Raw genomic sequence first — 57,516 nt, 5'->3', positions numbered from 1 at the left:
CGGTCTTCGTCAGACAGCATCAGTTGGCCTGCAAGGTACTCGACCAGCGGGTATTCCTTGATGCCGACCTTGGTCATTGGCCACACGTTGTGCGTGGTCGTGGTGGTCAGCAGGTCCAGGTACGAACCTTCTTTCAGGAACTTGGTGCTGAAGGTCGCGAATGGGCCAAACAGGATGACGCGCTTGCCGTCCAGAACACGGGTGTCCAGGTGCGGAACCGACATTGGCGGTGCGCCAACGGAGGCTTTGCCATAGGCCTTGGCCAGGTGTTGTTCGGCCAGGGTCGGGTTTTCGGTCACGAGGAACGAGCCGCCGACCGGGAAGCCTGCGTATTCCTTGGCTTCAGGAATGCCGGACTTCTGCAGCAGGTGCAGTGCACCGCCGCCCGCACCGATGAAGACGAATTTGGCGTCGGTTTCGGTTTTGGTGCCGTCTTTCAGGTTTTTGTAGCTGACGCGCCAGCTGCCGTCTTCGTTCTTGGTGATGTCTTGCACTTCGCTAGACAGTTTCAAGTCGAACTTCGGCGTGGTTTGCAGGTGCGCGACGAACTGGCGGGTGATCTCGCCAAAGTTCATGTCGGTGCCGATCGGGCTCCAGGTGGCCGCGACTTTCTGGTTCGGGTCACGCCCTTCCATCATCAGCGGAACCCACTTCTTGATCACAGCCGGGTCTTCGGAGTACTGCATGCCGGCGAACAGCGGGCTCGCTTGCAGGGCTTCGTAGCGCTTTTTCAGGAACTTGATGTTGTCATCGCCCCACACGAAGCTCATGTGCGGAGTGGAGTTGATGAACGAACGCGGGTTTTTCAGCACGCCTTGCTGAACTTGCCAGGCCCAGAACTGACGGGAGATCTGGAAGGCTTCGTTGATTTCAACGGCTTTTGCGATCTGGACGTTGCCCTTATCGTCTTCCGGGGTGTAGTTCAACTCGGCCAGGGCGGAGTGACCGGTACCGGCGTTGTTCCAGCCGTTGGAGCTTTCCTGGGCGACGCCGTCGAGGCGCTCGACCATTTCCATCGACAGACCGGGTTCCAGCTCATTGAGCCACACACCCAGGGTTGCACTCATGATGCCGCCGCCAATGAGCAGCACATCGACTTTCTTTGTCTCTTCCGCGTAGGCGGACGTGATCCCCATCGACAAAGCCAGCCCCAGCAGGGCCGTGTTCAGTTTCTTAAACATCTGTAGCACCTATGATAAACGTCTTCCGCTTTCAATCCTCGATCATGAGCAACCCTGTTCACGGGTACGCAGGCAGCGTGCCGGGGTTTATGCACTCACAAGGATTTGAAGGTGGGCACACAAGGCCGACGTGACTCCATCGACCTCAGTTATATGTCCCTCGTGCACTGATTTTTATCGTTATTGGCTCAGCTACTTTGAGCGACATTGATTCTGTCTGCACGTCTGTGGACATGCGAACTGAATAAGTCAAACCAAGTTAGTGCGACAGAATATCACGCCTCGGCCAGCCTGCGCGCCCGAAAGGACTCAACAGTCTAGACGGGACGAGGCCCGCGCACTGCGGTTTCGCCCAAACGATTCAGCACAAACGCCTTGGCGGTACGCGTCATTTGGTCGAGATGACGGTCACGTTGCTTCTCTGCATCGATCATCGCCCGCTTGCCGTGTTTCTGCAGCAGATACGTATGTATCTGCCGCACCTCCAAAGAACTGTAGATCGAAGTGACATCCAGCAAGCCCATCAAGCCTTCGGTGCCGTGATCACGGGTGTTCATCAGCACTTGAGTGCCGCGCACGCCCAGCACTTGAAAGCCCATCGATTCGAACCAGGGCACTTTGGCGACGGTGCAGGTCAGTTCGGCATGCGGGTAACGACCGAGCATGTCTTGCAGCATCGCCCGCGCGACGCCGCGACGCCGATGGCTGGCCTGCACCGCCATATATGCCACGCCGCACGCCTCGGGATCGTCCTTGACCGGCAGATACAGCAGAAAGCCGATGAGCTTTTCAGGGTCTTCATCGTCCATTGCGACGATCAGTTCGACAGCAATGCCTTTGGCGCCGCCGAGCGCTTCGAGGTAGAGATGAACCTCATAGCCCACTGTGTATTGATACACGTTGTACAACGGGTTGCTCGGCGCGATGCCCACCATGCTGATGTCGGTCAGATTATCGACGACCATCTGCAGGATCTGGCTGTTGATGGGCTCCGGGCACGAGGTGGCGAAGTGGGTGAGCTGGGGCATTGCGTTTCTGACTCCGGGTTAAGGCTTGCTGAGCATCAGCCCCGCTATTGTCACAGATCGAGCCCCTCACAGGAAAATCACTGCTCGGGCGCGACGATGCGAAAGCGGATATTGATGTCATTGGAGACAACATTACCCGCCCACTCCCCTTCCCCGATCTTGAAGTCGCTGCGTTTAACAACGATGTCACCATCGAAGATCCCGATGGCATGTTCCGGCTTCAACTGCACCTTCACCTGCAACTCGCGCGTCATGCCCCTGAGCGTGAGGTTGCCGGTAATCAAGTAACGGTGATCGCCCAGTGCTTTCACCGCGGTCGATTCAAAGGTCGCCACCGGATAATCCGCCGTGTTGAACCAGGCAGGCTTTTGCAGTTCGCTGTTGGCATCGCTGCCCCCGGCGTCGATGCTGGCAAGGTCGATGGTCAACTTGGCGTGCGCCGCTTCGGGGTTTTGCGTGTCGAAATCGAGCGTGGCGTCGAACTTGCCGAATGTGCCGTACGCCCGGGAGCCGAACTGGTTATAGGTGAACGAGATCTTGCTGGCGGTGGTGTTCACCTGGGTGTATTCGACGGCCTGGGCGCAGGAAAAGGTGCCGACCGTGAGGATGGCGAGTAATGCGGCGAAACGCGGGAATCGGGGGAACATGGGATTCTCCGGTTGAAGCGCCCTTCAGGAATTGAAGTACCGCACCCGTATGGCTGCAATAGCTGGACTTAAGCAAATAATCGATGATTACGCCAGGTGCTGGGTTAAATGCGGTCTGTAGGGGCTGGCTACGAATAAGCCCCAACCATCCACTTCACTTTTTCCAGCGCCTCCTTCAGTGCGCCCATCTCCACGGAGCCCAACGCCAGGCGAAATGCATGCGGGACGTTGGCAGAGGTGGCAAACGGTTCGGCGGTGGAAACCGACACGTTTTCGCGCATCAACGCCATGGCGATCTGGTCGGCCCTGGCGTCTTCCGACAATGGCAGCCAAAGAAAATACGACGATGGATGGCGAATGCAGTGCAGTCCCGCCAGTACCTCGCCGGCCACGACTTGCCTCGCTTGCGCGTCCCGGCGCTTTTCAGCTTCCAGTTGCAGGACGGTGCCGTCGTCGAGCCATGTCGTGGCGATCGCCGTCATCACGCCTGGGGTATTCCAGGTGGTCGCTTTGATCGTGCGCTCCAGCGCGGGCACATTTTGGAGGGGGGCGACGACGAAGCCGACGCGCAATCCGGTAGCCACACTCTTGGAGAGCCCTGACACGTAAACCGTCCTCTCGGGGGCGAGTACCGCCAGCGGTGCGGGGGGATTCTCCGCCAGGAACGCGTAAGCGGCGTCTTCGATGATCAGCAGTCCATGCCGGCGCGCAATCGTCACCAGGTACTCGCGTTGATCGGTACTCATCACCCATCCCAACGGATTGTGCAGGGTCGGCATCGTGTACACGGCCCGCACGCGTCTATGCCGGCACAGGCTTTCCAGCGCCTGCAGATCAGGCCCTTGATCGAGCACCGGAATGGGCACGATTTCAAGGTGCAGTGAGTCGGCCAGGGCCTTGAATCCTGAATAGGTCAACGCGTCCGCCGCAATCACATCACCGGGTTGCAGCAGCGCCATCATCGTCACGGCCAGCCCCTGCTGGGCACCGTTGACGATCAGCACCTGCTCCGCCTCAACCGTCAGGCCCCGGACGCGCAGATGGCGTGCCACAGAGGCGCGTTCATGCGGGCGCCCGGCGTGTGGCTGGTAGCGCAGCAGCGATTCCAGATCGCCGGCCGCTGCGAGCTGGCGCAGGGCATTGCGCAACAGTTCTGCCTGCCCGGGAAGCGCTGGATAGTTGAAGTTCAGGTCGGTCATGCCAGCGGCAACGGCATGCTGGTCGATTGCCTGGTTAGGCGACCACGAAGTTTCCCGGACGAACGTCCCCCGCCCCGCTTCCCCGCTGACCAGGCCCATGGCTTCAAGCTCCGCATAAACCCGGGTTGCGGTCACCAGAGCCAGCCCTTTGGTTGCCGCCAACTGACGGTGCGTCGGCAAACGCGTGCCCGGCAACAATCGTCCGGAACGGATATCCGCCGCAAACGCATCCACCAGTGATTTGTAGCGAGAACGAGGCATGCGCAAGTGTATCCATGACAATATTTTGATTGTATTGAGTTTCGTCCATACGATGCCTCCCATGCAACCTGCATAAAGGGAATCCTCAATGGAACGCACATCGAATCTGCAACACCACACCACGGAAAAGACCGCGAGCGGCTGGCTCAACGGGTTCATCGGCGTGCTCATCTTCAGTGGCTCGCTGCCGGCGACACGGGTGGCCGTTCTGGAGTTTGACCCGGTCTTTTTGACGGTTGCGCGGGCCAGCATCGCAGCCATTCTGGCGCTGTGCATGCTGCTGCTTTTCAACGAAAAACGGCCGGCCAAAAGTCAGCTTTTCTCCCTGGCAATCGTGGCGCTGGGCGTTGTATTGGGGTTTCCATTACTGACTGCGCTGGCCCTGCAATATGTAACGTCTGCGCACTCCATCGTCTTCGTTGGCCTGTTGCCACTTGCCACCGCAGCCTTCGGGGTCTGGCGCGGTGGCGAACGTCCCCGGCCGGTTTTCTGGCTTTTCTCGGTGCTGGGAAGCCTGCTGGTGGTGGGGTTTGCCGTCTCTCAGGGTCTGACCGCCTCTGCTGCCGGGGACGTTCTGATGTTGCTGGCGATCCTCGCCTGCGGACTGGGCTATGCGGAAGGCGCAAAGCTTTCAAGAACACTCGGCGGCTGGCAGGTGATTTCCTGGGCCTTGGTGCTGTCGTTGCCCGTCATGATCCCGCTGACCTGGTTCCTGGCCCCCCCTACGCTCTCGGTCATCACCCTTCCCGCGTGGTTCAGCCTGGCTTACGTCTCGCTGTTCAGCATGTTTCTCGGTTTCGTGTTCTGGTACCGCGGGCTGGCCCAGGGCGGGATTGCCGCCGTCGGTCAGCTGCAGCTGCTACAGCCATTTTTTGGCCTGGCGTTGGCGGCCACGTTGCTGCATGAGCAAGTCAGCCTTGGCATGTTGGGTGTGACCGTTACGGTAATCCTTTGCGTGGTTGGTGCACGCAAGTTCTCGAAATAGACGGGGCGTGGCTAGAAACCGACTGTTGGTCGGCCCCTGAGCCACAGGAATACTAACCTTTTAAGGTAAGGCCTGAATCTGTTGTGGTGGACCGGCCTCCGAGATGTTCCCGGCCCACCGACGTACTGGAAAGGAGGAATGAAAAATGGCCAATTTCGAGAAGAAAATGCCGGTGCACACCGACGACGAAAAAACCGATCAGCAACCGATGGCAACAGATCCTTGGCGGCCCCTGGAAAAACTGCGCCAGCAGGTCGATCACCTGTTCGAAGACTTCAATCGTGGCTCGGCGCTGACGCCTTTCCGGCGTGGGCTGTTCGATGTCGAACCCTTCTGGAGTCGGGAATTTATCGGTCGCAGCCTGCCGGCGGTAGACATTACCGAGAAGGAGGAAAGCTTCGAAATCACCGCCGAACTGCCAGGCATGGATCAGGAAAATATCGACATCAAATTGTCCAACGGCAATCTGATCATCAAGGGTGAAAAGAAAGAGGACAAGGAAGAAAAAAGGAAGGGCTATCACTTGTCAGAGCGTCACTATGGCTCCTTCCAGCGGGCGTTCAGCCTGCCCAAAGGCGTCGATGCCGACAAGATCGAAGCAAGTTTCAGCAAAGGCGTGCTGAGTATTTCGCTGCCGAAGAAGCCTGAAGCCATGAACGCGGACAAAAAGGTGCAAATCAAATCCAGCTGAATCGCCCCTTCACGCGACAGAAAGCCCCTTATCGGGAAACCGGCGAGGGGCTTTTTTTGTTCGTGAAAGAGACTGGCAGGACCTGTCAGTCGACCTGGGGCAATGGCTTGATGATCGTCAGACTGCAAGGTGCCCGGTTCAATACGCTTTCGGCCGTACTGCCGATGAAAATATCGATCCCGCGATGATAGGTTGTCCCCAATACCACCATGTCGAAAGCATGTTGTTGTGCGAAATGTGTGATCACCTCAGTGGGGATGCCAGGCAGTAAATGTTGCTGCTGTTTTTCGATACCATAGCGTTCGGCAAGCACCTCAAAGGCCTCCAGCTGAGCATCGCTGATTGCGTCTCTCAAACTGCCATCCAGTGTCGCTGTCGGCACGTTTACCTCAGACTCTCCCAACTCCGACCAGCCGTCGACGTTGAGCAGGTGCAAAGTGGCGCCACACGACTCAGCCAGCGTCGAGGCGAGGTCGAGAATCCGGTCATTCAGCCCTTGGGTCAGCGCCTCCAGATGGGACAGGTCGATGGTGGCGAGTATGTTCAATGGGTTTGGGTGTACGGCATCGATGACCAGGTGCAAAGGGGCCGGACAGTCGCGCAGCAACTGCCAGTCCAGAGGTCGGTGGAAGGCGCGGTCGAATGCCGACACGCGGTGTGTGTCCTTGATCACCAGGTCCGCATGGAAGTCATTCACGTACTCAAGCAGGTGCGCCAGGCTCGGTCTGGCCCAGACCACTTCAGTGGTCACCTGCAACCCTTCGCATCGTTGAAACCGGGCTTGCTGCTCAAGCCAGTGACGATGCACCTGCAAATAACCTTCCCGCGCCTGGGCCATCGCGTCGTGATCAAACAGGCCGGCCACCGCCAGTGCCTGAACATGATCGAAAGCGACAATGTGCAACATTGCACCGGTTGCACAGGCCAGGGCTCGCGCCCGATCGAAAGCCGGTGTATGGACCATTTCGGTCGGGGCAATCAATAGCAGACGTTGAATTCTCACCCCTACTCTCCTTACAACATCCTGCCGGGTTTGATCGCCAGCACACTGCAAGGCGCTCGATGCAAGAGCTGTTCGGCAGTGGCCCCCAATAACTTGTTCAACCCCGTGTGTTGCACCGTTCCCATCACAATGACATCGGTGCGGTGGTCTTCGGGGGTACGGGTCATGGCTGAAGGAGCGATCAACAGTAAACGCTGTATCTGCGACATGGGGCACCTCGGCTCACGGCCATCTCGATGCAGTGGGTAGAACCACAGAGTGATCGCTCCAGAGCCGGGGGATTTGATCTTTGTCAGCTATATGGATCGGGCCGCATGCTGCATCTCTCGTCGGGTTGATAAAGATCAATCCCACTCCTCCGGTCAGTGGCAGGATAAAAACACGGCCTCCGCGCCCAAACGCATGGGTGCCATGGAGTACAGGTGTTTCTGCAATTTTTGCCGGGAGTTTTGTCATGTCTGAGCAATTACGCTTCATGCTGGTCGTCTCGCCCCTCATGGAAAACAGCCCCGCATTCGACCGCGCAGCCGCGTTGGCCAAAGCCTCGGGCGCTGCCCTGCACATCGTCGCCTTCGATTACCTGGAGGGTTTGGCAACGGCCAGCCTGGTCAACGAACAAGCGCTGGAGCAGATGCGGCTCGGGTATGTCGAGCGCCATCGCCAATGGCTCGAAGAACAGGCCCGTCCCTTGCGTAAAATCGGTGTGCCCGTCACCACTGAGGTGGTTTGGGTAGAAAGGCCGTTGCAGGAAATCCTCGTTCACCTCAAAGAACAGCCGATGGCAGTCCTGATCAAGGCTCTGGAATACGAGTCGCTGCTGTCACGGATCATGTTCACGCCCCTGGATATTCATCTGCTGCGCGAATGCCCGGTGCCGCTGCATTTTGTCAGCCATGTGCAGCACGCTTTGCCGCGCAAGATCGTCGCCGCGGTCGACCCCTTCCATAGCGATACTCAGTACAAGGATTTCAACGACAGGATTCTGCGCGAGGCGTCAAAACTGGCGAGTACCTGTAACGCCGAGCTCGACGTTATCTATGCCCATGACCTGTCATCGATCAGCGCGGACGAGTTCGATTTCGACAACGCCTCGACGTTTTTCTCTCCAGGCAAAGCCAAGACACTGTTCGACGCACAGGCCGATGCCTTCCGCGAACTGGCCGAGCGCAACGGTATTGCGCCGGAGCAACAGCACATGATCATGGGCAACCCGACCAAGGTTCTTAGCCATTACGCCGATGCCTACAACGTCGATGTGATTGTCATGGGCCGGGTCGGCCATCGTGGCATGGGCCGATTGGTGGGCAGCACGGTGGAGCATCTGCTGTACAAAATGCCGTGCAGTGTATGGGTGGTTTCACCAGAGGATCTGTAGCGGGCTATTTCGCGAAACAGCCAAGACACAACGTTGCGACAGCGCTCGGTCGCCAGTGGTTCAGCGTCAATGCTATGGCTGCCAAACTCAACTGTAATGCTCATCTAGTCCCCTGCCCCTTGCCGGAAAACCGGTTGGGGGAATTTATTGTCAGAGTGATGAGCTTAAGGGCTGATCAACAGGGGTTAACTCAACACTGTCGCGGTACTCCGGCACCGAAACCGACCAGCCCAGTTCCAGACTGATACGCCGACGCAGTACATCCGAGGCATTCGGTTCCCCATGCACTACATAAGTATGTTTCGGCGGCCGTTTGAACCCGCGCAACCACTGCATGATTTCATCCGCATCGGCATGCGCCGACAGGGTTTCCATCGGTACCACCTCGGCCCGAATCGGCACATCCTTGCCATGGATACGCACCGATGGAGCTCCGGCGACGATCTGCGCACCGCGGGTACCGCCCGCCTGGAAGCCCGGCACCAGCAGCGTATTCAACGGGTTGGGTGCCAGTGCCTTGAGGTGATGAAGGACGCGCCCACCGGTGGCCATGCCGCTGGCGGCGATGATCACCGCCGGGGTGCGTTGCTGGTCCAGTTCGATAGAGTCGCGGGTCGAGCGCACGAAATGCGCGACGTGGCACATGCCTTCGCACTCCTGCGGTGACAACCGGTGTTCGCTGCGAAAACGCTGGTACAGGCGCGTGACGTCGGTGGCCATGGGGCTGTTGAGGTAGATCGGCAGGTCCGGGATCGCCCGCTTCTGGACCAGCCTGTACAGGTAATACATCAGCAATTGCGCACGCCCGACCGCAAACGATGGCACCAGCGTGATGCCGTGGCGCAAAGCGGTGCGGGTGATGACCTGCGCCAGTTGCTCCTCCGGGGACTCAACAGGGTGCTGTCGGTCGCCGTAGGTCGACTCCACCAACAGGTAATCGGTCTGCTCGATGATTTCCGGGGCGAACATCAATGGATCGTTCGGCCGCCCCAGGTCCCCGGAACACACCAGCGTCATGCCATCAGCCACCACTTCCACCGTGGCGGCGCCCAATATATGTCCGGCGCAGCGCAACAGGATGCTCATCCCCGGCACAATATCGACCCGGTGGTGCAACTCCACCGGCCGCAACAGTTTCAGCGCCTGCTCGGCGTCTTGCTCGGTATACAGCGGCAGCGCCGGGGTGTGTTTGGAGAAGCCATGACGGTTGGCGAATTCGGCCTCTTCTTCCTGCAAGCGGCCACTGTCACGCAGCAGGATTTTCACCAATTCACAGGTCGCGGGCGTGGCATACACCGGTCCGCGATAACCGTTGCGCACCAACACTGGTAAATAGCCACTGTGATCCAGATGGGCATGGGTCAGCACGATAGCGTCAAGATCGCGAACCGGTACCTGGAAGCGATCCCAGTTGTGCAGACGCAGTTGCTTATAGCCTTGGAATAAACCGCAATCGATCAACACATGGTGGTCGTGATGTTCCAGCAGGTACTTGCTGCCGGTCACCGTGCCCGCCGCACCGAGAAATGTCATTCGCATCGTCATTTCCTCAAACCAGGTAACGCTTTACCCGACGGATAAACGCTTATCCATGGTTTTCCCCTCAGTTCATCGCGGCAGGGAAGTGTCAGGCTGTGATGAACAGTATCTGGCGTTATCGCCGTGGGGCTATGATTTTTGTCAACTAATGACCGCCTGGTGATAGCTGGACGCACTCACAGAAGCCTTGTTGATTTAGCTCAATGTCTTGACGTCGTTCAAGTGTAGAAAAAACTGATCGGGCCAGGCTTGCGTCCGTTGTAACCCACAACCCACGCATCAGACAGAGGGCATCACCATGAGCGACTTGAGTTTGCGTCAACATATTCTGGAAGAGCTTGAATTCCAGCCGGATATCGATGCTGCCAACATCGGTGTGACCGTGGACAACGGCGTCGTCACGCTCTCCGGGCACGTCAAGAGCTACTTGCAGAAAATCAACGCAGAACGCGCGGTAAAAAGCATCAAAGGCGTACGCGCGCTGGCCGAAGAAATTCAGGTCAGACCGGAGAAAAACGCTGGCACGGCGGATGACACCATCGCAGCCCGGGCCTTGAACATCATCGCGTGGAGCTCCGACATTCCCGAGGAAGACATCGAAATCACGGTGCAGAACGGGTGGGTCACCCTGGAAGGCGAAGTGGACTGGCAATACCAGAAAGAAACCGTGGAACTGGCCGTGCACAAATTGTCAGGAGTGGTCGGCATAGACAATCGGCTGACCCTTCGTGCGCGGGTGAACGTGGTCGATGTCCAGCAGCGTATCGAAGATGCCCTCAAGCGCAATGCCGAAGTCGATGCCAAGGGGATCCACGTCAAAGTCGAAGGCGACGTCGTGAAGCTTGAAGGCAGGGTTCATTTGTGGCGCGAACGCAAGATCGCGGAACGTGCAGCCTGGTCGGTGCCCGGTGTGAAGCAGGTTGAAAATCATTTGCTGCTCGCCTGAGTCAACGACTTGGGGAAATCGTGGATCGCACCGACCGCGTTTCACTGGAGGTGCATGATGTTCGCAGTCACGTTGATCAATACGCTGGCGGTGGTCGTCGCAGTGTTGATCCACTACGAATGCCTGTTACGCCTCAATGACTGGTTGCCGAGGCTTAAACTCTGGAGCCGTTTCAGGATTGTCGTCGGAGTGTTCGGTGCTCTGCTGGCCCATGCAATAGAGGTCTGGTGCTTCGCGCTGGTCTATTACCTGATGGTGCGCTCCGGCGAATGGGGCAGCCTGATCGGCAACTTCGATGGTTCACTGATGGACTGCGTGTACTTTTCATTCACCACTTACACGACAATCGGTTTCGGCGATATTTCACCCGTGGGCAACCTCAAGTACCTGACGGGGCTGGAGGCCCTGACCGGTCTGGTACTCATCACCTGGACGGCATCCTTTCTGTTTATCGAAATGCAGAAGTACTGGAAGCGCAAATAAACTGCCTGAAACCGACATTTCATTAGCGTCTGTCGAGATAACGGAACAGTTCCTCCTCCTGTTCAAAGTGCAGTTGCACCAGGGTATCCAGACGAATCAACTGATGCTGAATCTCATCGGCGCAAGCCGTTGCAGGGTCGGTACTGAAGTCAGCGCTCATTCGCGCCAGCAAATGGATAAGGCGGAAAATCTCTCGGTGGGCATGACTCAATGCCGACAAGGGGTCCTCACCCTGCATGCTTCGCGTCAGCAGCGGGTACAGGTTTTTTTCATCTTCGCGTTCATGACAGACCAGTGAGACTTGCAGCTTTTTCACCAGCTCGCCCAAGTCGGCCTGCGCCTGCTCAAGTGGACGCAGGGCAAAGTCATTTGCCATCTGATGCAGGTCATTGCGCACTGTGGAGAGCTGATTGTGTTCATCCTGCAGGCGATCGATATGCTCCCCGGCAAGCTTATGGCGCAGACCTCGCGACGGCATCAATGCACGCAAGGCATTGATAATGATCACCACATCGATGCCCTCCTGCGCAATGGCGCCGATAAGCGGTGGCAGGTAACCGAAGGCAGCCACAACCATGGCCAGTAAGGACATTCCCATGCCGACCAGCACGCCTTGGCGGGCGATGTGTCGGGTACGGCGGGCAATGTCCAGCGCCTCGACCAGACGATCCAGACGATCCACCAGCAGCACAACCCCCGCGGCTTGCGCAGAGGCCGTGGCACCGCTGGCCCCCATCGCCACACCGACATTGGCCGCCGCCAGAGCGGGGGCATCGTTAATGCCATCGCCGACCATCAGAGTGCTGGCGCGCAGGCAACCTTCCTGGACCGCACGCACTTTATCCTCAGGGGTCAACCCGGCACGCAGCTCGTCAATACCGGCAGACAGCGCAATCATTTCGGCGGTTTCCAGGCGATCGCCCGTGAGCATGACGATCCTTTCGATACCTCTGTTGCGCAGTCGGCGCAGGGTTAGCGGGGTTTCCCGACGCAGGGTGTCCGAGAAAATCAGCAGACCGGCGAGCGCCCCATCCACTTCAATGAAACTGCCACTGCACGCCAGGTAATCCATGTGGCGCAGCATGGTTGTGGCCCAGCCAGGCACAGGCGTTTCTTTATGAACAAACGACAAGGTGCCGAAGCGCACTCGCAGGCCATCGATCAGCCCACATAGACCCGCGCCCGGACTTTCCTCAACGTCCTGCGGCACGCTGAGTGACAATCCACGCTGATAGGCCGCTGCGACAATGGCCTGGGAGATCGGGTGCGTGGAGGCCTGCGCCAGCGAAGCGGCCAGCCCAAGCAGGCGCTGCGGATCGTCCGTTCCGTTGGTTTCAATCGACTGCAGACGGGCGTGGCCGCTGGTCAGCGTGCCGGTCTTGTCGAGAAACACCTGCTTGACCCCGGCCAGCGCTTCCAGGGTCACGCCGTCCTTGATCAGGATCCCGCGCCGCGCCGCCCTGGAAATACCTGACATGATCGCGATCGGCACCGCCAGAATCAAAGGGCAAGGTGTGGCCACCACCAAAACCGCCAGCGCTCGTAAAGAATCTCCACTCAAGTACCAGGCGATCCCGGCAATCAGTAACGTCAGCGGAATGAAGAATAACGCGTAACGGTCAGCCAAACGCACAAAGGGCGCACGCGAGCGTCGTGCGGTTTCGGCCAGGCGCACCACCCCGGCATAGGTGCTCTGCGCTGCCGTTCGTGTGGCTGTCAGGAGAATCGGCGCACCGACATTGGTAACGCCGCTGGACAGTGGTTCCCCTTCCCGGCGGGTGACCGGCAATGACTCACCGCTGAGCGCCGATTCGTCCAGAACGGCGGTAGAACTGAGCAGACGACCATCGACCGGTATTACCTCCCCCAAGCGTACAAGCAGTGTCTGCTGCGGTTGGATCTGCTCAACCGGTATCTGCCGTAAATCGCCACTTTCTTGCAGCCAGGCAAAGCGTGGCGCCCGGTCGACCAGCGCACGCAGCTCGCGTTCGGCGCGTTGTTTGGTAAAAAACTCCAGGATGCGTCCAGACGCCAGCATCAAGGCGATCACCGCCGCCACCAGCGTCTGTTCAAAAAACAACGCCGCGGCAATCGATAGCAATGCAATCAGATCTACACCGGCCTCGCGCCGGGCCAGGCGCCTGGCAATCTCAACGAGCAATACCAGGGCCATCACCAGACTACCTGCGGCCCAGAAAATCGATGCCCAGTCAGACTTCTGAGCAAAATGCGCAATGGCACCGGCCAGCAGGGTCAGGGTGGTGAGCAGCAATAGCGCCGGGTCCAGCCACTTACCGAGCATTGATCTGACTTCCTCCAAAAAAGTGCTTCCGATGCAACGCTGCAAGCATGCGACACGAATGGATAGAGCTTAGGACTCGAATGCCCGGCGTGTTCGCTCTGCGTCATCCATTGAGGCTGTGTTTATCGTTAGCGCAACGGCTGCGGCCAGCCCCACTGCTGTCTGCCCTCCTTCTGATCTAAATCAAACAGGCTTTGGCCGTTCACGTAGAAATTAGAGTCAGCGTTCACACCGCCGTATCTTCTATTCACTCAGTGGAGAAATGAAATGACCGACTCTGCGAAAAAAGTATCCGTGAAAACCGAAGAAAAAACCGGCCTGCGCCCATCGACACCCGATCTGTGGCGCCCCCCTGGAAAAGCTTCGCCAACAGGTCGATCACCTGTTTGAAGACTTCAGTCGCGGTTCAGGATTGTCGCCATTCGGACTGGCGCATTCGGCGTGGACACGGCACATCTTCAGCCGGCTCCCCACCTGGATGCGGCGCAATACCGATGTGAAAGCGTTCGCTCACTGGCTGCATCAGTACAATCATCAACACTCGCCTGAACGTCGCGTCGAGTTTCGGCTGCGGCCGATGACTGGGATGGCGAGATGCTCTACAAGGACGTCCAGCCGTCTCGTCCAGACAGTTGGGAGCGTCAGTTCCTCAAGGCCGGCGTCCCGGCTTCATTGACCGACTGGCGAGATCCGCAGCGAAAAGATCTGCGTCAAGCACTGTCCAGACCTCTGCTGGAGCGGGCCATCGGTGTGATTTATCGCCCCGAAACCGAACGCAGCAGTCACTACTTCGAGGCAATGCTCGCCGAACAATTCGACGCCATGGTCTGGATTGAACAGACGACGCCGGTGACGGCCTTGCCCTTGCCAAAAAGCCAGACGCTGGAACCGGAAGACGAAACCTTTCCATTTGGCATATGACCAGCATCAGACGGTGGTGGTCGACGTTGGACGACTACCTTGCAAATACCGCTCGAACCAGTCGCCAGCCAGTCTGGCGACTGCTTCAAGCGCGCCTGTTTCTTCAAAAAGATGCGTAGCGCCCGGCACGACTTCCAGACATTTTTCACAGTGCAGGGCATGACTGCTTTGCACATTAAGGTTGATCACCACCGGATCCTGCTCACCGACAATCTGCAGGGTCGGTGCCTTCACGCAGGCTAGCGCCGCCCCCGCAAGGTCGGTCCGCCCTCCTCGGCTCACCACGGCATGCACCACGTCCGCACGCTCGGCTGCTGCCATTAGCGCCGCAGCGGCACCGGTGCTGGCGCCGAACAATCCGATCCGAAGCTGTTGCAATTCGGCATCCCGGCCAATCCAGTCGATTACCTTCACCAGTCGCCCGGAAAGCAGCTCGATGTCGAAACGCAATTTCCGTGTCTGATTGTCCAGGTGTTGCTCGGGCTCCGTGAGCAGATCGAACAGTAATGTGCCCAACCCCCGCCGGGCCAGCGACTCGGCAACTTGTTGATTACGCGGACTTGAACGACTGCTGCCGCTGCCATGGACGAACACCACCAGACCGATAGCGTTCTTTGGCAGCCTCAGATCGGCAGACAGCGCCACGTCCCCCAGGTCCAGCTTTCGATAGAAAGGCTCAAACATTGGAATTCTCCTGACCGGAACACTGCCGGATTCTCTACACCAGGCCTGCCTCAGGCAGATCGAGAGTCACTTGGTCGAAGTCGACGGATAGAGACCGGCAAGGCGCGCGATCAGGACGCCAACGTAAAAGACACCTGCAAACTCTTCGATCATCACCAATGAGCGGGCGTGGTTGGTCAATGGGATGAGATCACCGTAACCGGTGGTCGTAAGCGTCGAGAGGCTGAAATAAATCAGTTTGAAGAAAGTGCCGGGCTGTGTGAAGTCGAGGTGGCCAGGACCGAATGAGCCAGCGCTGGATCTCTCGATCAGGGTGTAGATGAAGGACCAGATGAAGGCCATCATGATGTAGCCCGCAAGCGCACCATGCAGCTTGTCGGCTGTAATGGGGCCGCGCTTGAGAACATAGCGAAGCACTCCGCTGATCGAAACTGCAAGGGATGCGGCATACGTTATCGCGGCAAGGTCCAGAATCACGATACTCCCAGTCCACAACCCCGCCCATTGAAGGCCAACCCCAAGCACCGCCAAGCCCAGCTTGAGAATGAACCCCCGCCGAGTCTGCCTGGTAGCGAAAGCGCCCACGAGCAGCACGATTGAAAACAGAACACCGAGCAACGTGCGAGCGAATATGCCTTCCTCAAGGAAGGGAAACAGCAGGATCAAGCCAAGCAAGAGCAGCAACAGATAGGTGCAGGGCCCGTGGCCTATGATCATCTGAGCTAAATCCTCGTCGGATTTGGCTTCATCTTGCGGATTTTTCATAGCAGTCTTCCCAGAGACCGAACTAATGCTCGCGACCTGAAATTGCGCGGTTGAAACTTGACCAGACTTTAGAAGAATGGATAGCTGTAAATTCTAGTCGCGAATGCGTGTGAAAGAATTCTGTCATCGTGAGCGTCTGCCAACGGCTAGATGTTCCACGGCAGTTCTAATCCAGGATCGGGCAAACCGTCGCGATTGTTGGCACCTGAACAACCGGATTCAACTCACCTTGCGTGCTTGAACGGGCAATCGCCTATGCGGCAGCAGTTCGGTCGATCACCGCGCCAATCCCCGCGCAAGGCTGTCCAGTGGACCAACGACTTCCAGGAAGTCTCGCGCAGGCTACAACGTAGCCCTTACGCTATGATTCACCCATCGGCTCTCGACGGGAGACTGCCATGTCGATCCTACCTGCGAGTCAGCGATTGCGCTTGTACGACAGCGATGAACTCGATTCGGTGCTGCAGGCGATGGCGCGCCAGGCCGCAATACTGTTGCCGCCCGCTCAAGCGGCACTGATTGGCATCCAGCGCCGCGGTGAGCCTCTGGCACAGCGTTTACAGCAACATCTGTCACGTCAGACCGGCCAGCCAGAACTGCCTCTCTACCCCCTGAAGGTCAAGCGCTATGCCGATGACCTCAAGGTGCTGCATGCACACACGGCACTGACCGAGAACCCGCTTCTCAACACGCTGGACCTTGCCAATACCACCCTGCTGGTTGTCGATGATGTGCTGTTTGAAGGCCATTCGCTCCTGCGCACTTGCGCGTACCTGGTGCAACTCGGTGCTCGTCGGGTCTACACGGCAGTACTGGTCGACCGGCATGTCTGCCAGCAGCCGATCCATGCCAATATTGTCGGCGTGCACCTGCAAGTGGCCGCCCATGACATCGTCGAATGCAACGTGCCTCCCTACGAAACGGAGTTTTGCATTGAAGTGCTGCGTCATGGCGCCGCCCGCTGACGGCGCGTCGCACCCACACGGCGCACCTCGGCGCACGGCCATTTCGATGCAGTGGCTAGAACTACAGAGTGATCGTTCCAGACTCGGATGATTTGATCTTCAGCTATAGAGCCCGGATGCGCATCAGTGCAGCAAGATGCCCGCCCACGCCCCTGCCAGGCCCAAGATGTCGTTCATGCGATTCCCGTCCGGGTAAGCCTTGCCATCCTGGTCCGACGCGTCATTTCACGAGGTCGGTGCGAGCCTTTTGATCTGTGGCAGACGTGATGCGATGGTCAGGCGTCGGTCGCGCAAATGTCGCCGGGCCAGTAGTCATCGGCCATTCGTGCGGCGCCTCGATACGCGCCTTGAGTTGGCCAACGAATACCTTCGCGGCTTCCAGGCTGTTGAAGTTCACTTTCAGGGCATCCATCTGCACGACCCAGCCATGGGTTGTCCGCTCCTCCTTGATATCAATGATCATAGACAACCTCCGTTAAACCTCGAGAGTCTCCCTGACACGCCATTGCGGTGTAATTGCAACACCCTCCAAGACTGCGCCGGTATGACGGAAGAGACGTTGATAATGGTCAATATTTGCTGGCATCCGGCATTAACTGGATGGCTCCACCCGCGAGGGAAAAGCTGAAGCAGTCTATCTTTATTAGACGGGTCGGCCGCAGCCCCACAAAAACAGGATTGCTGTAACTCAATGATTTTTCGGCGCCCGGACGAAGAACAACTCTGACCGGGCGGTCGCGGCCCGTTGTAAACGACCCTGCGTTCCCTCTCTGAGCCAAGGCCATGAAAAAGAACGACCAGTGGAACCTGTCCTACTTCGCGATTGCTTTTATCGTGCTCAGCCTCATGCAGATCTTCTTTGGCGAGCGCCAGGCCGTGCAGCCCCTGCCGTACAGCCAATTTCTGCAACTGTTGAACGAGCAAAAAGTCAGTGATTTGCGGGTCGAGAAGGACCAGATCAGCGGCAAGTTGCAAGAGCCCATCGACGGACGCGAGCGGTTCTCCACGGTGCGGGTCGACCCGGCGCTGGCGAGCGAACTGTCCCAGTCGGGCGTCGGTTTTACCGGGACCACCGAAAACACCTTTATGAACAGTCTGTTGGGCTGGTTGTTGCCGTTTATCCTGCTCATGGTGTTCTGGAATTTTTTGTTTCGGGGAATGGCGGACAAACAAGGCCTGGGCGGGCTGATGAATGTCGGAAAATCCCGGGCCAAGGTGTTTGTCGAACGCGATACCGGAGTGACCTTCGCCGATGTCGCGGGCATCGACGAAGCCAAGGCCGAGCTGGTGGAAATCGTCTCGTTTCTCAAGGACAAGGCCAAATACGCACGCTTGGGGGCGCACATTCCCAAGGGCACCTTGCTGGTCGGCCCGCCCGGCACCGGCAAGACCCTGGTGGCCAAAGCCATCGCCGGTGAAGCCGGGGTGCCGTTTTTCTCGATCTCGGGGTCCGAGTTCGTCGAGATGTTTGTCGGCGTCGGTGCGGCCCGGGTCCGCGACCTGTTCGAACAGGCACGACAGGCGGCGCCCTGCATCATCTTCATCGATGAACTCGACGCGCTGGGCAAGATGCGCGGCGTCGGTACGCTGGGCGGCAATGACGAAAAAGAACAGACCCTCAACCAGTTACTGGCCGAGCTGGACGGCTTCGATCCCCGTGAGGGCGTCGTATTGCTGGCTGCGACCAACCGGCCGGAGGTTCTCGATCCGGCGTTGTTGCGGGCCGGCCGCTTCGACCGACAGATTGTGATCGACCGCCCCGATCGCAGAGGGCGGGAGGCGATCCTTAAAGTTCATCTACAGAAAATCACCGTGGAGCCAGGGCTCGATGGTGCGCGTATTGCCGAGATCACCACTGGCTTCACCGGCGCCGACCTGGCCAACCTGGTTAACGAAGCGGCCATCGTTGCCACCCGTCGCGGCGCCGACGCAGTCAACCTGGACGATTTTACCGCGGCAGTAGAACGCCTCATCGCAGGGCTCGAACGCAAGAGCAACCTGCTCGATCCTGACGAGCGCCGGGTGGTGGCCTATCACGAAATGGGGCATGCCCTGGCCGCCAGCACGCTGCCGGCGATGGACCCGGTGCATAAAGTGTCGATCGTGCCCCGCGCCATCGGCTCGCTCGGCTATACCCTGCAGCGACCGACCGAGGATCATTTCCTGATCAGTTGCCAGACACTCAAGGACCGGATTGTCGTGCTGATGGCCGGGCGCGCGGCCGAGGACCTTGTCTATGGCCAGATCTCCACCGGGGCTGCCGATGATCTGGGCCGTGCGACCGATATCGCCCGGCAACTGATTACCCGGTTCGGCATGAGCGCTGAACTTGGGCAGTCGGTGCTGGAGCGGCAAACCCCAACGTACCTGGGGGATCGCATGGCCACGCTGGGTGATAAGGACTATTCGGAACAGACCGCCCGGGAAATCGATCTGGGTATTCGCGCCCTCCTCGATGAAGCCTACCAACGGGCCAAGGCATTGCTTGCGAGTCGGCGGGCCGACCTGGACGAGGGCGCCCGCTTGTTGCTGGAGAAGGAAACCCTCACGCCCGAGGAATTTCCGCCACTGATGCCGCTTCACCCTGCCCCGCCATTACCGAAACCCTGATATCCATCAATTCCGATTGCCCGGCGCAGGTGTCCATTGCCACTGCATCACCTCGGGCATGTCTTGCCCGTGTTCGATGAGGTAAAGCTTGTGTTTTTCCATCGTCGCCCAGTACCGCGCCCGGGCGGTCTGGAGCTGATCGTGCAGCCGGGACACGCGCTCGATGACATCCAGCGCCAGTTGATAGCGATCCAGATTATTGAGCACCGCCATGTCGAAGGGTGTGGTGGTCGCCCCCTCGTCCTTGAAGCCGCGAACGTGGAAGTTTTCGTGATTGGTGCGCTTGTACAGCAGTCGGTGGATCAGCGCGGGATAACCGTGGAAGGCAAAGATCACGGGGCGGTCGACGGTGAACAGTTCATCGAACGCGTTGTCCGGCAAACCATGGGGATGGTGGTACGACGGTTGCAGGACCATCAAATCGACGACATTGATCACCCTCACCCGCAAATCCGGCACGTATTCGCGCAGCAAGGTGACCGCGGCCAGGGTTTCCAGGGTCGGAACGTCGCCGGCACAGGCCATGACCACGTCCGGATCGTTATCATCCCGGCAGGCCCAGTCCCACCGTCCGATACCGACCTGGCAATGACGGATCGCCGCATCGATATTCAGCCATTGCCACTCCGGTTGCTTGCCGGCCACGATCACGTTGACGTAATTGCGGCTTCTGAGGCAATGATCGGTCACTGACAACAGGCAATTGGCATCGGGTGGCAGATAAATCCGGACCACGTCCGCGGTCTTGTTCGCCACCAGATCAATGAACCCCGGGTCCTGGTGGGAGAAGCCGTTATGGTCCTGGCGCCAGACATGGGACGTGAGCAAATAGTTGAGCGAGGCAATGGGTCTGCGCCATGGCACTTCGGCGGCGGTTTTCAGCCATTTGGCATGCTGGTTGAACATCGAGTCGACGATGTGGATGAACGCCTCATAACAGGAAAACAGGCCATGTCGCCCCGTCAGCAAATAGCCTTCGAGCCAGCCTTCGCACACCTGTTCGCTCAGAATTTCCATCACCCGGCCATCGGCCGCCAAGTTGACGTCGTCGATGCCCAGCGGCTCCATCCATGCCTTGGCGCTGACTTCATAGACCGCATCCAGCCGGTTCGAGGCGGTTTCGTCCGGGCCGAACAGGCGAAAGTTGCTCGACGTCAGATTGCCTTTCATCACGTCTCGCAAAAACGTTCCCAGTACTCGTGTGGCTTCTGCCCGCAGGCCACCGGGAACCTCGACACTCACCGCATAGTTGGTAAACCGCGGCAGCTCCAGCGGTCGCAACAGCAGCCCACCGTTGGCGTGGGGATTGGCACTCATACGCCGATGGCCAGTCGGCGCCAGGGCGGCAATTTCGGGCCGCAAGGTGCCATTGGCGTCAAACAATTCGTCAGGGCGGTAGCTGTTGAGCCATTCCTCCAGTTGCCGCAAGTGCATGGGTTGCTGGAAATCGGCCAGGGGGACTTGATGCGCACGCCAGGTGCCTTCGACCCGATGGCCATCGACGAACTTCGGTCCCGTCCAGCCTTTGGGCGTGCGTAATACCAGCATCGGCCACAAGGGCCGTTCCGGTGCCCGGGTTTGCGGCCGTTGACGCGCGACCCGCTGAATTTCACGAATCTGCAGCACTATCATGTCCAGCGTCTTGGCCAGGGCTTGATGAACCTCTGTCAGGTCATCGCCTTCGACGAAATACGGATCGTAGCCATAGCCAAACATCAATGCGGACAACTCCTCCTCACTGATGCTGGAGAGCACTGTCGGGTTGGCGATTTTGTACCCGTTCAGATGCAAAATCGGCAGCACAGCCCCGTCTCGCGCCGGGTTGAGGAACTTGTTGGAATGCCAACTGGCCGCCAATGTCCCGGTTTCGGCCTCGCCGTCGCCAATGACACACGCCACCATCAGGTCCGGATTATCGAACGCGGCACCGTAGGCATGGGCCAGGCTATAACCCAGCTCGCCCCCTTCATGGATCGACCCCGGAATCTGCGCCGAAACATGGCTGGAAATGCCGTAGGGCCAGGAAAACTGCCGGAACAGTCGGGTCAGACCGTTGGTGTTGCACTCCACCGAGGGATTGAATTCGGTGTACGTCCCCTCCAGGTAGGTCTGGGCCACGACCGCCGGGCCGCCATGCCCGGGGCCGGCAATGAAGATCATGTTCAGGTCATAGGCCATGATCAGGCGATTGAGGTGCGTATAGATCAGATTCAACCCCGGCGTGGTGCCCCAGTGCCCCAGTAACCGTGGCTTTACATGCGCCAGCGTCAGCGGCTCCTTCATCAGCGGGTTGCCTTTGAGGTAGATCTGCCCGACTGCCAGATAATTGGACGCCCGCCAGTAGGCATCCAGCCCTTCCAATTGCTCGACACTCAGAAAATCGTTCATGAAGTTCTCCGCGAGGGGCTCGGCCTACCCAATAGACCGGCGTCAATTCTGGGAGCCTGTACAGCGCACGACTTGATTTACATCAAGTTTTGCACACGCCGCCCCGGCGCAACGGGGAGCCTTTTTTCCACTCGTCGATTGCCCCCGTAAACGCCCGATTGAAACGGTGATCCGAACTATCCTTCACCTCAATTCAGGGAGACTCTCTGCAATGCCCGAAACCCGGCCATACCAACCTCACTATCTGAAGGCCGCCTGCTCCAATTGCAGCGTCCTTGAGTTGTGCCTGCCGATTGGCTTGACCGGCAAGGAGGTCGAGCGGCTGGATACCCTGATCGTTCAGCGGGTAAAGGTTAAAAAAGGTGCCGCCCTGTACCGGGCCGGTGATCCGTTGCGCTCGCTGTATGCCGTACGGATCGGCTCATTCAAGACCAGCATGCTGTCTGTGGATGGCCGTGAGCAGGTGACCGGTTTTCAGATACCCGGCGAGATGCTCGGTCTGGACGCCATCAGCGACGATCGGCACGCCTGCAGTGCCGTTGCCCTTGAGGACAGCGAAGTCTGCCCGCTGCACTACGCACAACTGGAGAAACTCGCCCAGGAACTGCCCTCACTGCAACACAACATGAACAAACTCCTGAGCCGGGAGATCGTGCGTGATCACAGCATGCTCATGATGATGGGCAACATGAACTCCGATGAACGCCTGGCAGCCTTCCTGCTGAACCTGTCGCAACGGCTGAGCATTCGAGGTTACTCGTCCCGAGACTTTGTGCTGAAGATGCGTCGTGAAGAGATCGGCTCGTATCTGGGCCTGCGCCTGGAAACCATCTGCCGGGGCATCGCTCATCTGCGGGATCAGGGGTTGGTCGAGATTTCCGGGCGTAACGTCAAAGTCCTGAATCTGGAGGGGCTCAAGCAACTGGTCGCCGGCTGTCACCGGCAGTCACCCCTCTGACGCCCTACGGTTCACAGGCTTTTGGAGAGTCGTCATGCGCGCCATGGTTCTGCACGCTCCCGGCCAGCCGCTGCAACGGGAAGAGCGTGCCATCCCGACACCCGACGCACACCAACTGTTAATCAAAGTCCTGGCCTGTGGCGTGTGCCGCACTGACCTGCATCTGGTGGACGGTGAATTGCCGCAAGCGCTGCTGCCGCGGGTGCCAGGCCATGAAATCGTCGGTGAAGTGACGGCGGTGGGTGCCAATGTGGCGCCCGACTGGATTGGCAAGCGCGTCGGCGTTCCCTGGCTTGGCTGGACGTGCGGTGAATGCACATTCTGCCGCTCGGGCCGCGAGAACCTCTGTGACCAGGCCCAGTTCACCGGCTGTCACCTGGATGGTGGTTATGCCGAGTACACCGTGGCCGACGCCCATTTCTGTTTCCCCATTCCGGACGCGCTCTCGGCCGCCGAAGCCGCACCGCTGCTGTGTGCCGGGCTGATCGGTTTTCGCGCATTGCAAATGGCAAAAGGAGCTCGTCATCTGGGCCTTTATGGCTTCGGCGCGGCGGCGCATCTGGCGATTCAGGTAGCGCGGGGCCGGGGGCAGCAGGTGTATGCCTTCACCCGCCCGGGCGACAACGAGGGCCAGGCCTATGCCCGAACCCTGGGCGCCGAATGGGCAGGCCCCTCGGATCAACCGCCGCCGCACCCGCTCGACGCCAGCCTGATCTTCGCCCCCGTCGGAGCGCTGGTGCCACTGGCGCTGGAAGCCACCGTCAAGGGTGGCTGTGTGATTTGCGCAGGCATCCACATGAGCGACATCCCCGGCTTCCCTTATCGACTGCTATGGGGCGAGCGCAGCATCCGATCGGTGGCGAACCTGACTCGCGAAGACGGCACGGCGTTTTTTGCAGAGCTGCGCCATACGCCCGTACACAGCGATGTCACCTGTTTCGCCCTGGACGATGCCAACCAGGCGCTGGCAAGCCTGAGGGCCGGTCAGGTCAAAGGGGCGATCGTGCTCATCCCCTGACGAGCGACCCCGGCTGTTTGACCGCCAGAATACTGCCCGGCACCGAGTAAAGGGCCCGTTCCGTATTGCTGCCGATCAACCGATCGAACCCCACTCGATGCACGGTGCCCATCACCACCACATCGACCAGATACTCCTCGACAAACTCACTCAGCACCGGTACCGGCAGGCCCATGATGAAATGTCGGCGCTCTGGCGGCACGCCATAACGATCAGCCAGGGTGACAAACGCCTGATGCAGGGATTGCCGCAGGTCCTCCATGAAGTCCACATTCCACCCGCCGCTGACCAGGGGCGCATCGCCATTGAAGACCGGCGACAAGTCATAGGCGTACAGCAGATGCAGCGGTGCATCGCATTGCAGGGCCAGTGCATTGGCCGATTGAATGATGATGTCGTTGAGACCACTGATTTGCGTCGAGGGGTCGAACGGGTCCACTGCCGCCACGATCCGGTGCGGCAAACCGTAACGGGCCTGGTTGACCAGATGCACCGGCACCCTGCATTCGCGCAGCAGGTGACAGTCCAGAGGGGTGATGAACACACGTTTGAGCAGCGGCTCCAACGTAGCGTCCTTGATCAGCAGGTCGGGTTTGAGTTCTTCGACGCATCTCAAGATGTCCAGTAATGGATGAGTGGTGAAGACCACCTCCACGCTTACTTTCAATCCCTCACCGCTGAGGCGCTGGATTTCTTCCGCCATCCAGCGGCGATAGCGGCGCAGATAGCGCTGGTACTCCGCCTCATCGGTTTTTTCCTCCCACAAATGGATGATCGGTGCCGGCTCGATAAACGCCCGCACATCCAGCGCCGCCCCGCTGGCCTTGGCGAGGGCAACGGCACGCAGCAAGGCTGGGGACTGGTAAAGGGTTCGGTCGGCGATCAGCAACACACGTTGATATTGACCCATCACACACCTCGACTCGGTGCCGGTCCAAAGCGCCGGCATGTTCCCAGACTGCGCCCGTTACTCCCTACCCCGGTTGATTTACATCAGATGCGAGCGTTTGAGCCTGCCTGTCACGAGTGTCTGATCCAGATCAGATTCAAGCGCCGCCAGCGGCGTAAAAAGAAATGAACCGCGTGATTCGTTGCGACACGCGAGCCTTTCAACCCGGATGGAGAATTGCACCATGCTCACTGTTAAAGACCATAACGACAGAGCCGCTGCCGCCTACGCTGCCGTCTCCGGACAATACTGGATTGAAGCACTCAGGGACGGGCGCCATGTGCTGATCCGGCCGCTGGCGGAAAAGGATCGCGAACGTGAATATGCCTTTATCAAGCACCTGTCCCCCGAGTCGCGGCACATGCGCTTTCTGGCGCAAGTCAATGAGCCCGGCACAGCCATGCTCGACCAGTTGATGGATGTCGATGGCAAGAAGCGGATGGCCTACATCGCCCTGATCCACGACAACGGCAAACTGATCGAAATCGGTGTCAGCCGCTATGCCGCCACCGCCGACCACGAGTGTGAATGCGCCGTGACGGTTGCCGATGAATACCAGCACCTGGGCCTGGGCACGACGCTGATGGAGCACTTGATCAAGGCCGCGCGTAAGAATGGTTTTCATCAGATGTATTCCGTCGATGCCGCCAGCAATGCGCCCATGCGTGATTTGGCCAAAGCCCTGGGGTTTGAGACCCGTCACGATCCCGATGACAGTCGCCAGGTCATTCACTGCCTCCACCTGTAAAAAACGCCCCTCGGCATCATTGATCTGCCGTGGGGCGTTTCTACATTCAGGGCTGTAACGACGGGTGCCAGCCAGCCGTTCAGTGCTTTTTTTCAACGCGGCCCGCCAACAACGCTAGGCTTACGAATAATGTGGTGATTATTCGCCATTTTGCAGGGAGCGCAAAAATGGAAATCATTAACCGTTGGCGGTACCTCTCTCTCAGGATGGCCCAGGGAGGAATGCCGCAATGAAGCTCTCCAATCATTACAAATGGTCTGCCTTGGGCGTCATTGCGCTTGCCCTTTTCAGCGTATTGATATTTTTGCTGATCAAATCCTACTCGTACGACACTTCGTCCTACTTCGAATCGCGCGACTTCGTGCGTCAACTCAAGCAGTACGATGCCACTTGGAACGTGAAGATTCTTCGAGCGAAGATCGGCATGAACAACAATTTGCTTCTGGTGGCGCATCCTGAAGCAGAGCAACGATGGCAGCAGCTCGACGAGCTTAACGCTGCCGGCCCGCTTTCGACCCTTTGGCAATCTCGACGGCAGGGTTATCTGAATGCGGTGGAAAACAAAACCCGATTGGTTGAGCAATTCAAACAGCACAACACGGCCTTGCGAATATCATTCGAGGCACTGCCTGAGCTGGAAGATGGCATTCGGGCGTTGCTGGAAGATTCCAACGACAAACGCCCGTCAGTGGATGCTGCTGCGGGCTCCGTGGTGTTCGATCTTACGTTGGACACCCTCGAATACGCCCTCTATGTCTCCAGCGAAAGGGCTGAGGAAATCTCCGGGCATCTGGAATATCTGAGTGGATACATCAATCAACTGCCGCCTGAACAGCGCCCGCCTTTCACTGCACTTGTAGACGCTGTGAATACCATTGTTCGAGAGCAGCCCATCGTCAATGATTTGGTTGATCGCATCAGTATGATTCCGGTCGCACAGCAACTGGACAGCATCACCGAGTTATTGAACGAAACACAACGGCGCACAAGCGCGACAGACCGCCAGTATCACCTTTATCTCGGGATATGCGCCGGCATCATGGCGTTTCTGTTGCTGTACCTGGCCGCCCGACTGATTCGCAGTTATGCCGTGATCAACAAGATGAACAACGCGTTACAGACAGCAAACGAGCGACTGGAGCAACGCGTCGAGGAGCGCACCCGCGAACTGCTGGAAGCCGAGCGCGAGTTGGTCGAAGCCGCGCGGATGGCCGGTATGGCAGAGATCGCCACCAATGTGCTGCACAACGTCGGCAATGTGCTGAACAGCGTTAACGTCTCGGCAGATTTGATTACCCGCAAATTGGCGGCCAGCAAAACCCTTGGCCTGGGTAAAGCGGTGAAAATGATGAACGAGCATGCCGAAGACCTGGGGCAGTTCATCACGCTTGATGAAAAGGGCAAATTGCTTCCCCTTTACCTCAATCAATTGGTCGACTCTATCGCGGCCGAGCAATCGAGCATCGTTGACGAACTGTCACAACTCACCAAAAGCATCGATCACATCAAGGACATCGTTGCCACTCAACAAGCCTATGCCGGCGCCGCCAGGTTGGTCGAGCCGTTGAACATCGTTGATCTGTTTGAAGATGCGTTACGCATGAATTCCGGCGCCTTGAGTCGGCACCATGTCGTCGTCACCAAGGACTACCAGGACACACCGACGATTATCGGCGACAAACACCGACTGCTGTTGATCCTGATCAACCTGATCAGCAATGCCAAATATGCAATGTCCAAGGTCAGCGACCGTCAGCGCCACATGACCCTGGGCGTGAAGATTATCGATAACGCAACGCTGCGCCTCAGCGTAGAGGATCAGGGCGAAGGAATTGCTGCCGAAAACTTGACCCGCATCTTCAATCACGGCTTCACCACGCGCAAGGAAGGTCATGGTTTTGGCCTGCACAGTTGTGCGCTCGCGGCGGTGGAGATGAACGGGCACCTGCGCGTCCATAGCGATGGGCCCGGCCAGGGAGCGGTTTTCACCCTGGATATTCCGCTGGAGACTGCCGACGCATTGCCAGCAGCCGCAGTCCTGCAATGACCTCGCCAGTCAGTTACGCGAAAATCCCTGTAGGAGCGAGCTTGCTCGCGAAAGCGGTATGTCAGTCGACATCAATGTTGATTGTGCCGCCATCTTCGCGAGCAAGCTCGCTCCTACAGGGGATTGCGCTCGCCCTGCCAACGGGCCTACCCCACCAAAGCCATCAACTGCTGGCGCTGCGCATCTGTGAGCATCGGGCCAAAACCTGCGCTGGCGTTTTCCGCCATGTAACGCGGGTTGCTCGTGCCGGGTATGACACAGGTCACCGCCGGATGAGCCAGCAGGAACTTGAGCGTCAGTTGCGCCCAGCTATTGACCCCCACTTGCGCAGCCCATCCCGGTAACGGTTTGCCTTTCAATCGAGCCAGCAAACCACCGCCGCCGAAAGGCCGATTGCAGATCACTGCCACACCGCGCTCGCGACACAGCGGCAAGATTCGCTTCTCGACGCCGCGGTCGTCCAGGGCATAGTTGATCTGCAAAAAGTCCAGTGGCTCGGCTTTGAGTACCGCTTCCACTTCGTCATACGCCGACGCCGTGTAATGGGTGATGCCGATGTAGCGGATGCGCCCTTCGGCCTTCCATTGGCGCAGGGTCGGCAGGTGGGTTTTCCAGTCCAGCAGGTTGTGAATCTGCATCAGATCGATACGGTCGGTCTGCAACAGCTTGAACGACTGTTCCATCTGCGCGATGCCTTCTTCGCGACCCTGGATCCAGACCTTGGTGGCCAGAAAGGCCGGCGAGCGCGGCCGATGGATCGACAGCAATTCACCGGTCGTCTGCTCGGCGCGACCATACATCGGCGAGCTGTCGATCACCGTGCCGCCCTTCTCGAACAACGCGCTGAGTACGGCGGGCAGTTGCTTGTAGGCAGCCTCGGAAGGCGCGACATCAAAGCCGCGATAGGTGCCCAACCCGACCATGGGTAACGGCTCGTTGCTGGAAGGAATGGCTCGGGTCAGCATGTTCTTGCCTCCTGTTTCCGTCGACGGCGCCGATGCGGCAAAGGCCGGATCGAAGGTGAAGACCGCCGAAACACCGGCAGCCAACGTGAGTAGTCTTCTACGCGTGAAGACAGCAGGATCGGTCAAGGAATTCCCCCTGGCTGTTCATTCATGGTCGCCCTTTGCTCTTGTCGTCTGGCCAGCCACAGACATAACCAGCCCCACAGCCCGGCAAACGGCACGATCACCACCGCCACCAGGCCAAAGCCCGCGCCCAGCGCCGTCAATCCGGCGGAGAGCCAGCCACTGGCGGCATCGCCGCCGCGATACACCAGGGTTTCGATCACATTCTTGGCCTTGTACTTTTCCTCGCGGCTCACCACTGTCCACAGCACTTCTCGCGCCGGACGCACGATGGCGAACTCGACGGCGCGGCGCAGCCCTTGCGCCAGCGCGACGGTTGCAGGCAGGGGCGCCAGGGCCATGGCGCTGAACGCCACGACCGTCGCCAGCGGCAAGGCGACAAGCGCCCCGCCGATGCCGATCAAGCGGATCAACGGCGCCGTCAGCAGTAATTGAAATATCAGCGTCAGCGTCGAAACGATCAAATCGACGACGGCGAAGAATTGCGTCCTGCTGGACACATCAGCATAGCTGCCGGCGACAATTCTTCCCTGTTCGAAATACAGCAAGGTCGCGGCACTGGTGTGCAACAGCATGAACAGCACCAGCCCCATCAGATAACGCGAGCGCAGGATCAGCGTGATCCCGGCCAGCATGCTGCCGCCCATGCGCCGCTCATCCAGCCAGCGGCTGCCGGACTGCGACGCCGTGCGCGACAACAGCGCCCGATAGCAGCGCACCGCACTTTCCAGCAACACAGCCGCCGCAATGGTCAACGCCACCGGCCCAAGGTTCGTGGCCATGGTCGCGGCCAGCAACGGCCCGATGAACGTGCCCAGGGTTCCTCCCGCCGCGATGAAGCCAAACAGCCGCCGCCCTTGCTCGCTGGAAAAACGGTCGACCAGCACGCTCCAGAAAATCGACACGATGAACAGGTTATAGATGCTGATCCAGACGAAAAACACCCGCCCCACCGCCACCGGCGCAATGTGATTGGTGATCAACACGCCAAACACCAGCATCGACAAAGCGATCAGGCGATAGATCAGCGGCACGAAACGGGTGGCCGGCAGCCGCGAAACCAGCACGCCGAACAGCGGCACCATCAACAGCATCACCACGAAAGTGGCGGTGAACAACCATTGCAACTTGTCGGCACCGCCCTCGAGGCCCAAGGCATCGCGCAAGGGTCGCACCAGGTAATAACTGGCGAGCACGCAGAAATGGAAGGCGAAACCCAGCATCAGGGCCGTTCGTTCGGCCGGCAGAACCTTGACCCATTTCAGCGCGTCGATGGCCGTCATGGCACAGGCCCCGGATACAAGCGTCGACTCTTGGACATCGGTGCGCTCCCGTATGGCGACTATCGATGGACTACACTCTGACAACGCTCAAGCGATAGCCGTCGTCAGGTCCAGAGCAGTCCATGTCGTCCACTAAAGTTAGCCGAATGTCGCGCACCCTGATGTCTCTCTTCGCATTCGTTGCCATTGCGTACCTGCTGCTCTGCGCGGCGCTGTTCGTGTTTCAACGCGCCCTCATCTACTACCCGCAACCCCGCGCCATCGACGCGCCCGAAACGTCGCTTATGCTGTCAGTCGCCGACGCGCAGGTGCTGGTGACCGTCAGGGCGCACGACGGCCCGAAGGCGTTGATCTACTTTGGCGGCAATGCCGAGGATGTTTCCCGTAACCTGCCCGGGTTCTCGCAAGCCTTTGCGGACCATGCGATCTACTTGCTGCATTACCGAGGCTACGGTGGCAGTTCCGGGTCGCCGTCCGAGGAGGCGATTCAGCGCGATGCCATGACCTTGTTCGACAAGGTCTACAGCGCCCATCCCACCATTGCCGTGGTCGGGCGCAGCCTGGGCTCGGGCGTCGCCGTACGCCTCGCCAGCCAGCGCCCGGCCTCGCGGTTGATTCTGATTTCGCCATACAGCAGTCTTGAAGACCTCGCCGTGCGCCAGTTCCGCTGGTTCCCGGTGAAGTGGCTGCTTCAGGACAAATACGAATCGTGGAAATACGCCGCACACATCACCATACCGACGCTATTGATCGCGGCCGAGCACGACGAAGTCATACCGCGCTCAAGCACGGAACAGCTTTACACGCATTTCGCCAAGGGCGTGGCCACGCTGCAGGTAATACCGGGCACGGGCCACAATTCGATATCCGAGAGCCCCCTATATCTAAAGATGCTCGGTGCCGCGTTATGAGTCAGGTGTAGGCCAACAGACGGCCGCAAAGCACCACCGTGCCCCATAACCCCATCGAAAGCACTGCCTGCACTTTTGCAATGGCCGGTGCCGCGACGCCTGTGTTCCATCGGCTGACTGAACGGTATACACCGATGTGAAAAAGGGCCGCGTTGATGCCCGCCGTAGCGATCAGGCTCAACTTTAAAATGAAAATGTTGTTGGTGGCGAAGTCATGGGGATGGGCGGTAAACATCATCAGGCCAGCGGGTACGATCAATACCAAGGCAGCGACGGACCATCTCAGAAGATGGCGGGCCAGGGCCGTCACCGCAATATCCTTGGACAGGCCGAGCACCCGCAGATCGAACATGAAGACCGAGCCCACAAGCACCACGAAGCCAATGATGTGAACCACCTCGATTATCGGGTAAAGCCACAGCTCGCCTCGCATGGCCAGCCCAAGTCGCGAGTCATCCAGCCAGTCCAGCCAGCTTTGCGGACCTGATCCTCCGCTGAAACTTGTGGTGTCCATCAGCGCAACTCGGTGGTTTTATCGCCGATGGTGATGCGTTCCGCTCGTAGTTCATCGGGTTTGTTTCGATTCGGATAGCCGACCACCGTAGCCGTCGTACCGACATTCAGCATGTCCTTCGACAGCCCACGGTTCTCCATGCGCGATGGAGGGGCCAGAACGATGATCCACGTCTTGTCGGATGTTTTGAGACGCAGGAGCCCGTGCGGATGGGAATAGCCGGATTCCTCGATCGTTCCGTTCAGTTGCATGGATTTGCTGGAGTCATACTCACTCCAGCCGTGATGAGCGAACGCCGCAGTGGCCACCAGTGGCAATGACAGTCCGATGCTTCTGAGCATGGATTTCATGATGCGGTCCTCCTGTTGCAGTCATTGATTAACATCAGTCATGCGAGAACAGGGTAGCCCGAACAACTGATCAATCGTCGTCGCATTTGACCTCTTTCTTGTACTCCTCCTGCTTGGCTTCGATCCTGACCTTGCAGCCATGCTCGCGGAATTCGTCTTTCCATTCACCACGACGCCAATTGGCACCGCGGCCATTCGGGCATTTGACCTCTTCCTTGTATTCATTATTTTTGGATTCGATCTTTACCTTGCATGGCCCGTCCCGGTATTCATTCTTCCACTCGTCCCCCTCGCGTACGCCTTGCCAGTGATCCGCTGACGCGGGTGTCAACATGACTGAACTCATCGCAGCCCATATCCACACGCCCAGCATGGGTCTCGCACTCATTTCACTTCCTCAGCAATTAAAGACGATACGCCCGCTGCTGATACGACAACGCTCTGCGGCAGCTTTCTCCTTTGGTGAGACGAAACTGTGGGCTGATCGTCGGAAAGGAAACATTATCTACGTTGATCACTGGGGTCTGGACGAGATTGTCAGCAGGTTTTTCCGGTTTTGGGATGGGGCCCGCAAGCCCCTCACTCGTCAGCATTCAGCGCATAAAACTCATGCAACTTGGCCTGCAACAGTTTCTTGTCAGGCAGTTGAGTCTGATATTCCGCGATCAATGCTGGCGAAAGTGAACGGTTCAGGGCGTACTCGACGACTTCGTCATCTTTGCTGGCGCACAGCAAGACCCCAAGTGCAGGGTTTTCATGGGGTTTGCGGACATTGCGATCCAACGCCTCAAGGTAGAAGTCCAGCTTGCCGAGGTATTCTGGCTCGAAGCGTCCGACCTTGAGCTCAATGGCCACCAGGCAATTGAGCCCGCGATGGAAGAACAGCAGGTCCAACGCAAAATCACGACCGCCAACCTGCAACGGGTATTGAGAACCAATGAAACAAAAATCACGCCCCAGCTCGATCAGAAAATCCCTGAGCCTGCGCAGTAACCCGCCATGCAAATCAGCCTCGACATGACCGTGCGCCAAGTCGAGAAATTCGACCATGTAGGTGTCCTTGAATACACTCATGGCCTCAGGATGCATTTGTCTCACCAGTGGTGAGACTTTTAGGGGACTGATGACGCTACGCTCGAACAACGCAGCTTTGAGCTGGCGTTCGAGCTCCCGGCTCGACCACTTCTCCTGAATCGCCATGCGCAGGTAAAACTCACGCTCTTCCGGGCGTTTGCTTTGGTTGAGGATGATCAGGTTTTGGGTCCAAGGCAATTGTGACAGCAGTGCTGTCACAATTGCGTCGTCCTTGTAGGTCTCGTAAAACTGACGCATGCGGAACAGATTCCGCTGCGTGAAACCACGCAATCCCGGCTGAGTAAGAGCGAGGTGAGTAGCCAGCTGAGCGACCACTCCATCCCCCCACTCCGCTGCTTCGATCTTCCGGCTGATGTAAGCCCCAACCTGCCAATGCAGTTCAATCAACTCGGTATTGACTGCCTGCACCGCTCGCTGCCGGGCAGTGATGATCAATTGCGTGATTTCGTTAAAGCTTGCGCCAATGGACGGCGCAGTAGAGCTGAGGTCATTCACGTGAAGGCGTTCCTGTTTAGTAGGCGACGCTCACTAGTACTCCTCACCTTGAAACAATAAAAATCACGAAGTGTTTCGGCGTGAAACAGTGTCATGTGATGACGGAATTGGTCAGCAGCCTGCTGACTAATTCAATAGTCGCAGCACTGCTGCGACTATTGCATTCACGGATAACTAAACCCCTTAACCAACGTCAACTCCCCCACCGCCCGCATCGGCACCAGGAACGTCTCCATCTTTTCATTAGGCGTCCCCTCTTCCGTAATCACCGTAATCTGCGCGGTAGTCAGCGGCTGAACAGCCTCTTCCTGCCCGTCCTCATCACTGCGATACCCACCACCGTAGTAGTTCACGTACACCTGATACTGCCCCTTGATCGGCGCCGGCATGGCGAAGATTTCCGGGCCGTAGCCGGTGGTGACGTCGACGTCGAGTGCGCCGCCGTTGGCCGCGACGCGGTCGCCGTACCAGATGTGGCCGCCGTCAGGCGTGACCAGGTGCAGGTCGAGGTCGGTGCCGTCGCTGTCCCAGGCCAGCAGCACGCGCAACTTGGCCGGGGTGGCGCCGCCGCTGGTGTTGAGGAACTGGGTACGGTGGCGTTGTTGGCCATCGGGGCTGCGGATTTCAACGCTGTTGCTGCCGTTGGGGAATGAGAACGGACGGTCGTAGCGGCCGGCGGGGTCAATTTTCAGCGGCATGCTGACGCCGTTGACGATCAGTTTGCCGGGGTCATTGCCCTTGGGGGTGGCGTTGATCTGGCCGGTGATGCGAGCGGTATTGGCCTGCCCCACCGGGGTGTTGACCGACGACGCCGGGTAATTGACTGTCTGACGAAAGTTTTCACCCTCGCCTTCAGGGGCACCTGTGCGCCAGCCTCCAACGGGCGTATCAAGTTTGACGGCGGCGAACGTCGTCGGCCCCACGCAAAAGGCGCAAATGAACAGCAAGACCTGTGGGTAACGGAGTTTCATGACCTATTCCAGCAAGAGGTGGCGGGCGAGCCCTTCGATGTAGGTTTCATCCTGGCCGTTGGGGTGTGCTTCGAAGGCCAGGTGCAGGTATTCGTGGGTCAGGTCGAGGCGGTCTTGCAGCGACAGCACGCCGCGCACGTAAATGCGCTGGCGTTCGCGGTCGACAAAAGGACGGCCGAAAGCCAGGCGGCAGACGGCGAAAGCGCCGACTTCGCTGTAGCCGACCTCGCTTTCCAACCGCGGACGCCAGCCGCGACGCTGGCTCAGCAGCCAGTCTTGCGCGGCGGGCAATGCCTCGCAGGAAGCGACGGGATTGTCCCAGCGGCTGAGGCTCGCGCGCGGGTAAGCGTGCAGCAGGATGGCGTCGTAGCGTTGACCGGCATTGGCCTGTTCGACGGCTTGCAGCCAAGAGAGCTTGTCCGGCCCCGGTTGGTCGGAGTGATAGGTGACGTTGCTGCCGGCGAGGACGAGGTCGCTGGTCCACGCGGCGATGTTGCGCGACTCGGTCGCGGCCGGGCGTGGGGCGACGCGTTGTCGGTTGCTGCTGTCATCGATGCTCAGGCAATCACCGTTGCGCGTGGCGTTTTGCAGCAGGTAGGTGCGGATCGCGACGCTCAGGGCTTTGGCGGCTTCGGCAGGTTCCGGCCTGGCTTCGCGCTGCAGAACGCGGGCGACGTATTCTTCGCGGTCCAGGCGAGCGACGAGTTTGTCTTTGAGCAAGAACAACTCACCGTCGCTATGGATATCGAGTTGATTGCCGTTGGCGAACTCGACACGATAGTCACCTTGCAAGGGCCCGGGCGCTAACACGCGATCCCCCGACAGCACGCGTTTCAGCGGATAACGCGCGAACAGGCCGACTTCGACACACTTCCCCGCCTCGGCTGGCCATGAAGAAGGCAATACCGTCGCCAGCGCTGGACCGTAATTGCGCAAAACCATCTGACTGGTGCCGCGCCCACCAGCCCAGATCGGCGTGCCATCAGCCGTCCAGCCAGCAAATCCGCCCTGACGCGACGAAGGATCCTGATCCCCCAGCCAGCTCCAGGTTTTCACTCGCAACCGGCCGCCGAGTTCGCCCACAACATTGCCGTCAGCCGCATTAAGCACCACATCGAGTAATACCCGCCGCGCCTGATCCTGCGCCGGCATCACGGCCAATACCTTCAGCAACTCAGCCACCGAAACCCGGGTCTGCGGTTGCAACGATGGCAAATCCAGCAACCACTTCGGCGCTTGTCTCGCCTGCCAATACTCGCGCCATTCAGCGCCAGCAATGCCCAAACGCGCAGGCTCAAAGTACAAGCCGCAGGACTTCACCAACGCCTGATCGCGCTCAATCCTGCCGCCCGCGGTGCAGCAATAAACCTCCTCCTTCGATTGCCCGCGACACTCATAAGCCGGTTCACGCGCGCCGGTGTCCACCAGCCAACCGTAGACAAACAACTTCCACACACTGCCCAGCGGCGTCTGCACATCAGCAGGCAATGGCTCACGCGAGATCACCTGAGTCCCGCTCAACGAAAGCAATTCACCCTTGAAGCCCAGGCGCAACGGCTCGTCCTGCGCTGTCGCCAGCGCAGGCATCAAACACAGCAGCCACCAGACCAGACGCCGGGGCATGTCAGTGAACCGTGACCTGACCGAGCGCCGGTTTCTGTTCCTGAGCCTGGTTCTGCGGTGCGTAGACCTGAGTGAAACGCACCGGTGGCAGGCTGAACTGACCTTTTTGCGAGAAGCGCACCAGATGACGCAGGCGCAATTCACCGCTCAAGGCGTCCACCGGGATCGCGTAAGCCATTTGCCCCGGTTCGAAACGAGCCTTCTCCAGCGCGGTCGGCTCAGTGCCGGCCTTGCCCATCAACTTGATGCCCCACGTGGTGCGCTCGACGTCCGCGCCCGGTGGCAGCGGCACTTCGAGCATGCCGTAGCGCAGCGGTTTCGCAGCCTTGCTGGTGATGATTATTTCGTCCAGGTACAGGCTGTCGCTGGACAACGGTTTGCTGCCGACGGCTTCGAGTTTGAATTCGAACGCTTCGTCACCCGGCACCAGACGCGACAGCCGACGGGTGATGGTCACCGCCATCGGGCTCACTGGCGGTTGCTTGCTCTGGAAGCTCAACGCGGCACGCAGCGGACGCTCTTGCTCCCCGGTCAGCGACAACACTGCCGGCACAGGCGAAGCGCCCTGCCACGTCCAATACATCTCACCGGTATCACCGTACTTCTTCTTCCAGCCTTCACCCGGCGCCAGTGCGATAGTGGGCGATGCCTGTTCGATGCTGCGTTGCAGCCAGGTCAGCGCCAAGGCGCGCTCCAGGGTCGATTGCTGCGGCAACAGGCGTTGCAACAATGCTTGCGCATGCGCCTGATCGAAAGCTTGCAGCGACAGGTTCAGCGCTTCGACAAACGGTTGAGAACTGACGGCGACTTGTTGTTGCGCAGCCTCCAATTGACCATTGAACGCCGACGGCAGATTGACCTTGGCCTGACGCGCCAACGAGGCGGTCAGCACTCGAGCGCTGGCCAGCCCCAACGCCGAATCCGGATCGCTCATGACCAGGCTCTCTGCGCCATCGTCCATCATGCTCGCCGCATGGCCTTCGCCGGCTTTCACCAGGTCGTCGATCAAACCGCTGAGCAGCGTGTTCACCGGCAACTGCATCTGTTTGGCGAACGACAGAATCAGCGCACGCTGCAACAGCGGCGTGTTCTGCGCCTGCTTGGCGTACACCTCCAGCACCCGCTGCCAATGCTCCGGCGGCAGGCTCAGTTCCAGCGCTTTACTGGCGTGCCAGTCGGCGTAATAGGCGTAAGCAGTGAGGAACGCGTCCGGCTCACCGTCATAGCCCCACCAAGTGAAGCTCGCCGACGGGCCGGCCATTTGCACCAAGCGCAGGCGGCTGTTCTGCATGATCAAACGCAAGCGATCGCGGATCTGCGGGTTCGACGACAAGGTCGGATAAGCGATGCTCAGCGGCAGCAAACGGCTGGCCGTCTGTTCGACACCGCCGTACGGATAGCTCAGCAAATCATCAAGCGCCGAACGGAACAGCGCTTGCGGACTGTCATCCAGACGCAGGCGAATATCCGTGGCGTCTGCCGGCAAGGTCAGCGGTGTATCACCGCTGACCACGTCCAGACTTTGGCTTTGCGTCACCTGCCAGCCTTCGCCGGTCGCGGTCAGGCGCACCGCCAGGGCATCAGCTGTTTTGCCGTCCTGCACCAGCTCGGCGGTCCACTCGCCATTGGCCACTGTGAACGCTGGCAGTGCGATGTAGTTGATGCCGTTGTTCAACGTGACCGGCACACGTTGCTCGGCGCCCGCGTAATGAACCACCAGCTCAGCCTTGACCGATTGCTCGGCCTGACTGAAAGCGAACACACCGAGATCCGGTTTGTCGCCCGTGCGGAATCGGGTCGGGCCGCTCCACTTCAGGTACAGCGGTTTTTCCGAGCGAACAAATTGCTTCTTCTGCCCGACCTGGCCGTCATCGGCGATGGCTCGGGCGGTGATGCGCCAGCGGGTCAAGGAGTCCGGCATTTTGAAGGTGAAGCGGGTTTTGCCATTGGCGTCGGTGATCAATTCGGGCTGCCACGCAGCGGTGTCGACGTCTTCGCGACGCGGCCGCTCCAACACTTTCACGCCACGCTCGCTGCGATTGGCTTTACCCGGTGCGCCTGGGCTGCCCGGCAATGCGACGTCGTAGCTGATGAACGACAAACTGGCGCTGGTGCGCACGTTATTGCGGCGCGGGTGATAGAAGAACTGATCGATGGTCGGCGCGACTTCCGGTTGCAGCGCGTAGACCATTTCATCGACCACGCTGACCGTCAGGTGCGCCGGAATCGGCTTGCCGGCGAACTGCGTGGTCAGGTCAACCGACACGGTATCGCCCGGCTGATACGCCTCTTTGTCAGTGGTGATGGCCACGTCGATTTGCGGCGCGATCACCTTGATGCCGGCGTTCTGGAAACTGTACTGACCACCCTTGGTGTAAAGCACGGAGAAGGTCAGATTCGGCGCGAAGTTGTCCTTCACCAGAATGCGCGCGCGGTATTGGGTGTCGCTGAGTTTTTCCATCTTCAGCCAGTCGCTGCCCTTGGACAGCAGCGCGGTGGCCTCGACCTTGTCGCGCTCAAGCGACAACAGCGCATCGATGATCGGCTCGGGGAAAGTGATCAACGCGAGGGCTTCGTCGCCCGCCTTGTACTCAGGTTTGTCGAGGACGATTTCCACGGTGCCGGGCACGGCTTTGACGCCGTCGCCAGTGACCGAATGACCGGTCGCGCCAAGTACGCGGCCATGGTCATCTTTCAGCGTCAGGTTGTAAGTGCCCGGACGGTCAAAGGCCAGGGTGAAGCCTTTATCTTTGGCGGCGAGTTTACCTTCGCCAGTGGTTTGATCTTCGAGTCGCACCCAGCTGTAGCTGCTCGGGTTGACCGCTTTGCTCTGCTCGCTGCCACCTTCATTGACGTAGCTGAATGCAACCTTGCCGCCCACCGCGCTGAACCGCTGCGGCGCGCTCAAGCGGAAACTGGCGGCGCCGCGATCGATGAGGATTTCCTTGGTGGTCTTGACCCGATACGCCGCGCCATCGCTGGCGAACACGGTGAGCATGTAGCGGCTCGGTTTCTCGGCGGCGGGCAGATCGAGGCTTGCGTTGCCCTTGGCGTCGGTAGTCAATTCGGCACTGGTCAGCTCCACCGGGAATTGCCCGAGGTACTGCAGTTCGTTATCGACCATCGACAATTGTTGGGCGCGCAGGCTCAGGCTTACCTTGGCGTTGGCCACCGGTTTGCCGTCCGGGTACAACAACACCAGACTGCCCTTCACCGGTTCGCCGGTGCGGTAATCCTGCTTGGCCAGGTTCAGGGAAATTTCGAAGTGCGGCTTGATGTATTCAGCGACACGGAAGGCACTGCTGTAGGCCTGATCCTTGTAGCTGAAACGCAGCTCATAACCGCCCGCCACCGCGTTGTCCGGCAACTGGAAACGGCCCTGAGTGCCGGCCTTGGAATCGAGCTTCAGCGCCAGCGACTGCAATGCAGTGCCAGTGGCATCTAGCACAGTCACATTAACGTCGGCAGCGGCCGGCGCCACGGAATCCCGCGCATTCTTGAACTCGCGGCCGACGATTTTCAGCGACACCCAATCCCCCGGCCGATACAGCGGCCGGTCGGTGAATGCATAAAGTTTGGTGTCGTAGATTTCGCTGTCGTAATAGAAATTCTCGGAGACGAACACCCCGCCCTCTTCGTCCTCGCCGATCACGAACGAACGCTCCGGGCTGACGTGTTTCAGTCGCAGCAAACCATCGGCGTCAGTCGCGCCGCTGCTCATCACGCCCAGGCCGTCGGTCCACAGCACATTGACCTTGGGCACCGAACTGCCCTCGTGTTTGCGCGCAGCCCACACCAGCAATTCATCGCCGGCAATCTTGCTCACGGCCACGGTGTTGGAGACGAAGACCATGGTGGTCGCGCGGTACTTGCCGATCAGCGCTTCCACCAGATACAGGCCCGGTTTCAGGTTGCCCAACGGAATGTACACGTTGCCCGGCGAGACACTGACGAATTCGCTGGAAGAACCGGCCAGGTTCACGCCCTTAGGCGGCTGGATCGGTTTGGCTTGCCACAGCGGATAACGGAATTGACTGACCACCGGCAGGCCTGGAATCAACGCGAACTGCGGTTGTGCGTCGTAAGGCGTTGGCGCGGCGATGGCGGTGCCCATCTTCAGTTCCGGCACTTCCTCGGTGACTTGTTGACGCGACTCGTAGGAAAACGCCCGCTGCATCACCCGACGGGATTTGCGGTACCAGTTGTCCCACAAATACGCGAGGGTGTTCGACAGGCCTTCGCCCTTGAACTGGCCGTCACTGACTACGCGGTGCAGGTTCTTCTGGCGCTTGAGGAAATCCAGCGGCTTGTCGATGCGATACACGCGAATGTCCGCGCCGCCGTAAGGTTCCATGCGGAACCGACGGTAATCCCGGCCCGGCGCTTCGAGGCGAACCATCGCCTGTTCATCACTGGCGAAACTGCTGTCGGCCAGCAGGAAGAAACTCTCACCGGCCACCGGCGTATAGCCGCTCGGCTCGACGGTGTCTTCGGCGTTGACCGTGGTCAAAGGTACCAGCAGGGCCAGCAGCAGTGGAATTCGAGAGCAAATGCGCAGCATGCGGGCACCGATCATTGGGAGAGGAAGTTCAGTCGATAGACGCCGATGAAGTTGGGGTTGGCTGCGTCGGGTATCCATCGGGTGTCCTTCCATGTCATGAGTTGTTGCAGGCTTGCGGAGCGCATGCCGTTGTCATTGGGGGTGGTGGTGCCGGTGTGATAGGCGATGAAGCGGCCCATCCAGATCATCAGGTGCTGGTCGTCGCCCTGATCGAAAAACATCAGGTCGCCGGGCCGGGCGTGGGCCAGATCGCGACCGACCAGATGACTGTTGAACTGGATCAGTTTGATTGCGTTGACGTAGGGCCCGACCTTGCCGCCGCCCTGCTGCCATTGCTGGGCGAGGCCGCGTTGGGCGTTGCTCAGTTGCAGTTCCGGCGGCAGGTAGCGATTGGACAGGCCATTGCTGCGCAGCCATTTGTCGTCATGGACTTTCAGCGCTTCGTTGGCGGCGAACCGCACCAGCCCGGCGCAGTCCTGCTGATACCAGCGCGGGCTCGGGCCTTGGGTCAGTTGTTCCTGGGCGATGCGCACGAACCAGGCGCGAAATACCTGGGATTGCTGCGGGTCGAGCGCCGGGGCTTCGCTGGCAAAGGTGCGAGTCCCTAGCAGCAACGCCAGCAGGCCGAGGCCTCGGATGAGTGCGGTCACAGAGCTTTCCACTCCAGCGGCAGCCACTGCCAATGGCCGTCAGGCTCGCTGCCTTTGGGCAAGGTCAGGGCGTATTTGCCGTAGCCGCCGAGGGTGCGCAGTTTCGGAATCAGGTAAGTTTGCGCGGCGTTGTAAAACACCGGTTCCATGTCTTGCGGCAGGCTGTCGAGGGTTTCCTGCTGCATCAGTTGCGCCATGGAATCCGGACCGAAATAGATCGGCATCAGCAGGTCTTTCGGCAGTACGTCAGCCAGCGGTGGGAAGCGTTTGTCCAAGGTGCCCAGCGCTTTGTCGACCAGTTTGTCGTCGAGGGAAAACAGCAGCGTCGAACCGTGACGCGCCAGGCTTACGCGCATAAAGGCTTTGCCGGTGATCGCGTCCGGTTGCTCGGCATCCTTGGCCTTATAGGGACCGAAGTTGGAGCTGACCTGACGCTGCCACTGATGGGTCTGGCCTTGCTGTTTCTCGACCACCGGGAACGCGTGATCGGCGACTTTGCCTTCGTAGGCGCCGACCATCGAGCCGAACAGGTTGCCCAGGTCGCCGTCGAGTTTGGCGCTGTCATCGTCATTCAGGCTGGCCACCAGCAGCGGCGTGTACAGCCGCGACTCGGCGTACCAGCACAGGCCGGCCGCACCGGCCATGTGTTCGGTCAAGGCCTGAGCCACGGACTCTTCGGCACCGAGTTTCACCAGCAGCGGTTGCTGTTGTTCGGCGGCCAGGGGCAAGGCCACGCAGGCGCTGGCGCCCATCGGCATGGCTTGCCAGATCGGTTTGAAGTCGAAGTCCGGCTGGTTGTCCAGTTCGTCCATGGCGAGGAAGCTGTGCCAACCCTTGTCATCCATGTCGAAACGCAGGCCGGCGAAGTTCGGGATGAAGCGCTGGTAACCCATGGCCAGCACGCTGGAATTGACCGAGAGACGCTGTTTCACCTCGGGCGTACGCGGTGGCAGGCCGAAGGCTTCGGGGAAGAGTTTGTCGCCGTTGAGCAAGGCGGCGATGGCTTTGGTCGAAACGCTGCCGGCATCCTCCGAGGCGCCGTTTTCCGGATCGTAGAGCTTGGCCGGATTGGACAGCACCACCAGTTTGTCGCCGTGGGAGGCGAACACCAATGACTTGCTGGCGTTGTAGTTGAGCTGATAAAGCGTGACAGCGTCGGCGCCGACTTTCACCTCACTGAGTTTGCTCAGCTGCGTATCATCCAGCACCACTTTCGCAAGCGGCTCCAGCACCTTGGCCAGCCCGCCGCGATCCATCACCAACAGGAAATCCTTGAGACGCCCATCCGCCCCGCGCCACAGCGCCACATCCGCCGGTTGATCGAAGAGTTGCTCGATCAGGCTGTCTTGCAACTTCAGGTCATGCTCGTAAATGATCCGCCGCAGACTGCCGATCAAACCGAGACGGTCGGCGTGGGCTTCGTAATAGAAGACGAAATCTTCGGTCAGGGTTTCCTTGAGAAACGGCACCGCCAGCAAGTCCTTGGGCAGCTGGCTCAGGGAGTGGGTTTCGAGCAGACCGTCCGGCCGGCTCATGCCCAGTTTGTCACTGGCCAGTTCCGCCGGCGGGGCCTTGGGTTTGTTCAGGAACCACCCCAACCCGCCCGCCACGCCGGCCACCAGGCACAGCCCGACCAGCAGCGCCGGCCAGCGACGAGGAGGTTTGGCGGCTGGCGTGTCGGCGGCCGGGGAAACAGTCTTATCACTCATGTTCACAAACCCAATTCATCCGTGGTGCGGGATGTTTAATAGTTGAAAGTCTTGACCAGCAGCAGGTCGCCGATTGCCCGCAAGGGCACGATGAACGTCTCGCGTTTTTCGTCGACGGTGTTTTCGTTGAGCACCAGATTGATTTGCGAGGTGATCACCTCGTTCTGGTTGCTGGTCTCATCGAAGTTATAGCCGCCGCTGCCGAAGTTGCCCCAATAGTTCACGTAAACCAGATAAGTGCCATGCATCGGCGCGGTCATGGTGAACATCTCCGGCCCGGGGCCATCGACGCCGTCCGGGTCCAACCCGCCGCCATTGCTCATCGCCGGGCGAGCCCAGAACGCATGTTGGCCGTCGGGGGTAATGATGTGCAGGTCGAGTTCAGCCTTGGGATCGTCCCAGCCCAGCACCACGCGAATCCGCGCCGGCGTGCGCAGGTTGTTGGCTTCATAGAATTGAACGCGCTTGAGTGACTTGCCCTCGGAACTGCGCACTTCGACGCTGTTGGACCCGGCGCCGAACGCATACGGCCGGGCAAAACGTCCTTGGTCGTCGGTGTACAAATTCAGGGGATTGCCGTTGACCGCCAGGCTGTGCGGCGGTCGGAGTGTGCCGAGAGCCTTGAGCTGGCCTTCGATCATCGTGCGATTGCGCTGCACGCCCCGGTCGATGGGCGGCGTGGGATAGGCGACGCGAGGGTTTTCACTGCGGTCCAGCAGGCCGTGATAACGCCAGCCGCCCACCGGCTCCGACAACTCGGCCGTGGGCTCGGCCCATGCCACCTGGGCGCAGACCAGCGTGATCAGCAGTGAACGAACACAACGCATGTAACGCCTCCTGCCATGCATAACGAAACCTGGCGCCCGATCCTCGGCGCGGTGTTTGATCTGTCTGTAGGAGCCAGGCTTGCCGGCGAAGGCGTCCTTGAGAACGCCTTCGCCGGCAAGCCTGGCTCCTACAAAAAAGCGGCTTAACTGGCATTAGGCCAGAGGCCGGCAATATAACATTGCCAGCAGTGCAATTTTCTGATCTTTTTGTGAACCGGGCTGCATTCTTTCCGATAACCCGATCGTCGCCCCGCCGTCATTCAGCAGATTCCGGGTCTTTAATGGTTGCAGGATTTAAAGCCACTGCACCCACTGCGCACGCATCGGGAGACTGAACATGAAAATCGTCGTCATTGGCGGTACCGGGCTGATCGGCAGACACCTGTGCAAAAACCTGCAAGACCTGGGGCATGAAGTCCTGGCCGCGTCACCGAGCACCGGCGTCAACGCCCTCACCGGCGAAGGATTACAAGAGGCCTTACAAGGCGCCGACGTAGTGGTCGACGTGGCCAACTCGCCCTCCTTCGAAGACGCTGCCGTGCTCGAGTTCTTCGAAACCAGCGGGCGCAACCTGCTTGCCGCCGAGAAAACCGCAGGCGTCAAACACCATGTCGCCCTGTCGGTGGTGGGCACCGAGCGCATGCTCGACAGCGGTTACTTCCGGGCGAAAATGGCGCAGGAAACACTCATCAAAAACTCAGGCATCCCTTACACAATCCTGCGGGCCACGCAGTTTTTCGAATTCATCGGAGCCATTTCGTACTCAGGCGTGCAAGAAGGCGACACCGTGCGTTTGACCTCCGCCGAGCTGCAACCGATTGCCGCGGTCGATGTCGCGACGGCGCTGGCGAAAGTCGCGGTGCAAGCGCCGAGCAACCAGACCTTGGAAGTAGCCGGCCCTGAACGCTGGCCGCTGGTGGAATTCGTGCGCCTGTTTTTGCAACACACCAACGACCCGCGCCAGGCCCAAGCGGACGACACGGTCCCCTACTTCGGTGCGCCGATCGATGACCACTCGCTGACGCCGGGAGAACACCCCATCGTCGGGCCGACGCGCTTCGAAACCTGGCTCAAGAGCAGCGTTTGATACTCAAACGAGGGCCCTACACCAACCGCTCGATCTTCTGATGCTGCCAGACCATTTTGTAATACAGCGTCTGCAGCATCAGCATGCCCAGGTACGCCACCGGAAACGCCATCCACACACCTTGCAGCCCAAAGCGCGCATCCAGCAGATACGCCACCGGCAATTGCACACCGACCACGCAAATGATCGAAACCGCCACCGGTACCAACACCGTGCCGCTGGCGCGCATGATGCCGCCGATGATCGCCTGAAAGCCAAACACCAACAGGCTCCAGAGCATGATGTGCAACAGGTGTTCGGCCATCACCCGCGTAGAATCATCCGTGAGAAACAACCCCAGCAACCAGTGCGACAACAGATACCCCAACACCACCAGGCCACCGGTCAGGCACACATTGATCAACAACCCCGTGCGCAGAATCGGCCCCATGCGCTCGATGCGCCCGGCGCCGATGGCCTGCGCACCGAGGATCGACGCCGTGATCGCAATCGACAGTGCCGGGAACTGCACGTAATTGACGATCTGCGTCACCGCCCCATACGCCGCCGTCGCCTGAGAACCGTGCTGGTTCACCAGTGCCAGAATCACCAACTCCGACAACGACAGCACTACCATCTGCAACCCGGTCGGCAGCCCGATGCGCAGCACCTTGCCGAGGATCTCCATGTCCAGCCGCATCGCCGCCAACATCTCCCGATCCGGCGCCAACGGATGCCCCTTGCGAATCAACCGCCACGCCAGCCACCCCATCGCCGACAAGTTACCCACCAACCCCGCCCACGCCGCACTCTGAATTCCCATCGGCGGCAGCCCCAACCACCCGAGAATCAACGCCGGCGTCAGCGCCAGCCCGACACACGTCGACACCACCAGTGCCAACAACGGCGACAGCGTATCGCTCACCCCACGCAGCAACTGCGTAAACAACACAAACACCAACAGCGACGGCAAGATCCACATCATCACCTGCGCATACGCCACCGCATCGTCCAGCACATCCGCCGGCATCCCCAACCCCTGCAACGCCGGCCGCGCAAACACACTGCCCAACACCGCCGCCACTAACCCGATCATCGCCCCCAACAGCAACGTCGAACCGGCGATAGCCTTCACCAAATGCGGCTCACGAGCGCCCCAGGCCTGGCCGATCAACACCCCAGCGCCCGCGCCGAGGCCGATGACCAGGGCGATGAAGAAGAACACGATGGGGAACATGCCCGATACCGCCGCGAGAGCCTGGGTGCCGAGCATTTGGCCGATGTAGATGCTGTTGATCGTGCCGGACATGGATTGAAGGAAATTGGAGAGGACCATGGGGGCGAGGAATAGGAGGTAGGTTTGCCAGAGGGGGTGGGATTTGGTGGGGGTTTGCATTGAGGTTCCGTCTCGGGTGGGGGTTGGCATTTGGGAAATTCTACGCTACGGAACTGGGAACGAGGCGCTTCTGTTTTGCGGATTTGGGTGGCATGAGTAATGTCTGCTTTCGGCCGATTCTGTTGAAAAAGTCGGCCATGGTTTCCACGGCAGAAAAGTACGCGCTTGAGATTGAAATCTTTACTTTGAGCAGAGGATTCCGGGCTCAGATTTCGCATAGCTGCGTGCAAAAAAGGCGTTTTCAGCAGTCAGTATGCGGGCAGTCTGGAAGGGCCGACTTTTTCAACACAATCGGCCAAAAGCAGACTCTGGACAATCCGCTCCACAAGGCGATAGAGTCAGTAGTTCAGACCAACTACCCCGAACGATAAGGACATGGAATGTTGCGCATATTGGGTAAGGCATCGTCGATCAATGTACGAAAGGTGCTCTGGGCCTGCGCCGAGATTGAAATTCCCTTTGAGCGGGTGGATTGGGGTTCTGGCTTCAGATCGACGCACACACCTGAATTCCTGGCGCTGAATCCCAATGCCATGGTGCCGGTCATCCAGGACGACGACTTCATTCTTTGGGAGTCAAACTCGATCATTCGCTACCTGGCATCGCGCTACAACGGCGTTCACCTTTACCCGACTGAAGCGAGAGCCAAAGCGCGGGTGGATCAATGGATCGATTGGCAAGCGTCAGATCTCAACAAGTCGTGGAGTTATGCCTTCATGTCGCTGGTCAGGCATTCGCCTGAGCATCAGGACAGCCGTGCGTTGGCGGCCGCGTGCAACAACTGGTCGAGGTACATGGAGATCCTCAATCGACAGCTCGATTCAACCGGGGCCTACGTCAGCGGCGATGAGTTTTCTCTCGCAGATATACCGATCGGCCTGTCAGTTAATCGGTGGTTTGAAACACCGCTTGCTCATCCGGACTTTCCTGCCGTGAGCGACTATTACGAACGCTTGAGTCGTCGACCAGGCTACCGCCTGTACGGAAGAAACGGGACGCCATGACACGGTCTCAGAGGAGTTTTGTGTCCGCTTCACGGGTGGATAGCATCCTGTCGCTACCGCCAGCTTTCGGCCGATTCTGTTGAAAAAGTCGATCCGCCCAAACTGTCTGATCATTGACCGGTGAAAACGCCTTTTTTGCACGCTGCTACGTGAAATCTGAGTCCGGAAGCCTCTGCCCAAAGTAAAGATTTCAAATTCAGACGCGCACTTTTCCGCTGAGCAAACCATGGCCGACTTTTTCAACAGAATCGGCCAATAGCAGACCTTCCAGATACCTCATTACCTTGGCGATTACTGACCGTCAGAGACAGTGAATTTTAATCTGGAGCCCCTCCTGCTCCTCGGGTGTCCGAAAGTAGCTTGTGATCAAATCGAACTCAGCGTCGGTTGCTGCAAACTCATGCTCTGCGCGGCCATTGCGAAGATGCAACCGGCCTCGGCAAGTATCATCGTCCACCTCGATGTAGTGGACGCAGTGGGAAACCTCGACTGCGTCAGCCAAGCCGCGCAACCATTGGCCTCCCGTGCCAAAACCAATACTTCATTTAATGTCTGGCAAAATTGCATCCGGCAAATCAACGCTGGCATCAACGCGTCCGCGTAACGGCAGGCAGTTATGGTGATTGAAGTCATTCGGCCCTGTCGGGATCTGGCATTGGCCGACCTCGAGCCTGGCAAGAGACTGCGACGTCTAGCCTCGACCGTTGCAGTGGGTGGTCAGACGTCCGTCTGTTCCGCCATTTCCAGGGCGTCGTCGACCTCGATCCCCAGGTATCTGACGGTACATTCAAGCTTCGTACGGCCAAGCAGGAGTTGCACTGCTCTCAGGTTCTTCGTCCTGCGATAGATTAGCGATACCTTGGTTCTCCGTAGCGTGTGGGTACCGTACATGGTTGGTGTGTCCTGCATAGGCAACCTCTCTACGAAAGTCGTTAGGTTCAGCGGTTGTTATGGAGTGCCCATTGGTTCGCGCAAATGGACGGAATCCGTGTGTCAGTCCGCACTTGGCCGTTTTTGACTATCTATCGCCACCGGCAGCTTTGGGTCCAGGCTGTGTGAAAACGCATGCGCCGTTTTGAAGTCTGCGTTGCTACGTAAAATCTGTCGGCGTTTGCTTGGTCAGCCAGACCTAAAATTTGCATAGGAACGCGATTTTTGTTCCGATTCTGACTGTCAAACTTGCTCTAAAACGTTTTCACACAGCCTAGGTCGACTGCAGCCCTTCACTGCAGGCAGAAATCGGGCCAAAAGCAGACGCTCGAATTTGTCTACGAGCTTCAAAATCCTTTGATGAAAAACCGGATATCGCGCTAGTTACGCGGTCAATTTGACCAAGCACCTTCCGAATTAGGCCGTCATTCCTCTTCCAGTCATGGTCCCGGCTCTTCGTCCCAATATGCGAAGAAACTGTCCCGCTACGCCCATAGTCTTGCGCCTGAAATCACTACTGTAGGACCACCCCTATCAATAACTGGTAGGGGGCAGTTACCTACACCGGATGCTCATATTGCGCACCGCCGTACAGCACGGATTGGAGACAACAATGACAACAGTCGCCGCAGCCCAAGACACTCCTTCACCCCTTACCCCCTCGGCACCTGCCACTATCCGGTCGTCAGTGCGCCAGCATTCGATCAAGGTGGAGATTTGCTCCCCCGCCATCGGTGCCGAACTCAGCAACATCAATCTGGCCGATGCTGCCCAGGACCCCGAACTGATCGCAGAAATCAGGGCGCTATGGCTGAAGCATAAAGTACTGTTCTTTCGCGATCAGGACATCACCCCCCTGGAGCAACAGCACTTCGCCGCGCAATTCGCTGAGCTGGAAGCCCATCCCCTGGCGCCGAGCCATCCGGAGGCGGACAAGCTGCTGATGCTGTACCGCAATCTCGATCCGAGCAAGCCCAAGAGCTATGTCGAAAAGGCCAGCCGCGAAAACCTCTGGCATGCCGATGTCACCTACAAGAAGGCGCCGCCCCGCGGCGCGGTATTGCGCTGCGAACTGGGTCCGGAGGCCGGCGGCGACACGCTGTTTTCCAACATGGTGATGGCTTACGAAAACCTGCCACAGGCCATCAAGCAACGAATCGAACGCCTGTACGCAAAACACGGTGCCGAGCAGACCTTTGGCGCCCAGTTGCCACGCGAAGAACGTCATGCGATGGCTGCGAAGAACCCTGCCGCTGAACACCCGGTTGTGCTTACCCATCCAGAGACTGGCGAAAAGGTCTTGTTCGTCAACTCCGCGTTCACGACCCATTTCTCGAATTTCTTCAACTTCGAGGATATCCGCTACGGCCAGGACTTCATGCCGGAGGCTCATCATCTGATGAACTACCTGATGTCTCAGGCCGCGATTCCGGAATACCAGGTTCGCCTGAAGTGGCGAACCAACACGGTTGCCATGTGGGACAACCTGCAAGTCCAGCACTACGCGGTGGCTGACTATGGCAATGCACCCAGAAAGATGCTGCGCGCCACCCTCGCAGGTACCCCGCTCACCTGATCTAAACGGTTCCCTCCGGGGGAATTCAGGGCACCCGACCGACCATCTGAGTCAGTCGGGCAGCCCTGGCCGCTCACAAATGCTCGACCTCAAACAAAAACAATGGAGATACCTATGCTCTACGAACACATAGACACTGCCGTCATCGATGGCGAATCGCTGCCGTGGATACCCTTTACGCCCTATGCGGAAAACGTCCTGCTGAAGTACTTCAAGCTTGACCCGATCCGCGGTGAATGGATCGTCATGATGAAGGCGCCGCTGGACATGCAGCTGCCCAAGCACCACCACACCGGCACGGTCATGGTCTACACGATCGAAGGCCAGTGGAAATACAAGGAGCATGACTGGATCGCTGGCCCCGGCAGCATCGTCTACGAGACGGCCGCGTCGACTCACACACCTGAAGTCGTCAGCACGGGAAGCGCGGACGGGTATTCGCTCATGCTGGTTCAAGTGACGGGCGATCTCGCGTTCCTGGACGGCAACGACAACATCGTCGCGCTGGAAAACTGGAAGACCGGGTTGCAACGTTATCTTGCTTACTGCGAGCAGCATGACATCGCGCCGAAAGACCTGACGGCATTCAACTGACCCGGATTTCACGGGAAAACCCGGCGCCTCTGGTTCAAGGGGCGACCGGGCCAGTTTCCGGTTAGCAATCATTCAGGGGAGGGAAACAGGCTGTGACGGGTCGCGGTCATGACGCGAAATCTGACCCGGGCCTGGCCGCCTGCTCGCTCCCCGATCACAGACAAGCGAGCGGAGCGATGCCATGAAAGGCCTGATGATGCAAAAGCAGCTTTTGATTTCCTCACTCATTGAACATGCCGACCGCCATCACGGCGATACGCAGATCGTATCCCGCCGGGTGGAGGGCGATATCCATCGCTACACCTTCCGTGACTGCCACCATCGCGCGCGCCAGCTTGCCAGCGCGCTGACCCGCTTGGGCGTCAAGCCTTCCGAGCGGATCGGCACACTGGCATGGAATGGCTATCGGCACCTGGAGTTGTACTACGGCGTTGCCGGCATGGGTGCCATTGTGCATACCATCAACCCTCGTCTGCATGAAGACCAGGTCGCCTACATCGCCAATCACGCCGAAGACCAGTACATCTTCTTCGACTTGACCTTCTTGCCGCTGATCAAGTCCATCGCCGGGCGCTGCAATGGGGTCAAGGCGTTCATCGCCATGACCGATCAGGCGCATATGCCCAAGGATGCCGGCATCGACAATTTGCTGTGCTATGAAGACCTCCTTCAAGAGGGATCCCCTGACTACGCCTGGCCGATTTTCGACGAGGATGCCGCCAGCACGCTCTGCTACACCTCTGGCACGACGGGCAACCCGAAAGGGGTTTTGTACAGTCATCGTTCGTCGGTGCTGCACACCTATGCGGCCGCGCTCCCCGACGCCCTGAATTGTTCGGCACACGACGTGATTCTGCCCGTTGTGCCGATGTTCCATATCAACGCCTGGGGACTTCCGTACATTGCGTGCATGGTCGGTGCGAAGCTTGTCTTTCCCGGACCTGCTCTGGATGGAGAGTCGCTGTTCGAACTGCTCGAAGTCGAGCAGGTGACACTGTCCGCGGGTGTCCCGACCGTGTGGCAAGGCCTTCTTGGTCATCTGGAAAAAACCGGCCGGCAATTCTCCAGCATGAAACGCAGCATCATTGGTGGCGCCACCTGTCCCCCGTCCATGCTGCACACCTTTCAGCAAACCTACGGTGTAGCGGTATTGCACGTCTGGGGGATGACGGAACTGAGCCCTATCGGAACCGTTGGCACCCTCAAGGCCAGGCATATTGAAATGTCCCCGGCAGAGCGTCATGCCGTGCAATCCAAGCAAGGCCGAGCGGTGTTTGGCGTCGACATGAAGATCGTTGACGCCGATGGCATGGAATTGCCCTGGGACGGCGCAACCTCGGGCGAGCTGTTGGTGCGCGGGCCATGGGTGGTGCGCGATTATTTCAGGAACGAAGCAAACAGTTCGCCGCTGCTCGAACACGCAGGTCAAGGGTGGTTCCCAACCGGCGATGTAGCGACCATCGATGTCGATGGCTTCATGCAGATCACCGATCGCAGTAAGGATGTGATCAAGTCGGGTGGCGAATGGATAGGCTCCATCGAACTGGAAACCATTGCGATGGCCCATCCGGCAGTCTCCCAGGCGGCCTGCATTGCCGCTAGACACGCAAAATGGGACGAACGCCCATTGTTGATCGTCGTCACGAAGCCGCAAGCAACACTGACGCGGGAAGAACTGCTCGCCTTTTATGAAGGCAAGATCGCGAAATGGTGGACGCCGGATGATGTGATCTTTGTCGACACAATTGCGTTGGGCGCTACGGGCAAGATCCAGAAGAACCGTCTGCGGGAGCAGTTCGGTGACCATCTTATGGTTAAGGCTGCCGGCTGAACGGGTGCATGCACTGTGCGTGGCCGCGAGTGATCGCGACCACGCACAGTGCGATCGTTTCTAGCGCTCCAGTTGCTCGAGAAACGTCAGGAGCAACTCATTGACTTGATCGACGCTTTCTTCCGCGGCGCTGTGGCCCACGCCGGGTAGCAAGACCTTCTTCTGCAGCCCGGGTAGATAAGTGTCGAGCTGTTCGTAGAGCGCACGGATTTCGACCGGCTCCAGCGAAGGGTCGGCGGCACCACCAATGAACAGGCTCGGCTGGCGCACCAGCGCACCGTCGAGAAACGCGGTGATCTCCCAGTTCCGGTCGCGACAGCGGTAGTAGTTCAAAGCACCGGTAAACCCAGTGCGCGTGTATTCAGTGACGTAGTAGTCGAGCGCCCGTGCGCTCAGCCACGACGGGAACTCGCCCTTCGGCTCAGTGAACGCGTTGAGAATGGGCTCACCAGGCTCGACGAACAGGCGCCAGCGTTCAGCCCCTACAGCGCTGCCGGAGATCGAGTAGAAGACGCTGCGCAAGGTCTTGCGCGGATCGCTGGCCAACTCGCGGTCCGGCTTGTCGAGCTGCTGGAAATACAGGTGGTGATACACCCTGCCCTTTGCCATTGCCTGCAAACCTACAGTCGGCTTGACCTTGCCGCGCGGTGGCACCGGCGTATTGAGCATCACCAGGCCACGGAACAGATCCGGCCGCAGCATGGCCGCCGCCTGGGCCACCCAGGCGCCCAGGTCGTGCCCGATGATCACCGCGGATGTTTCGCCCAGTGTCGCCATCAAGCCCACCATGTCGCCGACGGCCTGACTCATGTCATAGGCTTCAATGGCATCGGGCCGATCGGTTTGGCCAAACCCCCGTTGATCAGGGACCACAACTCGATAGCCGGCCTCGGCCAACACCGCGATCTGGTGCCGCCACATGTACCAAAGATAAGGAAAACCGTGCAGCAGGATGACGAGAGGCCCTTGCCCCTCGTCGATGTAATGCATGCGAATGCCGTTGAGTTCGGCAAAGCAGTGGTTGAATGCATCGGGGTCATCGGCGTCCACCTGTGCCCTTGCCGCGAGCGGGTGACCGATACCTGTAGCGGTGCGCGTGTCCATCATCTACCTCCATCTTTGTTGTCATTGTCGGCGTGAAGGTAGCCCTGAGCGGCTGTCCTGCACTAAGCTTCTCAGGACACAATCTGGTGAAACTGGGACACGAGGCCAAGCATGTATACCTTGACGCGAAGCGCCAGCCTTACCGACTTTGAGCAGGTTGCCCGTTCAGTGGGGCTCGATCCATTTCGCATGCTGCGCATGACCAGGCTACCGGCCAGTGTCCTCGACGATCCGAACATCATGATCAGCAGCGATTCGGTAGGTTGGCTGCTGGAGGAGTCAGCCCGTCTGTCCGGCCAGGAGGCCTTCGGACTGTTGCTCGCGGAAACCAGACACCTTTCCAACTTTGGCATGCTCGCGCTACTCATCCGCGAAGAGCCAACGCTTCGCGCAGCTTTGCAATCTTGCTTCCGCTATACGCGCCTGCATAACGCCGGTGTGCAATTGTGGCTCGAGGATGTAGGCGAACTGACCCTGCTGCATGTGGGTGTGAATATGCAGGGCCATCATGGCGTCTGGCGCCAGGCGATTGAACAGGCAACCGGCATAATGCTTCGGATGTTGAGCGTTCTGAGCGGCCATACCTTCCGGCCGGTAAGGGTCAGCTTTACTCACGACCGACCTTCCAGCCTTGAAGTGCACCACCGCGTGTTGGGTACAACTATCGAGTTTTCCCAGGAATTCAATGCCATCGTTTGCCGTCGGCGCGATCTGGACATGCCCATTCCCACGGCCGACCCCGCATTGCATCGCGAGGTGAAGCGATCGCTGGACATGCAGTTGGCCAACCTGCGCGACGAACCGGCGCAGCGGGTACGCCAGATCGTCAGGATGCTGCTGCCAAGCGGACTGTGCTCTGTCGATGGCGTGGCCCAGCATCTTGGGATGCACCGACGCACCCTTAACCGACACTTGGCGGCCGAGGGAGAGAGTGTCACGACGATCATCAATGCGGTACGCGCCGAACTTGCCGAAGAGTATCTGGCCAACAGCAAGCGCCGATTGTATGAGGTCGCCGAACTCCTCGGATTTTCCTCTGCCGGTGACTTTTCGCGCTGGTTCCGCAGCCGTTTTGGCAAGACACCCTCGGCTTGGGCCGTCTCCTACCGAGAGAGCAAGGCGGCATCCGGGCCCCTATCGCCTGAATAAAAAACAGGTTCATGGGCAACTCCAACCTGCTGGCCAGCCATTTGGCCTGAACTGCCATACCCGACGTTTCTGCCCCCGCCATCCCGCCGCCAGCGTCCCAATACGCGAAGATTCTGTCCCGCAACGCCCATTGCATCGCTCTCGTGCAACCTACTATGGGTCAGTGGCCCCTGTTCCGTTGATGGGGGCCACAACATCCACCGGATACACGTTTACCGCCCAGAATCCTGGATCCTTGATGGCTCCAGCGGTTTGTGAATTCGAGTCCAGCAACCAATTCGATGGTGATGCAAAAAATACGATCCTGAATCTGATCGCGCTACTTGCAGTCCTCCACCGGGATCGCCCCGGGAGCAGCACAAACGTCATCAGAACAGCGCCTGATCGCGCAACACATCGTCAATGAAACGTCACCATCGGCCGAGGGAAGTCCTACACATGCCCACGCTTGTTCGCGCCGCCGTTTTGACCAAATACCTGGAAGTTACCCAGGACCTGGGATTCAACCCGCACGACGTCATGGCAGTCGCAGGCCTGAACAAGGCTCAGCTGCAAGCCCCCGAATCCCGCATCCCCATCGATGCCGCCGTGCGTCTGCTGGAAGATACGGCCGCCGCCAGCGGTTGCCAGACCTTCGGCCTGAGCATGGCCGAGTCGCGCCAGCTTTCGGACTTCGGCGTGGTCAGCCTGCTGCTCAATCATCAACGCACCCTGCGCGAAGCGTTGCAGGTCATGGTGCGCTACCGTCATCTGATGAACGACTCGCTGGCCATCTTCGTTGAAGAGAGCGGCAAAATGGTGATCATTCGTGAAGAGATGGTCACCGAGTCGCCGATGCCCAGGCGCCAGGCTACGGAACTGGCCATCGGCGTGACGTTCGGTCTGTGCTCGGCCCTGCTCGGCTCGCACTGGCGCCCTTACAGCGTCAACTTCATGCACCAGCCGCCAGACAACCTGTACCCGCATCGGCGCGTGTTCGGTTGCAACCTGGAATTCGGCAGCGAGTTCAATGGCATCGTTTGCCCTGCCGCCTGCCTCGACATGATCAATCTCAATGCCGACCCGACCATGGCCCGTCATGCACAGAGCTACCTTGACTCGCTGCAAAGCCCCGAAAGCAACTCGATGCTGTTCGAAGTGCGCAAGGCCATCTACCTGCTGTTACCCATGGGCCGCGCCACCATCGAGCAGATCGCCCAATCCCAGGGGATGAACGTGCGCACCCTGCAACGTCGCCTCAAGGACCACGGCTGTGCCTTCAGCGACCTGATCAACGATGTGCGCCGCGCCTTGGTACTGCGTTATCTGGAAAACCCGAACCACTCGATGAGCCACATTGCCGACATGTTCGGCTTCTCCATGGCGAGCTCCTTTACCCGCTGGTTCATCAGCCAGTTCGGCATGCCGCCGGCGGTGTGGCGCAGCGCGCAGAAACAGTCCGGTTCGGACGCTGCCGCCTCCAAGTCATTCTGAACACACGGCAAAAAAAACGGCGACTGCTGGTACAGTCGCCTACAGTCGCCGCAAAAAAAGTGTTTGTGGCACAGGTCGGGATGTCAACGACGACTCACAATTTCACCTCCAACCCGACTTCGCTGATGGACTCAGGAACGCTCTGCCCCTGAAGGCGGGCAATGTCTTTGTGGTAGTGGCACTTGGCATAAAAGAACACCGCCGCCGCCACGAGGCTGATCAATGGCACCAGTTGAAACGCGGCATGCAGACCGATGAGGTCCGACACCCGGCCGGTGATGAACGGCCCAGGCGCCAGCCCCAGCAGGTTGTTGGCCAGGGTCAGCGTGGCGAACGCCGTACCGTGCACCGAGTAATGGGTCAGGTTGGCAACCATCGCGCCGCTGGGGCCTGTAGTGCCGGTGGCAATCAACATGCCCAGGCAGATCAGCGCCAATTGCACCGGCCCCGCTTGCAAGGCAAAGGCTGACGACAGCAACAGGCAACTGCCCAGGCAGAAACCAATGGCCAGGCTGACCTTGCGCTCCGGCGAGTGCCGACACAGGCGATCGCTGAGCACGCCGCACACAATCATCCCCACACCGCTGCACAGCACGATGCCTGCCGCGATGCCACCGGCCTTGTCGGTGGGCATGTCGTAGTAGCGATTGAGGTAGCTGGGAATCCACACCATTACCGTACCGCCGACGAACAACTGCAAACCGCTGGCGATGTAGGTCGAGACCACCGAACGGCTGGACCAGAGCGTGCGTAGCGGACGCTTGACCGCCACCGCTGCCTTGTTCGCCATTTGCGCGACAGGTGGCGGCGCAATCCTTGCTTCCTTGACGATGAGCGGATAAAGCATCGCCAGCACCAGGCCAAACAACGACATGCCGGCGAACGACCAGCGCCAGCCCAGCTTGGCCGCGATGGCGCCGCCCAGGGCCATCCCTAAAACAGCACCGAACAAACCGCCGGCCATGAAGGCACTGGTCAGGGTGGCGCGCATATGTTTAGGGAATACCGAGATCACCACGGCGATGCCGACGCTGCCGTAGGCGGCTTCGCCGACGCCGACCATGAACCGCGCGATGAACATCTGCTGGTAATCCTGCGCCAGCGCGCAACCCAGGGTGGCCACACTCCACAGCAACGCCATCAGCGCCAGGCTCTTGACCCGGCCGAAACGGTCGGCCAGCAACGACAGGGGAAACGTCAGCAGGCCCACCATCAGGGCAACGATGCCACTGAGCAGGCCGAGCTGTCCGTCGCTCAACGCCCACTCGGTCTTGAGCAACGGGAACACCGCGTTCAGCACCTGACGCGACATGTAATCGGAAATCAACAGGCCGAACGTCAGTGCAAAAACGATCCAGGCATATTGGCGCGAAACGCTGACGCAACCAGCGTCGTCATCGTCGGCGGCGATTGGGTGAAAGGCCATGCAGCCTCCTCGAAGTCTTTATTTTATTGTTGTTATCAAGCGTGTAGCCGGACGGCGAGCGATGGTGTCTTCAAGGCCCGCACGGAAGTGCATCTACATGGCCAGGGTCATGTTGTTGCCCGGCAGAACGTTCTTGAGCAGGGGTTCGGCGGTCAGGATTGACCAATGCGCATTGCAGTGAGTGCATCCACTTTCTA

General features: G+C 59.1%; 49 protein-coding genes and 3 pseudogenes (2 of these 52 cut by a window edge). 22 read left to right on the top strand and 30 right to left on the bottom strand.

Translation table 11 applies throughout. The features are described from left to right. The 4 genes from mqo to CKW20_RS13290 all read right to left on the bottom strand — a co-directional run. Window positions 1-1,181: the 5' portion of a malate dehydrogenase (quinone) gene (gene mqo, locus CKW20_RS13305; RefSeq protein ID WP_095053299.1), read on the bottom strand. It extends 466 nt beyond the left edge of the window; the window shows 1,181 of its 1,647 coding nt (coding positions 1-1,181); it begins with the start codon at window positions 1,179-1,181; the stop codon falls past the left edge of the window. Between the two features lie 317 nt (window positions 1,182-1,498). Beyond that, window positions 1,499-2,209 (bottom strand): GNAT family N-acetyltransferase, encoded by a 711-nt coding sequence (locus CKW20_RS13300; protein WP_095053298.1) that lies wholly within the window; start codon window positions 2,207-2,209, stop codon window positions 1,499-1,501. 77 nt (window positions 2,210-2,286) lie between these two features. After that, window positions 2,287-2,856: a YceI family protein gene (locus CKW20_RS13295; protein WP_095053297.1), complete on the bottom strand. Its 570-nt coding sequence runs from the start codon at window positions 2,854-2,856 to the stop codon at window positions 2,287-2,289. A 128-nt stretch (window positions 2,857-2,984) separates the two neighbouring features. Beyond that, window positions 2,985-4,316 carry a PLP-dependent aminotransferase family protein gene (locus CKW20_RS13290; RefSeq protein ID WP_095053296.1) on the bottom strand — a complete coding sequence of 444 codons (1,332 nt, stop codon included), beginning with the start codon at window positions 4,314-4,316 and terminating at the stop codon, window positions 2,985-2,987. Window positions 4,317-4,404: 88 nt separating this feature from the next. On the opposite strand from CKW20_RS13290, the gene CKW20_RS13285 reads away from it, so the two are divergent. Together CKW20_RS13285 and CKW20_RS13280 are read left to right on the top strand one after the other, a co-directional pair. Then, window positions 4,405-5,301: a DMT family transporter gene (locus tag CKW20_RS13285; RefSeq protein WP_095053295.1), complete on the top strand. Its 897-nt coding sequence runs from the start codon at window positions 4,405-4,407 to the stop codon at window positions 5,299-5,301. A gap of 145 nt (window positions 5,302-5,446) precedes the next feature. Next, entirely contained in the window at window positions 5,447-5,992 is a 546-nt protein-coding gene (locus CKW20_RS13280; protein ID WP_095053294.1) for an Hsp20/alpha crystallin family protein, read from the top strand. Window positions 5,993-6,077: 85 nt separating this feature from the next. Here the strand turns inward: CKW20_RS13280 and CKW20_RS13275 are convergent, their stop codons facing one another. Together CKW20_RS13275 and CKW20_RS13270 are read right to left on the bottom strand one after the other, a co-directional pair. After that, window positions 6,078-6,995: a universal stress protein gene (locus CKW20_RS13275; protein WP_095053293.1), complete on the bottom strand. Its 918-nt coding sequence runs from the start codon at window positions 6,993-6,995 to the stop codon at window positions 6,078-6,080. A gap of 11 nt (window positions 6,996-7,006) precedes the next feature. Then, on the bottom strand, window positions 7,007-7,204 hold the full coding sequence (locus CKW20_RS13270) for a universal stress protein (protein WP_371857427.1): 198 nt from the start codon (window positions 7,202-7,204) through the stop codon (window positions 7,007-7,009). Between the two features lie 245 nt (window positions 7,205-7,449). Between CKW20_RS13270 and CKW20_RS13265 the strand changes: the two genes are divergently transcribed. Beyond that, window positions 7,450-8,370 carry a universal stress protein gene (locus CKW20_RS13265; RefSeq protein WP_095053292.1) on the top strand — a complete coding sequence of 307 codons (921 nt, stop codon included), beginning with the start codon at window positions 7,450-7,452 and terminating at the stop codon, window positions 8,368-8,370. 150 nt (window positions 8,371-8,520) lie between these two features. Here CKW20_RS13265 and CKW20_RS13260 read toward each other — a convergent pair whose 3' ends face one another. Next, window positions 8,521-9,909, bottom strand: coding sequence for an MBL fold metallo-hydrolase RNA specificity domain-containing protein (locus CKW20_RS13260; protein WP_095053291.1), 1,389 nt, complete (start codon window positions 9,907-9,909; stop codon window positions 8,521-8,523). A 298-nt stretch (window positions 9,910-10,207) separates the two neighbouring features. On the opposite strand from CKW20_RS13260, the gene CKW20_RS13255 reads away from it, so the two are divergent. Both CKW20_RS13255 and CKW20_RS13250 read left to right on the top strand, forming a co-directional pair. Then, the gene (locus tag CKW20_RS13255) at window positions 10,208-10,855 is read left to right on the top strand and encodes a BON domain-containing protein (protein ID WP_095053290.1); all 648 of its coding nucleotides are present in this window, start codon (window positions 10,208-10,210) and stop codon (window positions 10,853-10,855) included. Window positions 10,856-10,912: 57 nt separating this feature from the next. Beyond that, window positions 10,913-11,338 (top strand): potassium channel family protein, encoded by a 426-nt coding sequence (locus tag CKW20_RS13250; protein WP_095053289.1) that lies wholly within the window; start codon window positions 10,913-10,915, stop codon window positions 11,336-11,338. Window positions 11,339-11,360: 22 nt separating this feature from the next. On the opposite strand, the gene CKW20_RS13245 is transcribed toward CKW20_RS13250, so the two are convergent. Beyond that, window positions 11,361-13,640 carry a heavy metal translocating P-type ATPase gene (locus CKW20_RS13245; RefSeq protein WP_095053288.1) on the bottom strand — a complete coding sequence of 760 codons (2,280 nt, stop codon included), beginning with the start codon at window positions 13,638-13,640 and terminating at the stop codon, window positions 11,361-11,363. Between the two features lie 564 nt (window positions 13,641-14,204). Here CKW20_RS13245 and CKW20_RS13235 point away from each other — a divergent pair. Continuing rightward, window positions 14,205-14,561: pseudogene (locus CKW20_RS13235) on the top strand (erythromycin esterase family protein); the annotation flags it as partial. A gap of 6 nt (window positions 14,562-14,567) precedes the next feature. Here CKW20_RS13235 and CKW20_RS13230 read toward each other — a convergent pair. Both CKW20_RS13230 and CKW20_RS13225 read right to left on the bottom strand, forming a co-directional pair. Then, window positions 14,568-15,245, bottom strand: coding sequence for a dienelactone hydrolase family protein (locus CKW20_RS13230; protein WP_095053287.1), 678 nt, complete (start codon window positions 15,243-15,245; stop codon window positions 14,568-14,570). 66 nt (window positions 15,246-15,311) lie between these two features. Further along, window positions 15,312-16,010, bottom strand: a complete 699-nt coding sequence (locus CKW20_RS13225) for a potassium channel family protein (RefSeq protein WP_095053286.1) — start codon at window positions 16,008-16,010, stop codon at window positions 15,312-15,314. A 398-nt stretch (window positions 16,011-16,408) separates the two neighbouring features. Here CKW20_RS13225 and CKW20_RS13220 point away from each other — a divergent pair, with 398 nt between their 5' ends. Next, the gene (locus tag CKW20_RS13220; protein ID WP_095053285.1) at window positions 16,409-16,975 is read left to right on the top strand and encodes a phosphoribosyltransferase family protein; all 567 of its coding nucleotides are present in this window, start codon (window positions 16,409-16,411) and stop codon (window positions 16,973-16,975) included. A gap of 220 nt (window positions 16,976-17,195) precedes the next feature. Here the strand turns inward: CKW20_RS13220 and CKW20_RS13215 are convergent, their stop codons facing one another. Then, window positions 17,196-17,438, bottom strand: a complete 243-nt coding sequence (locus tag CKW20_RS13215; RefSeq protein WP_095053284.1) for a hypothetical protein — start codon at window positions 17,436-17,438, stop codon at window positions 17,196-17,198. A gap of 320 nt (window positions 17,439-17,758) precedes the next feature. Here CKW20_RS13215 and ftsH point away from each other — a divergent pair, with 320 nt between their 5' ends. Then, window positions 17,759-19,585 (top strand): ATP-dependent zinc metalloprotease FtsH, encoded by a 1,827-nt coding sequence (gene ftsH / locus CKW20_RS13210; RefSeq protein WP_095053283.1) that lies wholly within the window; start codon window positions 17,759-17,761, stop codon window positions 19,583-19,585. A gap of 6 nt (window positions 19,586-19,591) precedes the next feature. Here ftsH and CKW20_RS13205 read toward each other — a convergent pair whose 3' ends face one another. Next, on the bottom strand, window positions 19,592-21,973 hold the full coding sequence (locus tag CKW20_RS13205; protein ID WP_095053282.1) for a phosphoketolase: 2,382 nt from the start codon (window positions 21,971-21,973) through the stop codon (window positions 19,592-19,594). Between the two features lie 211 nt (window positions 21,974-22,184). On the opposite strand from CKW20_RS13205, the gene fnr reads away from it, so the two are divergent. Next, a complete protein-coding gene (fnr, locus tag CKW20_RS13200) occupies window positions 22,185-22,931 on the top strand; it encodes a fumarate/nitrate reduction transcriptional regulator Fnr (protein ID WP_095053281.1) in 747 nt (248 codons plus the stop codon). A gap of 34 nt (window positions 22,932-22,965) precedes the next feature. Beyond that, window positions 22,966-23,949, top strand: coding sequence for a zinc-dependent alcohol dehydrogenase family protein (locus tag CKW20_RS13195; RefSeq protein ID WP_095053280.1), 984 nt, complete (start codon window positions 22,966-22,968; stop codon window positions 23,947-23,949). On the opposite strand, the gene CKW20_RS13190 is transcribed toward CKW20_RS13195, so the two are convergent. Further along, complete coding sequence (locus tag CKW20_RS13190; protein WP_095053279.1) at window positions 23,939-24,859, bottom strand: universal stress protein; 921 nt, start codon at window positions 24,857-24,859, stop codon at window positions 23,939-23,941. The genes CKW20_RS13195 and CKW20_RS13190 overlap by 11 nt on opposite strands. A gap of 223 nt (window positions 24,860-25,082) precedes the next feature. Here CKW20_RS13190 and CKW20_RS13185 point away from each other — a divergent pair, with 223 nt between their 5' ends. Then, complete coding sequence (locus CKW20_RS13185) at window positions 25,083-25,646, top strand: GNAT family N-acetyltransferase (RefSeq protein WP_095053278.1); 564 nt, start codon at window positions 25,083-25,085, stop codon at window positions 25,644-25,646. Window positions 25,647-25,875: 229 nt separating this feature from the next. Continuing rightward, on the top strand, window positions 25,876-27,693 hold the full coding sequence (locus CKW20_RS13180) for a DAHL domain-containing protein (RefSeq protein WP_095053277.1): 1,818 nt from the start codon (window positions 25,876-25,878) through the stop codon (window positions 27,691-27,693). A 146-nt stretch (window positions 27,694-27,839) separates the two neighbouring features. On the opposite strand, the gene CKW20_RS13175 is transcribed toward CKW20_RS13180, so the two are convergent. Beyond that, window positions 27,840-28,658 carry an aldo/keto reductase gene (locus CKW20_RS13175; protein ID WP_095053276.1) on the bottom strand — a complete coding sequence of 273 codons (819 nt, stop codon included), beginning with the start codon at window positions 28,656-28,658 and terminating at the stop codon, window positions 27,840-27,842. Window positions 28,659-28,780: 122 nt separating this feature from the next. Then, window positions 28,781-30,064 carry an NTP/NDP exchange transporter gene (locus CKW20_RS13170; RefSeq protein ID WP_095053275.1) on the bottom strand — a complete coding sequence of 428 codons (1,284 nt, stop codon included), beginning with the start codon at window positions 30,062-30,064 and terminating at the stop codon, window positions 28,781-28,783. A gap of 122 nt (window positions 30,065-30,186) precedes the next feature. Here CKW20_RS13170 and CKW20_RS13165 point away from each other — a divergent pair, with 122 nt between their 5' ends. After that, window positions 30,187-30,975, top strand: a complete 789-nt coding sequence (locus CKW20_RS13165; protein ID WP_095053274.1) for an alpha/beta hydrolase — start codon at window positions 30,187-30,189, stop codon at window positions 30,973-30,975. Between the two features lies 1 nt (window position 30,976). Here the strand turns inward: CKW20_RS13165 and CKW20_RS13160 are convergent, their stop codons facing one another. The 10 genes from CKW20_RS13160 to CKW20_RS13115 all read right to left on the bottom strand — a co-directional run bounded on the left by CKW20_RS13160 (window position 30,977) and on the right by CKW20_RS13115 (window position 43,770). Then, window positions 30,977-31,489, bottom strand: a complete 513-nt coding sequence (locus CKW20_RS13160; protein ID WP_095053273.1) for a DUF6644 family protein — start codon at window positions 31,487-31,489, stop codon at window positions 30,977-30,979. Beyond that, window positions 31,489-31,839, bottom strand: a complete 351-nt coding sequence (locus tag CKW20_RS13155) for a DUF6152 family protein (RefSeq protein WP_095053272.1) — start codon at window positions 31,837-31,839, stop codon at window positions 31,489-31,491. The genes CKW20_RS13160 and CKW20_RS13155 overlap by 1 nt, the downstream gene beginning before the upstream one ends. 70 nt (window positions 31,840-31,909) lie before the next feature. Next, window positions 31,910-32,227: a hypothetical protein gene (locus CKW20_RS13150; RefSeq protein ID WP_095053271.1), complete on the bottom strand. Its 318-nt coding sequence runs from the start codon at window positions 32,225-32,227 to the stop codon at window positions 31,910-31,912. 191 nt (window positions 32,228-32,418) lie between these two features. Then, a complete protein-coding gene (locus tag CKW20_RS13145) occupies window positions 32,419-33,399 on the bottom strand; it encodes a YhcG family protein (protein ID WP_371857429.1) in 981 nt (326 codons plus the stop codon). 194 nt (window positions 33,400-33,593) lie between these two features. Continuing rightward, window positions 33,594-34,400 carry a YfaP family protein gene (locus CKW20_RS13140; protein ID WP_095053269.1) on the bottom strand — a complete coding sequence of 269 codons (807 nt, stop codon included), beginning with the start codon at window positions 34,398-34,400 and terminating at the stop codon, window positions 33,594-33,596. Between the two features lie 3 nt (window positions 34,401-34,403). Further along, window positions 34,404-36,023, bottom strand: a complete 1,620-nt coding sequence (locus CKW20_RS13135; RefSeq protein WP_095053268.1) for a DUF2300 domain-containing protein — start codon at window positions 36,021-36,023, stop codon at window positions 34,404-34,406. Between the two features lies 1 nt (window position 36,024). Next, window positions 36,025-40,599, bottom strand: coding sequence for an alpha-2-macroglobulin (locus CKW20_RS13130; RefSeq protein WP_095053267.1), 4,575 nt, complete (start codon window positions 40,597-40,599; stop codon window positions 36,025-36,027). Beyond that, entirely contained in the window at window positions 40,596-41,234 is a 639-nt protein-coding gene (locus tag CKW20_RS13125; protein WP_176466890.1) for a DUF1175 family protein, read from the bottom strand. The genes CKW20_RS13130 and CKW20_RS13125 overlap by 4 nt, the downstream gene beginning before the upstream one ends. Beyond that, window positions 41,231-42,943 (bottom strand): DUF2138 domain-containing protein, encoded by a 1,713-nt coding sequence (locus tag CKW20_RS13120; RefSeq protein WP_095053265.1) that lies wholly within the window; start codon window positions 42,941-42,943, stop codon window positions 41,231-41,233. Before CKW20_RS13120 ends, CKW20_RS13125 begins: the two co-directional genes overlap by 4 nt. Before the next feature lie 35 nt (window positions 42,944-42,978). Beyond that, window positions 42,979-43,770 (bottom strand): YfaP family protein, encoded by a 792-nt coding sequence (locus CKW20_RS13115; RefSeq protein WP_095053264.1) that lies wholly within the window; start codon window positions 43,768-43,770, stop codon window positions 42,979-42,981. A 15-nt stretch (window positions 43,771-43,785) separates the two neighbouring features. Between CKW20_RS13115 and CKW20_RS29845 the strand changes: the two genes are divergently transcribed. Both CKW20_RS29845 and CKW20_RS13110 read left to right on the top strand, forming a co-directional pair. Then, entirely contained in the window at window positions 43,786-43,917 is a 132-nt protein-coding gene (locus tag CKW20_RS29845; protein WP_256585040.1) for a hypothetical protein, read from the top strand. A 190-nt stretch (window positions 43,918-44,107) separates the two neighbouring features. Next, entirely contained in the window at window positions 44,108-44,857 is a 750-nt protein-coding gene (locus CKW20_RS13110; RefSeq protein WP_095053263.1) for an SDR family oxidoreductase, read from the top strand. A gap of 16 nt (window positions 44,858-44,873) precedes the next feature. On the opposite strand, the gene CKW20_RS13105 is transcribed toward CKW20_RS13110, so the two are convergent. After that, on the bottom strand, window positions 44,874-46,232 hold the full coding sequence (locus CKW20_RS13105; RefSeq protein WP_095053262.1) for an MATE family efflux transporter: 1,359 nt from the start codon (window positions 46,230-46,232) through the stop codon (window positions 44,874-44,876). 380 nt (window positions 46,233-46,612) lie between these two features. On the opposite strand from CKW20_RS13105, the gene CKW20_RS13095 reads away from it, so the two are divergent. Further along, the gene (locus tag CKW20_RS13095) at window positions 46,613-47,236 is read left to right on the top strand and encodes a glutathione S-transferase family protein (protein ID WP_095053261.1); all 624 of its coding nucleotides are present in this window, start codon (window positions 46,613-46,615) and stop codon (window positions 47,234-47,236) included. A gap of 301 nt (window positions 47,237-47,537) precedes the next feature. Here the strand turns inward: CKW20_RS13095 and CKW20_RS29840 are convergent. Beyond that, a pseudogene (locus CKW20_RS29840) lies at window positions 47,538-47,753 on the bottom strand (ATP-binding protein); the annotation flags it as partial. Window positions 47,754-47,953: 200 nt separating this feature from the next. Next, window positions 47,954-48,133: pseudogene (locus CKW20_RS29835) on the bottom strand (integrase); the annotation flags it as partial. A 736-nt stretch (window positions 48,134-48,869) separates the two neighbouring features. On the opposite strand from CKW20_RS29835, the gene CKW20_RS13080 reads away from it, so the two are divergent. The 3 genes from CKW20_RS13080 to CKW20_RS13070 all read left to right on the top strand — a co-directional run bounded on the left by CKW20_RS13080 (window position 48,870) and on the right by CKW20_RS13070 (window position 52,167). Continuing rightward, window positions 48,870-49,742: a TauD/TfdA family dioxygenase gene (locus tag CKW20_RS13080; RefSeq protein ID WP_218228002.1), complete on the top strand. Its 873-nt coding sequence runs from the start codon at window positions 48,870-48,872 to the stop codon at window positions 49,740-49,742. Window positions 49,743-49,856: 114 nt separating this feature from the next. Beyond that, on the top strand, window positions 49,857-50,336 hold the full coding sequence (locus CKW20_RS13075; RefSeq protein ID WP_095053258.1) for a 2,4'-dihydroxyacetophenone dioxygenase family protein: 480 nt from the start codon (window positions 49,857-49,859) through the stop codon (window positions 50,334-50,336). A 181-nt stretch (window positions 50,337-50,517) separates the two neighbouring features. Further along, a complete protein-coding gene (locus CKW20_RS13070; RefSeq protein ID WP_095053257.1) occupies window positions 50,518-52,167 on the top strand; it encodes a 3-(methylthio)propionyl-CoA ligase in 1,650 nt (549 codons plus the stop codon). A 60-nt stretch (window positions 52,168-52,227) separates the two neighbouring features. Here CKW20_RS13070 and CKW20_RS13065 read toward each other — a convergent pair whose 3' ends face one another. Then, window positions 52,228-53,271 carry an alpha/beta fold hydrolase gene (locus CKW20_RS13065; RefSeq protein WP_218227999.1) on the bottom strand — a complete coding sequence of 348 codons (1,044 nt, stop codon included), beginning with the start codon at window positions 53,269-53,271 and terminating at the stop codon, window positions 52,228-52,230. A gap of 111 nt (window positions 53,272-53,382) precedes the next feature. On the opposite strand from CKW20_RS13065, the gene CKW20_RS13060 reads away from it, so the two are divergent. Both CKW20_RS13060 and CKW20_RS13055 read left to right on the top strand, forming a co-directional pair. Then, entirely contained in the window at window positions 53,383-54,420 is a 1,038-nt protein-coding gene (locus CKW20_RS13060; RefSeq protein ID WP_095053256.1) for an AraC family transcriptional regulator, read from the top strand. Between the two features lie 438 nt (window positions 54,421-54,858). Beyond that, complete coding sequence (locus tag CKW20_RS13055) at window positions 54,859-55,893, top strand: AraC family transcriptional regulator (protein ID WP_095053255.1); 1,035 nt, start codon at window positions 54,859-54,861, stop codon at window positions 55,891-55,893. Window positions 55,894-55,987: 94 nt separating this feature from the next. On the opposite strand, the gene CKW20_RS13050 is transcribed toward CKW20_RS13055, so the two are convergent. Further along, entirely contained in the window at window positions 55,988-57,319 is a 1,332-nt protein-coding gene (locus CKW20_RS13050) for an MFS transporter (RefSeq protein WP_095053254.1), read from the bottom strand. Between the two features lie 165 nt (window positions 57,320-57,484). Between CKW20_RS13050 and CKW20_RS29095 the strand changes: the two genes are divergently transcribed. Next, window positions 57,485-57,516, top strand: partial view of a hypothetical protein gene (locus tag CKW20_RS29095; protein WP_141228942.1) — the 5' end (the start) only. 310 nt of this gene lie beyond the right edge of the window; only the first 32 of its 342 coding nucleotides appear in the window; the start codon lies at window positions 57,485-57,487; its stop codon lies beyond the right edge, outside the window.

This window comes from Pseudomonas sp. Irchel s3b2, from assembly GCF_900187445.1.
GTDB lineage: Bacteria > Pseudomonadota > Gammaproteobacteria > Pseudomonadales > Pseudomonadaceae > Aquipseudomonas.
This window is presented reverse-complemented; position numbering and strand designations above follow the sequence as displayed.

Excerpts from the sequence above, each read along its gene's own strand:
- CKW20_RS13300 (WP_095053298.1), bottom strand. The coding sequence starts at position 2,209 with ATGCCCCAGCTCACCCACTTCGCCACCTCGTGCCCGGAGCCCATCAAC.
- CKW20_RS13295 (WP_095053297.1), bottom strand. The coding sequence starts at position 2,856 with ATGTTCCCCCGATTCCCGCGTTTCGCCGCATTACTCGCCATCCTCACG.
- CKW20_RS13290 (WP_095053296.1), bottom strand. The coding sequence starts at position 4,316 with ATGCCTCGTTCTCGCTACAAATCACTGGTGGATGCGTTTGCGGCGGAT.
- CKW20_RS13285 (WP_095053295.1), top strand. The coding sequence starts at position 4,405 with ATGGAACGCACATCGAATCTGCAACACCACACCACGGAAAAGACCGCG.
- CKW20_RS13280 (WP_095053294.1), top strand. The coding sequence starts at position 5,447 with ATGGCCAATTTCGAGAAGAAAATGCCGGTGCACACCGACGACGAAAAA.
- CKW20_RS13270 (WP_371857427.1), bottom strand. The coding sequence starts at position 7,204 with ATGTCGCAGATACAGCGTTTACTGTTGATCGCTCCTTCAGCCATGACC.
- CKW20_RS13265 (WP_095053292.1), top strand. The coding sequence starts at position 7,450 with ATGTCTGAGCAATTACGCTTCATGCTGGTCGTCTCGCCCCTCATGGAA.
- CKW20_RS13260 (WP_095053291.1), bottom strand. The coding sequence starts at position 9,909 with ATGCGAATGACATTTCTCGGTGCGGCGGGCACGGTGACCGGCAGCAAG.
- CKW20_RS13255 (WP_095053290.1), top strand. The coding sequence starts at position 10,208 with ATGAGCGACTTGAGTTTGCGTCAACATATTCTGGAAGAGCTTGAATTC.
- CKW20_RS13250 (WP_095053289.1), top strand. The coding sequence starts at position 10,913 with ATGTTCGCAGTCACGTTGATCAATACGCTGGCGGTGGTCGTCGCAGTG.
- CKW20_RS13245 (WP_095053288.1), bottom strand. The coding sequence starts at position 13,640 with ATGCTCGGTAAGTGGCTGGACCCGGCGCTATTGCTGCTCACCACCCTG.
- CKW20_RS13230 (WP_095053287.1), bottom strand. The coding sequence starts at position 15,245 with ATGTTTGAGCCTTTCTATCGAAAGCTGGACCTGGGGGACGTGGCGCTG.
- CKW20_RS13225 (WP_095053286.1), bottom strand. The coding sequence starts at position 16,010 with ATGAAAAATCCGCAAGATGAAGCCAAATCCGACGAGGATTTAGCTCAG.
- CKW20_RS13220 (WP_095053285.1), top strand. The coding sequence starts at position 16,409 with ATGTCGATCCTACCTGCGAGTCAGCGATTGCGCTTGTACGACAGCGAT.
- CKW20_RS13215 (WP_095053284.1), bottom strand. The coding sequence starts at position 17,438 with ATGATCATTGATATCAAGGAGGAGCGGACAACCCATGGCTGGGTCGTG.
- ftsH (WP_095053283.1), top strand. The coding sequence starts at position 17,759 with ATGAAAAAGAACGACCAGTGGAACCTGTCCTACTTCGCGATTGCTTTT.
- CKW20_RS13205 (WP_095053282.1), bottom strand. The coding sequence starts at position 21,973 with ATGAACGATTTTCTGAGTGTCGAGCAATTGGAAGGGCTGGATGCCTAC.
- fnr (WP_095053281.1), top strand. The coding sequence starts at position 22,185 with ATGCCCGAAACCCGGCCATACCAACCTCACTATCTGAAGGCCGCCTGC.
- CKW20_RS13195 (WP_095053280.1), top strand. The coding sequence starts at position 22,966 with ATGCGCGCCATGGTTCTGCACGCTCCCGGCCAGCCGCTGCAACGGGAA.
- CKW20_RS13190 (WP_095053279.1), bottom strand. The coding sequence starts at position 24,859 with ATGGGTCAATATCAACGTGTGTTGCTGATCGCCGACCGAACCCTTTAC.
- CKW20_RS13185 (WP_095053278.1), top strand. The coding sequence starts at position 25,083 with ATGCTCACTGTTAAAGACCATAACGACAGAGCCGCTGCCGCCTACGCT.
- CKW20_RS13180 (WP_095053277.1), top strand. The coding sequence starts at position 25,876 with ATGAAGCTCTCCAATCATTACAAATGGTCTGCCTTGGGCGTCATTGCG.
- CKW20_RS13175 (WP_095053276.1), bottom strand. The coding sequence starts at position 28,658 with ATGCTGACCCGAGCCATTCCTTCCAGCAACGAGCCGTTACCCATGGTC.
- CKW20_RS13170 (WP_095053275.1), bottom strand. The coding sequence starts at position 30,064 with ATGACGGCCATCGACGCGCTGAAATGGGTCAAGGTTCTGCCGGCCGAA.
- CKW20_RS13165 (WP_095053274.1), top strand. The coding sequence starts at position 30,187 with ATGTCGTCCACTAAAGTTAGCCGAATGTCGCGCACCCTGATGTCTCTC.
- CKW20_RS13160 (WP_095053273.1), bottom strand. The coding sequence starts at position 31,489 with ATGGACACCACAAGTTTCAGCGGAGGATCAGGTCCGCAAAGCTGGCTG.
- CKW20_RS13155 (WP_095053272.1), bottom strand. The coding sequence starts at position 31,839 with ATGAAATCCATGCTCAGAAGCATCGGACTGTCATTGCCACTGGTGGCC.
- CKW20_RS13150 (WP_095053271.1), bottom strand. The coding sequence starts at position 32,227 with ATGAGTGCGAGACCCATGCTGGGCGTGTGGATATGGGCTGCGATGAGT.
- CKW20_RS13140 (WP_095053269.1), bottom strand. The coding sequence starts at position 34,400 with ATGAAACTCCGTTACCCACAGGTCTTGCTGTTCATTTGCGCCTTTTGC.
- CKW20_RS13135 (WP_095053268.1), bottom strand. The coding sequence starts at position 36,023 with ATGCCCCGGCGTCTGGTCTGGTGGCTGCTGTGTTTGATGCCTGCGCTG.
- CKW20_RS13130 (WP_095053267.1), bottom strand. The coding sequence starts at position 40,599 with ATGATCGGTGCCCGCATGCTGCGCATTTGCTCTCGAATTCCACTGCTG.
- CKW20_RS13120 (WP_095053265.1), bottom strand. The coding sequence starts at position 42,943 with ATGAGTGATAAGACTGTTTCCCCGGCCGCCGACACGCCAGCCGCCAAA.
- CKW20_RS13115 (WP_095053264.1), bottom strand. The coding sequence starts at position 43,770 with ATGCGTTGTGTTCGTTCACTGCTGATCACGCTGGTCTGCGCCCAGGTG.
- CKW20_RS29845 (WP_256585040.1), top strand. The coding sequence starts at position 43,786 with ATGCATAACGAAACCTGGCGCCCGATCCTCGGCGCGGTGTTTGATCTG.
- CKW20_RS13110 (WP_095053263.1), top strand. The coding sequence starts at position 44,108 with ATGAAAATCGTCGTCATTGGCGGTACCGGGCTGATCGGCAGACACCTG.
- CKW20_RS13105 (WP_095053262.1), bottom strand. The coding sequence starts at position 46,232 with ATGCAAACCCCCACCAAATCCCACCCCCTCTGGCAAACCTACCTCCTA.
- CKW20_RS13095 (WP_095053261.1), top strand. The coding sequence starts at position 46,613 with ATGTTGCGCATATTGGGTAAGGCATCGTCGATCAATGTACGAAAGGTG.
- CKW20_RS13075 (WP_095053258.1), top strand. The coding sequence starts at position 49,857 with ATGCTCTACGAACACATAGACACTGCCGTCATCGATGGCGAATCGCTG.
- CKW20_RS13070 (WP_095053257.1), top strand. The coding sequence starts at position 50,518 with ATGAAAGGCCTGATGATGCAAAAGCAGCTTTTGATTTCCTCACTCATT.
- CKW20_RS13065 (WP_218227999.1), bottom strand. The coding sequence starts at position 53,271 with ATGGACACGCGCACCGCTACAGGTATCGGTCACCCGCTCGCGGCAAGG.
- CKW20_RS13060 (WP_095053256.1), top strand. The coding sequence starts at position 53,383 with ATGTATACCTTGACGCGAAGCGCCAGCCTTACCGACTTTGAGCAGGTT.
- CKW20_RS13055 (WP_095053255.1), top strand. The coding sequence starts at position 54,859 with ATGCCCACGCTTGTTCGCGCCGCCGTTTTGACCAAATACCTGGAAGTT.
- CKW20_RS13050 (WP_095053254.1), bottom strand. The coding sequence starts at position 57,319 with ATGGCCTTTCACCCAATCGCCGCCGACGATGACGACGCTGGTTGCGTC.